41 protein-coding genes are annotated in these 48,222 nt (G+C 55.8%); 21 read left to right on the forward strand and 20 right to left on the reverse strand.

The genetic code is table 11. The annotated features are described in order from the left end of the window. A partial coding sequence (gene sppA / locus ACILP3_RS06245; protein WP_395615797.1) for a signal peptide peptidase SppA occupies positions 1-1,391 on the forward strand: 1,391 nt, incomplete at its 5' end. A 30-nt stretch (positions 1,392-1,421) separates the two neighbouring features. Here sppA and ACILP3_RS06250 read toward each other — a convergent pair. From ACILP3_RS06250 to ACILP3_RS06260, 3 genes are read right to left on the reverse strand one after another with little or no spacing between them, the layout of a single operon-like run. Then, positions 1,422-1,733, reverse strand: a complete 312-nt coding sequence (locus ACILP3_RS06250; protein ID WP_395615798.1) for a hypothetical protein — start codon at positions 1,731-1,733, stop codon at positions 1,422-1,424. Beyond that, complete coding sequence (gene ppa / locus ACILP3_RS06255) at positions 1,730-2,266, reverse strand: inorganic diphosphatase (RefSeq protein ID WP_395615799.1); 537 nt, start codon at positions 2,264-2,266, stop codon at positions 1,730-1,732. The genes ACILP3_RS06250 and ppa overlap by 4 nt, the downstream gene beginning before the upstream one ends. 20 nt (positions 2,267-2,286) lie before the next feature. After that, on the reverse strand, positions 2,287-4,224 hold the full coding sequence (locus ACILP3_RS06260) for a M61 family metallopeptidase (protein WP_395615800.1): 1,938 nt from the start codon (positions 4,222-4,224) through the stop codon (positions 2,287-2,289). Positions 4,225-4,303: 79 nt separating this feature from the next. Between ACILP3_RS06260 and hisS the strand changes: the two genes are divergently transcribed. Both hisS and prfA read left to right on the forward strand, forming a co-directional pair. Continuing rightward, positions 4,304-5,605 (forward strand): histidine--tRNA ligase, encoded by a 1,302-nt coding sequence (hisS, locus tag ACILP3_RS06265; RefSeq protein WP_395615801.1) that lies wholly within the window; start codon positions 4,304-4,306, stop codon positions 5,603-5,605. Positions 5,606-5,923: 318 nt separating this feature from the next. Next, positions 5,924-7,000 carry a peptide chain release factor 1 gene (gene prfA / locus ACILP3_RS06270; RefSeq protein WP_395615802.1) on the forward strand — a complete coding sequence of 359 codons (1,077 nt, stop codon included), beginning with the start codon at positions 5,924-5,926 and terminating at the stop codon, positions 6,998-7,000. A 181-nt stretch (positions 7,001-7,181) separates the two neighbouring features. Here the strand turns inward: prfA and ACILP3_RS06275 are convergent, their stop codons facing one another. From ACILP3_RS06275 to ACILP3_RS06290, 4 genes are read right to left on the reverse strand one after another with little or no spacing between them, the layout of a single operon-like run. Next, a complete protein-coding gene (locus ACILP3_RS06275) occupies positions 7,182-8,252 on the reverse strand; it encodes an LLM class flavin-dependent oxidoreductase (RefSeq protein WP_395615803.1) in 1,071 nt (356 codons plus the stop codon). After that, positions 8,249-9,154, reverse strand: coding sequence for an aldo/keto reductase family oxidoreductase (locus ACILP3_RS06280; RefSeq protein WP_395615832.1), 906 nt, complete (start codon positions 9,152-9,154; stop codon positions 8,249-8,251). Before ACILP3_RS06280 ends, ACILP3_RS06275 begins: the two co-directional genes overlap by 4 nt. Continuing rightward, positions 9,148-10,179 carry a LacI family DNA-binding transcriptional regulator gene (locus tag ACILP3_RS06285; RefSeq protein ID WP_395615804.1) on the reverse strand — a complete coding sequence of 344 codons (1,032 nt, stop codon included), beginning with the start codon at positions 10,177-10,179 and terminating at the stop codon, positions 9,148-9,150. Before ACILP3_RS06285 ends, ACILP3_RS06280 begins: the two co-directional genes overlap by 7 nt. Next, positions 10,176-12,221 carry an alpha-glucosidase gene (locus tag ACILP3_RS06290; protein WP_395615805.1) on the reverse strand — a complete coding sequence of 682 codons (2,046 nt, stop codon included), beginning with the start codon at positions 12,219-12,221 and terminating at the stop codon, positions 10,176-10,178. Before ACILP3_RS06290 ends, ACILP3_RS06285 begins: the two co-directional genes overlap by 4 nt. 183 nt (positions 12,222-12,404) lie before the next feature. On the opposite strand from ACILP3_RS06290, the gene ACILP3_RS06295 reads away from it, so the two are divergent. The 9 genes from ACILP3_RS06295 (at position 12,405) to ACILP3_RS06335 (ending at position 24,746) form a co-directional block, all read left to right on the forward strand. Further along, entirely contained in the window at positions 12,405-14,756 is a 2,352-nt protein-coding gene (locus ACILP3_RS06295) for a TonB-dependent receptor (protein ID WP_395615806.1), read from the forward strand. Between the two features lie 198 nt (positions 14,757-14,954). Then, positions 14,955-15,326 carry a BlaI/MecI/CopY family transcriptional regulator gene (locus ACILP3_RS06300; protein ID WP_395615807.1) on the forward strand — a complete coding sequence of 124 codons (372 nt, stop codon included), beginning with the start codon at positions 14,955-14,957 and terminating at the stop codon, positions 15,324-15,326. Further along, positions 15,323-16,891 (forward strand): M56 family metallopeptidase, encoded by a 1,569-nt coding sequence (locus tag ACILP3_RS06305; protein ID WP_395615808.1) that lies wholly within the window; start codon positions 15,323-15,325, stop codon positions 16,889-16,891. The genes ACILP3_RS06300 and ACILP3_RS06305 overlap by 4 nt, the downstream gene beginning before the upstream one ends. Positions 16,892-17,001: 110 nt before the next feature. Then, positions 17,002-17,916 (forward strand): MBL fold metallo-hydrolase, encoded by a 915-nt coding sequence (locus ACILP3_RS06310; RefSeq protein ID WP_395615809.1) that lies wholly within the window; start codon positions 17,002-17,004, stop codon positions 17,914-17,916. 150 nt (positions 17,917-18,066) lie between these two features. Then, the gene (gene nadA, locus ACILP3_RS06315) at positions 18,067-19,059 is read left to right on the forward strand and encodes a quinolinate synthase NadA (RefSeq protein ID WP_395615810.1); all 993 of its coding nucleotides are present in this window, start codon (positions 18,067-18,069) and stop codon (positions 19,057-19,059) included. A gap of 70 nt (positions 19,060-19,129) precedes the next feature. Further along, positions 19,130-21,235 carry a transglycosylase domain-containing protein gene (locus ACILP3_RS06320; RefSeq protein ID WP_395615811.1) on the forward strand — a complete coding sequence of 702 codons (2,106 nt, stop codon included), beginning with the start codon at positions 19,130-19,132 and terminating at the stop codon, positions 21,233-21,235. 30 nt (positions 21,236-21,265) lie between these two features. After that, positions 21,266-22,807, forward strand: a complete 1,542-nt coding sequence (locus ACILP3_RS06325) for a S1C family serine protease (RefSeq protein ID WP_395615812.1) — start codon at positions 21,266-21,268, stop codon at positions 22,805-22,807. A 42-nt stretch (positions 22,808-22,849) separates the two neighbouring features. Next, a complete protein-coding gene (locus tag ACILP3_RS06330) occupies positions 22,850-24,304 on the forward strand; it encodes an ABC transporter substrate-binding protein (protein WP_395615813.1) in 1,455 nt (484 codons plus the stop codon). A 19-nt stretch (positions 24,305-24,323) separates the two neighbouring features. After that, on the forward strand, positions 24,324-24,746 hold the full coding sequence (locus ACILP3_RS06335; protein WP_395615814.1) for a DUF4112 domain-containing protein: 423 nt from the start codon (positions 24,324-24,326) through the stop codon (positions 24,744-24,746). Between the two features lie 2 nt (positions 24,747-24,748). Here the strand turns inward: ACILP3_RS06335 and ACILP3_RS06340 are convergent, their stop codons facing one another. From ACILP3_RS06340 to fsa, 4 genes are all read right to left on the reverse strand, one after another. Then, entirely contained in the window at positions 24,749-25,444 is a 696-nt protein-coding gene (locus ACILP3_RS06340; protein ID WP_395615815.1) for a ribonuclease T2 family protein, read from the reverse strand. A 22-nt stretch (positions 25,445-25,466) separates the two neighbouring features. Then, the gene (gene nadC / locus ACILP3_RS06345) at positions 25,467-26,315 is read right to left on the reverse strand and encodes a carboxylating nicotinate-nucleotide diphosphorylase (protein ID WP_395615816.1); all 849 of its coding nucleotides are present in this window, start codon (positions 26,313-26,315) and stop codon (positions 25,467-25,469) included. Between the two features lie 97 nt (positions 26,316-26,412). After that, positions 26,413-27,048, reverse strand: a complete 636-nt coding sequence (folE, locus tag ACILP3_RS06350; RefSeq protein ID WP_395615817.1) for a GTP cyclohydrolase I FolE — start codon at positions 27,046-27,048, stop codon at positions 26,413-26,415. 155 nt (positions 27,049-27,203) lie between these two features. Beyond that, entirely contained in the window at positions 27,204-27,857 is a 654-nt protein-coding gene (fsa, locus tag ACILP3_RS06355; RefSeq protein WP_395615818.1) for a fructose-6-phosphate aldolase, read from the reverse strand. Between the two features lie 147 nt (positions 27,858-28,004). On the opposite strand from fsa, the gene ACILP3_RS06360 reads away from it, so the two are divergent. Next, entirely contained in the window at positions 28,005-30,182 is a 2,178-nt protein-coding gene (locus ACILP3_RS06360; protein ID WP_395615833.1) for a primosomal protein N', read from the forward strand. A gap of 83 nt (positions 30,183-30,265) precedes the next feature. Then, entirely contained in the window at positions 30,266-32,212 is a 1,947-nt protein-coding gene (locus ACILP3_RS06365; RefSeq protein WP_395615819.1) for an alkyl/aryl-sulfatase, read from the forward strand. 19 nt (positions 32,213-32,231) lie between these two features. Here the strand turns inward: ACILP3_RS06365 and mltG are convergent, their stop codons facing one another. The 7 genes from mltG to ACILP3_RS06400 all read right to left on the reverse strand — a co-directional run bounded on the left by mltG (position 32,232) and on the right by ACILP3_RS06400 (position 38,405). Beyond that, the gene (gene mltG / locus ACILP3_RS06370) at positions 32,232-33,233 is read right to left on the reverse strand and encodes an endolytic transglycosylase MltG (protein ID WP_395615834.1); all 1,002 of its coding nucleotides are present in this window, start codon (positions 33,231-33,233) and stop codon (positions 32,232-32,234) included. Between the two features lie 83 nt (positions 33,234-33,316). Then, positions 33,317-34,576 carry a beta-ketoacyl-ACP synthase II gene (gene fabF / locus ACILP3_RS06375; RefSeq protein WP_395615820.1) on the reverse strand — a complete coding sequence of 420 codons (1,260 nt, stop codon included), beginning with the start codon at positions 34,574-34,576 and terminating at the stop codon, positions 33,317-33,319. Between the two features lie 148 nt (positions 34,577-34,724). Continuing rightward, positions 34,725-34,958 carry an acyl carrier protein gene (locus ACILP3_RS06380; protein WP_295489694.1) on the reverse strand — a complete coding sequence of 78 codons (234 nt, stop codon included), beginning with the start codon at positions 34,956-34,958 and terminating at the stop codon, positions 34,725-34,727. A 93-nt stretch (positions 34,959-35,051) separates the two neighbouring features. Continuing rightward, complete coding sequence (gene fabG / locus ACILP3_RS06385; protein WP_295489691.1) at positions 35,052-35,789, reverse strand: 3-oxoacyl-[acyl-carrier-protein] reductase; 738 nt, start codon at positions 35,787-35,789, stop codon at positions 35,052-35,054. Position 35,790: 1 nt separating this feature from the next. Further along, positions 35,791-36,594 (reverse strand): crotonase/enoyl-CoA hydratase family protein, encoded by an 804-nt coding sequence (locus tag ACILP3_RS06390; protein WP_395615821.1) that lies wholly within the window; start codon positions 36,592-36,594, stop codon positions 35,791-35,793. Further along, positions 36,594-37,532, reverse strand: coding sequence for an ACP S-malonyltransferase (gene fabD, locus ACILP3_RS06395; RefSeq protein WP_395615822.1), 939 nt, complete (start codon positions 37,530-37,532; stop codon positions 36,594-36,596). The genes ACILP3_RS06390 and fabD overlap by 1 nt, the downstream gene beginning before the upstream one ends. Positions 37,533-37,568: 36 nt before the next feature. Continuing rightward, positions 37,569-38,405: an LD-carboxypeptidase gene (locus tag ACILP3_RS06400; protein ID WP_395615823.1), complete on the reverse strand. Its 837-nt coding sequence runs from the start codon at positions 38,403-38,405 to the stop codon at positions 37,569-37,571. 113 nt (positions 38,406-38,518) lie between these two features. Between ACILP3_RS06400 and ACILP3_RS06405 the strand changes: the two genes are divergently transcribed. The 4 genes from ACILP3_RS06405 to rplI all read left to right on the forward strand — a co-directional run bounded on the left by ACILP3_RS06405 (position 38,519) and on the right by rplI (position 41,434). After that, positions 38,519-39,913: a glutamate ligase domain-containing protein gene (locus ACILP3_RS06405; protein ID WP_395615824.1), complete on the forward strand. Its 1,395-nt coding sequence runs from the start codon at positions 38,519-38,521 to the stop codon at positions 39,911-39,913. A gap of 163 nt (positions 39,914-40,076) precedes the next feature. Then, positions 40,077-40,517 (forward strand): 30S ribosomal protein S6, encoded by a 441-nt coding sequence (gene rpsF, locus ACILP3_RS06410; protein WP_395615825.1) that lies wholly within the window; start codon positions 40,077-40,079, stop codon positions 40,515-40,517. 3 nt (positions 40,518-40,520) lie between these two features. Beyond that, on the forward strand, positions 40,521-40,745 hold the full coding sequence (gene rpsR, locus ACILP3_RS06415) for a 30S ribosomal protein S18 (RefSeq protein ID WP_125229746.1): 225 nt from the start codon (positions 40,521-40,523) through the stop codon (positions 40,743-40,745). Between the two features lie 11 nt (positions 40,746-40,756). Beyond that, positions 40,757-41,434 (forward strand): 50S ribosomal protein L9, encoded by a 678-nt coding sequence (gene rplI / locus ACILP3_RS06420; RefSeq protein ID WP_395615826.1) that lies wholly within the window; start codon positions 40,757-40,759, stop codon positions 41,432-41,434. A 165-nt stretch (positions 41,435-41,599) separates the two neighbouring features. On the opposite strand, the gene ACILP3_RS06425 is transcribed toward rplI, so the two are convergent. Together ACILP3_RS06425 and ACILP3_RS06430 are read right to left on the reverse strand one after the other, a co-directional pair. After that, positions 41,600-43,066 (reverse strand): glycerol kinase, encoded by a 1,467-nt coding sequence (locus ACILP3_RS06425; protein WP_395615827.1) that lies wholly within the window; start codon positions 43,064-43,066, stop codon positions 41,600-41,602. Next, positions 43,063-44,592, reverse strand: coding sequence for an SLC5 family protein (locus ACILP3_RS06430; protein WP_395615828.1), 1,530 nt, complete (start codon positions 44,590-44,592; stop codon positions 43,063-43,065). Before ACILP3_RS06430 ends, ACILP3_RS06425 begins: the two co-directional genes overlap by 4 nt. On the opposite strand from ACILP3_RS06430, the gene ACILP3_RS06435 reads away from it, so the two are divergent. The 3 genes from ACILP3_RS06435 to ACILP3_RS06445 all read left to right on the forward strand — a co-directional run bounded on the left by ACILP3_RS06435 (position 44,575) and on the right by ACILP3_RS06445 (position 48,148). Beyond that, a complete protein-coding gene (locus ACILP3_RS06435) occupies positions 44,575-46,857 on the forward strand; it encodes an alpha-galactosidase (protein ID WP_395615829.1) in 2,283 nt (760 codons plus the stop codon). The genes ACILP3_RS06430 and ACILP3_RS06435 overlap by 18 nt on opposite strands. A gap of 417 nt (positions 46,858-47,274) precedes the next feature. After that, entirely contained in the window at positions 47,275-47,577 is a 303-nt protein-coding gene (locus ACILP3_RS06440) for a hypothetical protein (RefSeq protein ID WP_395615830.1), read from the forward strand. A 328-nt stretch (positions 47,578-47,905) separates the two neighbouring features. Next, the gene (locus ACILP3_RS06445; RefSeq protein ID WP_395615831.1) at positions 47,906-48,148 is read left to right on the forward strand and encodes a hypothetical protein; all 243 of its coding nucleotides are present in this window, start codon (positions 47,906-47,908) and stop codon (positions 48,146-48,148) included. Positions 48,149-48,222 lie beyond the last annotated feature (74 nt).

The raw sequence follows: 48,222 nt of genomic DNA on the forward strand, positions 1-48,222 counted from the left end.
TATTGGCAGGCCCAGGGGGATCGCAGCCTTATTATAAGGGATTGCTCGACCAATTGGGGGTAAAGGCCAATATCTATCGCGTGGGCACGTTCAAAAGCGCCGTCGAACCCTTTATGCGGTCTGACCAGTCGCCTGAATCGAAAATGGCGATCAAGGGCGTGTATGATGAGGTGTGGGGCCAATGGAAAGCCGACGTCGCCAAAGCTCGTCCTCAAGCGCAATTGGATCAACTGCTGACCAATCCTGCTAATGCGGTTGAAGGGGCAAAGGGCGACCTTGGCCAGTTGGCGCTATCGACAAAATTGGTCGACAAATTGGGCGATAAAATTGCCTTCGGAAAATTCATCGCCAGTAAAGTGGGCGCGGATGAAAAGAAAACGACCGGCGGCTTTGCCCATACACATATGGACGCGCTGCTAGCCAGTTATGGCGCGCCATCGGCTGGAGAGCAGATTGGCGTTGTGATGGTCGCGGGAACCATCGTCGATGGTGAGGGCGACCCCGGTTCAGCTGCTGGCGATACCATCAGCAAGTTGATTTATGAGGCGCTTGATACCAAGGATTTGAAGGCACTTGTCGTGCGCGTGGATTCGCCCGGTGGCTCAGTGATGGCGTCGGAAAAAATCCGCCTCGCGATTGCCGCGGCTAAGGCCAAGGATATTCCGGTAATCGTGTCCATGGCCAATCTGGCGGCCAGCGGTGGCTATTGGGTTTCGTTGCCCGCCGATGTGATATTTGCGGACCCTTCAACGATCACGGGCTCTATCGGTATTTTTGGGGTCATCCCAAGCGCCGAGGCGGGCCTTGCGAAAATCGGTGTGAATGCCGACGGGGTCAAGACGACGCCTTTGTCAGGTGAGCCTGATGTCCTAAATGGCTTCAGCCCCGAATTTGACCGCGTGGCACAAAGCGCGATTGAAAATGGCTATCGCCAGTTTCTGACCCGTGTTGCCACAGCGCGCAAAAAGACACCGGAGCAGGTGGACGCCGTGGCACAAGGTCGTGTGTGGGCCGGTGGCACAGCGCGTCAGCTTGGCTTGGTTGATCGGTCAGGCAATATGAATGATGCTCTGGCGGAGGCGGCAAAGCGGGCGGGGTTAAAGCCGGATGGTTGGCATGCGGTGTATATCGAACCGCCCACCAGCTTTACCGATACGCTGCTTCAGGGCTTGATGCCGAAGCAGGCACAAGCAAACGCACCGATGGATATATTTGCCCATGCCGCATGGCAGCAAAGTCTGTTCATGCAACGCGTCGCAACTGACCTCGACATGCTGACGGGCGTGAAGGGCGTTCAGGCGAGATGTTTGGAATGCGGGGACTTCGCTTCGCCTGCGCCTGTCGCAGCGGACAAAAATTGGCTATCGATGCTACTAAAGGCCTTCAGCTAAATCCGCGGTGAGGGTTAGGGTCAGCTGGCCCTAAGCCTTCACCGCGCAGATTAGTCCAGAGGACGTTGTGACACCCAATATTTCAGGGTCTTGCAGCGCACGGGTGCGCCGCAAAAATTCCTCCACGGTCACCTTACGCATATCTTGCCCGCGCAGTTTCTTCAGACCGTTCAACTTGTTCAGCTGAATAAGCGAAAGCCGGTCGACCATCCGGTCGGCCATGCACGCGGCAATCGGTTTCGATAGCCCCGCATTCATCAAGGCCGTGCGGACGCGGGTTTCGGGGGTTGCGCAGGCCGAAAGCGTCAGTAACGCTATGCCGACCAACGCAATCCGTTTCATACACCTTGTTCCTTCGCACGTTCAACGCATTCTATAATGATGCGTTTTGCGTCCGTTTCATCACCCCAGCCATTCAGCTTGGCCCATTTCCCAGGCTCCAGGTCTTTGTAATGGGTGAAGAAATGCTCGATCTGTTGCAGGACAATAGGCGGCATATCCTTGTAGGTCACGACGTCGGAATAATAAGGGAAGGTTTCGTTGACTGGAACGCATAGCAATTTTTCGTCGCCGCCCTTGTCGTCTTCCATCATTAACACCCCAATCGGGCGGCATTTAACAACCGCGCCTGCAATGATGGGGGAGCGGGCTACGACCAGCGCATCCAAAGGATCTCCATCTTCGCCTAAAGTGTGCGGTACAAAGCCATAATTGGCTGGATAGCGCATGGGCGTGTGCAGGAAGCGGTCGACGAATAAAGCGCCTGATGCCTTGTCGAATTCATATTTAACGGGCTCGCCGCCAATGGGCACTTCGATCAGGACGTTGAGGTTTTCGGGTACATTGTCGCCCGCAGGGATGAGGTCAATACGCATGGGAGAATGCTTTCACGTTATTATTGCTTGTTCCGTCGCGGGCTGAGCAGATGATCCATCGCCGTCTTGCCTTGGCCTGTGACTTCGAGGTGCGGATAGCGTAAACCGCCCGAATAGGCGATGTCTATTTGTTCAAAACGTTTGTTGCGCTCGACGATGAGCCGGATTGGGGTTTTTCCGTCCTTTGCTGCCTTAATTGCGGTGGCCAGACCGTCTTTTGAATACGCATAGCCATTAACCGCAATGATTTTGGTACCATTGACGATATTCGCCTTAAACGCAGGGCTCTCCCATAAAACCGAGGTAACACTGGCATCCTTGTTCAAGCTTATCCCCAGCGAGTGGGTAAGGTTGAAGTTATTGCCCTCTTTCATCAACTCCTTGTCGAATATATTGGGCTCCTCTTTCCAAACGAGCTTATATCCGCCCTTTTCGATGCCCGCCAGCGGCGCGGGTTGGCCTGGCTGGCGCAATTTCGTGTCGAGGAACTTGGCCCAGTCATAAGGCTGCACGGCATTCAAGGTGCGCACGATCGCGTCAAAATCATAGGTCAGCACGCCCCAATCGGCATCACGCACCCCGAAAAAGGCTTTGGCAAAATCATCCAGCGATTTGGTTCCTTTGGACAATGTGCGGATAGTCATGTCGGCGTCGAGCCAGATAAGCGAGCTTTCGTTATAATAATCTTCGCCACGCGCTTGGCTGGCAAAGGGTTTTGGCTTGCGGGCGCCGAAGATCGGATCGTGCGTTGTGTCTTCAACCGAACGCCAAATACGGCCCGGCTGTTCCGCATAAAATCCGGCATATTTGGCCCATTCTGCAAGGACCATTTCCTTGGACTGAAGTCCTGCGCGGGCCCCAAGCACCAAGTCCCAAAAACTCGTCTGACCCTCATATACCCAAAGCAAGTTGTCGCGCATGGGCGTGGCATAATCGGGTGTCCACATTGTTGCAGGGCGGCGGAACTTGCCATTCCAACTATGTACGAATTCGTGCGGCAAAAGACCGCGTTCGGACATATTATCATCCCATTCAGTGAAATAATCGGTTTCGCGCGTATTTTCCGAACTGCGGTGATGTTCAAGGCCAATACCGCCCAGCTCTTCGGTCAGGCCAAGCAGAAATTCATATCGGTCAAAATGCTTTGACCCGAATAACAATAAAGATTCATCAACCAAGGCGCGGTGCGCCGCAATCTGCTCTGGCTTTGCCGCGAGATACTTCGCGTCATCTGCCCAGACGTTCAGCGTGACATTATGCCCCAGATCCCATTTTTTATAATGCGGGCCAGCGAACATCGAGCTGTCGACCAAGGTTTCGAAGCTGGTGATGCCATAATCAATGCGGTTGCCCGTTATCTTGGCGCCATCAAGCGCGGCAACGCCCGTCCACCCCTCCGGCAGGGTGATTGATGGTTGCACCTGAATGGCGCGGGTAAAATGTCCTGCGGGATATAAGGCGACCTGTTCCCATTGCACGTTCATCATATTGGGCGTGACAACGATCCGGCCTTCGCTTTCGCGGATGGGTGATGTGAATTGAAATTCAACGTCAACCGAGGTGGTTCCTTGCGACACATCGACGTGAAATGCATATACCTGCACCGGATCGCGCGTCCAACGCAGCGTCTTGCCGCCAGAGCGGATCATGAGGCCCGTCATTTCGGACAAGGCACCGCGCGGCCCGTGCTTGCCGGGTAGCCATTGTGGATAGAGTAAGATGAGCGGTTTGCCCGTTTCCACATTTATGGTTTGCTGCACGCGGAAAATGGCGCGATCAATGTCAGTTGCGTCCACCTGCAATATCATTGGCGCTGGCAATGGGCGGTCCTGCGGCTCGGGAATCGTTGAGACAATCGGAACGGGCTGCGGCGCGCTATTTTGCGCGGATGCTGCCGAAATGAGGCTGGCGGAAAGGGCGAATGCGGCAAGTGTGCGCGAAAATATGTATGGATTCATAACGCTAACTTTGGCGAACGCGCCGCGTTGCGTCCAGCCCTATTCCACTCACAGCAATTAGCCGCTAGGGCGCTTTATTATGGCAAAGATACAGACACCCCAAGCCGTGCGCGGCACACAAGACATGTTCGGTGAGACCGAGGAACGCTTCGCTTATGTGGTCGCGACCTTTGAACGCGTGCGCAGGCTGTATGGATTTAAGGGCCTGCAACTGCCCGTCATGGAACCAACAGCCGTGTTTTCGCGTAGCTTGGGTGAGGCGACCGATGTCGTATCGAAAGAAATGTATACGTTTGAAGACCGCGGCGGCGATTCCATCACGCTTCGGCCCGAATTCACGGCGGGGATTGCACGTGCCTATCTGACCAATGGCTGGAAACAATTTGCACCGATGAAGCTGTCGGTGCATGGGCCATTGTTCCGCTACGAACGCCCGCAAAAGGGCCGCTATCGGCAATTTCACCAAATCGATGCCGAAATCATTGGCGCGGCAGAGCCAGCCGCGGATGTCGAATTGCTCGTCATGGCGGACCAGTTGTTGAAGGAATTGGGCATCAATGACGGCGTAACGTTGCAGTTGAATACGCTGGGTGACACGCCCAGCCGCGACGCATGGCGTGCCGCGTTGGTTGGCTATTTCAACGACCATAAGGGCGCATTGTCCGAAGACAGCCTAGCGCGGCTGGAGAAAAACCCTTTGCGTATCTTGGACAGTAAAGACCCCAAGGACCGACCAGTTGCCGATGCCGCCCCCGTCATTGACGATTATCTATCGGGCGAAGCGCAGGATTTCTTCGGCGCCGTCACAGCGGGCCTTGATGCCGCTGGTGTGGCATGGACCCGCAACGCGGCGTTGGTGCGCGGCCTCGATTATTACCGCCACACCGCGTTTGAATTTGTGACCGACCGGTTGGGTGCGCAGGGCACTGTGCTGGGCGGCGGGCGTTATGATGGCTTGATTGAGAATCTCGGTGGCCCTGCGACGCCAGCGGTCGGCTGGGCTGCGGGGATTGAGCGGTTGGCGATGTTGGTGGACTTCAACAATGAGCGCGAATTTACGATCGCGGTGGTTCCTAACAGTGAGATGGTTGAAACAGATGCAATCCGAATTGCGCAATTGCTTAGGAAAGCCAACATACGGTGCCTAACAAGTTTTCGCGGTAATCTCAAAAAACGTTCAGAAGCTCTGAAAAAGCAAGGCGTGGATGCTGTTTTCATAATCAGAAGCCGCGACGATCCGATGGGTTGGCATCATTTATCGCACGTCGAAGGCGGCCACGGATTAGGCCTTCAGAAAGAAATCGAACGTCGTGTTAAAGATGCAATGGGGGACGAGTATGGAAGCGCGTTCTCCTTCTCTGGTTGGAACCATAATGACTAACCAAATCCGTCACCCTGAACTTGTTTCAGGGTCCATTTCGCCTCTCGTCCCTTCAGTCTGTGCGGCACGATGGATGCTGAAACAAGTTCAGCATGACGTTTGGGGGAATGCGCCATTTTATCGCCGTCACCCCAGCGCAGGCTGGGGCCTATCACGTCTATCGGAAAAATGGTTCGCACAAAGGCACGAAGAGATAAAGAAGTTGCTCCCTGTCTTCGCGTCTTCGTGCGAACCAAAATCGTGTCGTGCGCGGAAACATGAGACCATGGGCTCCCGCTTGCGCGGGAATGACAATGTTTGGATTTTGGGGTTGGCCCTGTGAAAATCTCCCCGCACCGTATTGCGCAAATTGAATCGCGTTTTTCCGAGCTTGAGGCACGCATGGCTTCGGGGCAGTTGGAAGGCGACGCTTTTGTGGCCGCCTCGCGCGAATATGCCGAGTTGGAGCCTGTGGCCAAGGCTGCCGCCGAAGTCCGGCGCTTGCGTGCGGAAATCGAAACGCTTGGTGCTATGGCGCAGGATAGCTCCGACCCTGATTTACATGCGATGGCGGTTGAGGAACTGGATGTTGTCACGCAGCAATTATCGGACGCGGAAACATCGCTCGCCATTTCGTTGCTGCCCCGCGATTCTGCGGATGACAGACCTGCGATGCTCGAAATTCGCGCGGGCACGGGTGGCGACGAAGCCGCTTTATTCGCGGGCGATCTCTATCGTATGTATGAACGTTATGCCGCCGGGCAGGGGTGGAAGATTGAGCCGATATCGGTCAGCACCTCCGACGTCGGTGGGTTCAAAGAAGTGGTCGTCGCGATCAAGGGCACAGGCGTGTTCGCCAAGTTAAAATATGAAAGCGGCGTTCACCGCGTGCAGCGCGTGCCCGTGACCGAAAGCGGCGGCCGAATTCATACCAGCGCAGCAACGGTGGCGGTTCTGCCTGAGCCGACGGAAGTGGATATCCAGATCGAGGCGCGCGACCTGAAAATCGACGTGTATCGTGCGTCGGGTGCAGGCGGACAGCATGTCAACACTACGGATTCAGCCGTGCGCATCACCCATTTGCCCACGGGTATTGTGGTGACGTGTCAGGATGGACGCAGCCAGCACAAGAATAAGGAACAGGCGATGCAGGTCCTGCGCGCCAGAATGTATGAAAAAGAACGTGAAGAGGCCCAAGGCGCCGAAGCCGAAGCCCGCAAGGCGATGGTTGGCTCCGGCGATCGTTCCGAACGCATCCGCACCTATAACTTCCCGCAAGGCCGCGTGACCGACCATCGGATCAACCTCACGCTGCATAAATTGCCTGAAATATTGGAGGGCGGCGGATTAGCCGAACTCGTCGCCGCATTGATTGCCGAGGATCAGGCCGAACGTATGGCGGGATTGGGGGAGTAATACCCAACTGCCGTCGCCCCAGCGCAGGATGGAGCGACCGTGTTTTTGGGGAGTGGGTTTTACCTCCTTGTTGTCACCCTGAACTTGTTTCAGGGTCCATTTCGCCTCGGCACCCTTCGGTCTGCGTGGCACGATGGATGCTGAAACAAGTTCAGCATGACGGAGTGAGAAAAGAGGGGGATTAATCTACCGCCAACCGCCCATGATCCAACTTGGGCAACACATAACGCGCGAACATGTCGCATTCGTTGATATGCGGGTAGCCAGACAATATGAACGCCTCGATACCCACTTCGCGATAGGCATTAATTTTGGCGAGCACTTGGTCGGGGTCGCCAACGATTGCCGCGCCGCAGCCTGAACGGGCGCGGCCAATGCCGGTCCACAGATTATCCTCTAAATAACCATCATTGGCCGCAGCTTGCGCACGCAATTCGGCCTGATGCGCAACGCCGAATGTTTGGGTGTCGAGCGATTTGTTGCGGATCGCCTCGCCCTGATCAGCATCAAGCTTGGACAGCAAGCGGTTGGCATAAGCGCGCGCCTCTGCTTCGGTTTCGCGGACGATGACATGCGCGCGGAAACCATATTTCAGCGTGCGACCGAATTTGGCGGCGCGGGCGGTCATGTCGTCGACCAAATCCTTGGCACCCTGCACCGTTTCGGGCCACATCAGATACACGTCGCAACCTTCGGCGGCGGCGTCCTTGGCGGCTGGTGACAGACCGCCAAAATAGAGCGGCGGGCATTTGCCGCTAACGGTTTTCATGCGCGGCGGGTCGATGTCGATTTTGTAATGCTCGCCGTCAATCGACAGATGTTCGCCGTTTAGCAATGTCTTCAATATCTGCATCGCCTCAACTGTACGGCGATAGCGCGGTTCGGAATCCATCTTATCGCCGGGCAAGTCCGACGAGATGATGTTGATGTTCAACCGCCCGCCCGAAATTTGATCCAGCGTCGCAATCTGCCGCGCAAGCTGGGGCGGCCAGCTTTCACCAATGCGCACAGCCATCAGCAATTTGATCCGCGAGGTTAGCGCGGCAATTGCGCTGGCGAAGGCAGTTGTGTCTAAGCCAAGGGTATAGCCCGATGGCAGCAAGATATTGTCAAACCCACCTTTTTCGGCAGCCAAAACGATATTACGGCAATGTTCCCAGCTGGACGCCAGATTGGTGTCGGGGACGCCCAGAAATTCATAGTCGTCATCGCAAAGCGCGGAGAACCAGCTCACTTCGACAGGCTTGTTCATGGCAGCGGCACTCCTCTTGCGGCCACAAGGACGCTGTACCAATCCGCGCGGGTCCATTGAATTTTGAACGCATCAGCGGCTTCGGCTATGCGCGCCGGGTTTTGTGAACCGACAATCGGGATGGGGCGGGCGGGGTGCGCCATGATCCAGCTATAGGCCGCCGCCGTGCGCGAAACGCCATGCGCCGCCGCAACCGCCGAAAGCGCAGCAGCGACATTTTGCTCACGCACATTTTGCGGGTCGCCAATGCGGCCACCACCCAAAGGCGACCATGCCATCACCGCAAGGTTCATCGCTATCGCTTGATCCAACTCGCCATTTTCGACCGTGTCGATCCGCAACGGCGACAGTTCGGGTTGTGTCGAAACGATGGGAACTGGGCTAAATTGTGCCAGCGTCGAAATCTGCGCTTGCGTAAAGTTGGACACGCCAAATGCGCGAATTTTGCCTGCTTTATGCGCGTCTTCAATCGTGCGGGCGATTTCCTGTGGATGGGTCAACACGTCTGGCCGGTGAATTTGCCACAGGTCGATGCGGTCAGTGTGCAAACGGGTGAGGCTGTCATCAATGGCTTTTGTCAGATATTCCGCGCTGCTATCATAGGGCGTTGGTGGCGTGATGCCGCCCTTCGTCGCCAGCACCATGCGGTCGCGATATTCAGGGGCTTGCGCAAATACGTGGCCAAGCAATTCTTCGGCCTTGCCAAAACCTTGTTCGCCAAAACCGTAAATATCGGCGGTGTCAAACAGGGTGATGCCGGCCGTAAACGCAGCATCAATGGCAGCGCGGGCCGCGGACAGTTCCAACCCGGCGAAGCGCCACATGCCCCAGGCGAGGGACGAGATTTCTATGCCACTGTTGCCCAATGGACGGGTAGGAGAAGGAGAAGGAAGCGTCATGATTTTTTGCTCTTTTTTGGAGAAGGGGAATAAGGAGGCGCCACGGATTCGCGGCTGATAAGTTCGTGGGGCAGGCGACGATGCTCAATACCGCCTTCGCCAAACAACAGGTCGGCGGCGGTCGATGCGAGATCGCGGACGGGCTGGCGTACCGTGGTCAAGGGCGGCCAGACAACGCGCGCGAGCGTAGTATCGTCAAAGCCTGCCACCGAAAGCTGCTCTGGGATTTGAATACCGCGCCGATGCGCGACCGCCAGCACGCCCGATGCCATATCGTCGTTCGATGCGAAAATCGCGGTGGGTGGATGCTTCAGAGACAGGAACTGTTCCGTGGCCGATACGCCGCTTTCAAAATCAAACCGCCCCTCGGCAAGCAGCTCAGAATCAACAGATATGCCAACGCGCCCCAGCGCACGTTCGTAACCGGCTTGTCGCTCCGTACTTGCCTTATGATTTGGGTGGCCTTTGATAAAGCCAATCCGCCGATGCCCGATGTTGATGAGCTTCGTCGTCATGTCGTCGGCGGCCTGCATGTCATCCATGAAGACCGAACTGGTCAGCGCATGGTTGGTGCCCGGCGAAATCCGCACAAAGGGAATGTTGAGCGCCTCAAGCGCGTTCAGCACAGGTACGCAATCGGTGACGGGGGAGGAGAGTATCGCGCCGTCCACATGCGTTTGCCGCACCATGCCCAGCACCTGTTCACCGACATTTGGGTCGGCAACATCCACCGGCTGCGCGATCAAGCGCATGCCCTCTTGATGGCAACGGTCCCAGCATCCTTGCATGATCTGGTGCATATAATAAGGGCTGTGATTGTCGTAGATCAGGGCAATCTGTCCGGATTTGGTGCCCGCCAATATGCGCGCTGCGATGCTTGGGCTAAAGCCAAGTTCCGTCATTGCGGCATCCACTTTGGCCTTGGTCGCCGCACTGACATAAGGATGGTCGTTGAGCACGCGGCTGACGGTTTTGACCGCCACGCCGGCTAGCTTTGCGACATCGCGTATGTTGGCGCGCGGGTTCATTCAGCGAACGCCGTACGTATGGAAGCGAATAGGTCCGCATATGTGCTGTCGGCTCGGGTGAAAACGGGGGGTTGGCCGTTCGGCGCGGCTATGTTGTGCGTGCCTTTGGCATAAGGCTGGCCGGACCACAGATGGACCCAAGCGCCATCGGGTATCACCACAGAGCGGCTGTCTTGGCCTTGCTCAACGACGGGTGCGACGATCATGTCAGCACCATATAAATATTGGTCCTGAATATCGTAATATGCGCAGTCGTCATAATGCAGGAACATGGGCCGTTGCAGCGGCAGGCCAGTTACCGCCGCTTCATCACAATAAGCGCGCACATAAGGCGCAAGCTGCTTATGGACTTGGCTCATCCGCGCAAAATGGCTGAGGATTTCGGGGCTGCTGTCAAGTTGCAGATTATCCGCTGGGCGGTTGCCTTCATGGCTGCGCATCACGGGCGCAAAGGCGGCAAGGTCGATCCAGCGGTGCAGGAGCTCTGCCGTCCGCACCACGCCGTGTAGGCTGGTATAGCCGCCCAAGTCGCTATGGTGATACGCATTGCCCAGCAAGCCGGACGACAAAGCAGCCGTTATCACCGTGTTGATGCCATCATGCCGCGAGAAATCGACACATTGGTCGCCTGCCCATAACAAGGGGCATTGCGCCTGAACGCCGGAAAAACCCGCACGCATGAAGAAGGTCGCGTCACTTGTCTTGCCGCGCGAGGCAATGGCATCGGCGTTTACCTTTGCCCATAAAACGGGCCAGCTGTTATGCGCCTCCATCGGGTCAGATCCGTCGAACAAGCGCACATCGGTTGGCAGATATTCACCAAAATCGGCCATCCACCCTGATAGACCGAAATCGAGCATTTCTTGGCCAATGATGCGGTCTGCAAACCAGTTTGCGGCGTCGGGATTGGTGAAATCCACGATGCCTGCGTCAAATTCGCCGAAGTCGACAGCATAGGCTGTGTCGCTGTCCTGCTGCAATGCGAGATAATTGTTGGCCAAAGCTTCTTGATACAGTGCGCCATCAACCGCCAGATAGGGGTTCACATAGCCGAGAAAACGGATGCCACGCTGCGCCAGCGAAGCGATATGCGCAGGAAGATCTGGATAGCGCGCGGCGTTCCATTTCCAGTCCCAGAACAAGCGCTTGCCAAAACTTGTTTGGCGGATGCCAACCCAATCCTCGCACCACAGCCCCGTAATGGCCGCGCCAGAGGCAGCTATACTCTCGAAGCGGTCAAATGTGTCCACGCCGTCCTTAAGGCCGATAATGGCGCCGGAAATTGCCCAGTCGGGCAAAGGCGGTTGCCGCCCGAAACGGTCGGACAATTTGGTCACCAGATCGGGCAGCGATGGCGCGTCGAATAGCTCCAAATCCATATTGGCCGACCAGCATTCAATGCCAACCCGGCCCGCTTCCGTCAGATCAAGTACGGAATAAGCCGCCGTTTCGAGGTGCACCGCATAGCGCGCACTGCTCACCCAACTTGGCTGCGGGTAATTGGTCGTCCAATAATCCCCGCCCGCCAAGCCATCTGCATCCATAGTCTGCGTAAGCGCGGTCGACTTATCGCGACCTACCCCAGGCTCCGATGTCCAGAAAGGAAAGCGACGCCCGTTCAGCCGCAAATACGACATTTGCTCCCCGCCGCCCCAAAAGGCTTCGGACGTTGCGCACTGCATATCTATCCAAAGGCGATTGAACGTGGGGTCACTGCAACGCAGTTCAAGCGCCGATTGCTGGGCCCGCTGCGTCAGCTTGAGAGTAACCACCACATCAGGGCGCGCCGCATTCCAAAGGCGGATGATGCCATCTGCTTCGGCACAGCAATCCAGCATTACTCGTGTTTGAACGATGTCGTCGATGCGAAAATTGCCACGAACCATTTCCAGATCAGGTGAACCAACGCCAATGCTGATAACGGGAGCACCTGCGCGATGTGAAAGCATGCAATTGCCATCGCGCAGCAGGTCAAAGCCGTCGGATTGCATGATCACTGTAAATGGCAACTTATGACCCTCTCGCGATTTCGAAACTGGCACTATGGCAGTATTGCAACAGTCCCGACTTAAATAATGTCGCTATATGACACCGCTAGACATAACAAGGCAGTTTGGTTACATCAACCCCGTTATCAACCAAGTTAAGCCGTTCTGCGACGTTCCGTTAGGCCATAATGCCTTTGGAATCATTAAAAACAGGCGGTGAGTTTAGGGAGGCGCAAGATGCGTAAATCCACATCCAATAGGTCGAAATTTGTTCGCGCGGCACTGCTAGGTAGCAGTGTTATGGCGCTTGGCATTTCTGCGCCTGCATTTGCGCAGGTCGAAGAAATTGTCGTTACCGCGCAGAAGGTCGAAGAAAATTTGCAGGATGTGCCAATTGCCATCACTGCCGTGTCCGGCGATACGCTGACGGCCGCAGGTACTACCAGCCTTGAAAATTTGAGCCAGTTGGTTCCATCAGTAACCTTCCGCAAGGGTACAACCAACGCGAACTCGGCGATTGTTTTGCGCGGCGTTGGAACGATTTCGTTCTCAATCGCAGCAGAGCCAAGTGTTTCGACCGTTGTTGACGGTGTTGTGCTGAGCCGTTCGGGGCAGGCATTTGCTGATCTCGTGGAAATCGAACGTCTCGAAGTATTGCGCGGGCCACAAGGTACTTTGTTCGGCAAGAATGCCTCGGCTGGTCTTATTAATGTTGTTTCCAAGGGCGGCACAGATACGCTCGAGGGCGAAGTCACCGCAGAAGGCTTTGAAGGCGGCGAATATCGGGGTCGCGCGACCATTTCCGGTCCAGTCGCAGAAAATCTGACTTTCCGCGCAAACGCGTTTTATGGCACTTATGACGGTAACATCACCAACATATTCGGTGGCAAAAAGAACAAAGTGAATGGTTATGAGCGGATTGGTTTCCGCGGCTTGCTTGACTTTGACAATGGTCCTGCACGGATCAAGATCATCGCCGATTATTATGAGGCGGATGATGATTGCTGCGGTGAAGTCACTGGCGTTTCGCGCGGCTCGGCGCTTGACGCAGAGTTGAACTTGCCATTGGGCGTTGCCCGAGGTGAAAATCAGCGCTTCGTGAACCATAATCTGGTGACAGAGTCGCTGGATCGTCAGTTGGGTGTCACAGTCAACGCCGATTTCGACGTATTCTCGGATCACACGGTCAGCGCGATTTACGGATATCGCAATTGGAACAACACAGAAATTCGTGAAGGCGATTTCTTGCCACGTGCGTTGGTTGGCACACCTGAGCTGCACGACCGCGGCTTTGTTGAAGCTGAGCAAATCTCTTTTGAGGCGCGTCTGGCATCAGACCAGAGCAAGGCCTTCAAATATCAGGTTGGCGCTTTCTATTGGGCATCCAAAAATTCACAGGATTTCACGCGTCAGGCCATTCGTTGCGCCACATCGAACTTGCCGGTTGATCCACGCACAGGTGCCCAGCCATGCAATCCCGGCAGCACCGTTAACACGCAGTTCCCTACCGCAACCTCACGCAGTTTTGTGGACATCGAAAATTACGCAGTGTTCGGTCAGGCCATGTATGATTTCACAGACTGGATTGGGCTGACTGTTGGTCTACGTTACACCAATGACTCAATCGATTTTACACATCGTCGTGCACCAGCGATTGACCGGGTAACCGGAGCGGCAGCGCCTTCTAGCGTCCTTGGAGGAACAGGGGTTAACATCAATCCGGCAGGTGGCTTGACCACCAATGCCCGCCCAGGCAATGGCACTAACCTGTCCACAGGATCATCGTCGAACAACAACTTCTCTGGCAAGGCTGTGCTTACGGTCAAGCCAACCGAGGACATCATGTTTTACGGTAGCTACACCCGCGGTTACAAGGGCCCTGCCTTCAACGTGTTCTTCAACCATGTTGCGCCTGATAACGCGGTGCCCATTGATGAAGAAACATCGGATTCGTTTGAAGCTGGCGTCAAGAGCCAGTTCGCGGATAACCGGATCCGCTTGAATGCTTCGGTTTTCCAAGTCACCTATGACGGGTTTCAGGCTAACAACTTCATTGCTCTGAACGGAACCACGATCAGCAACCTGACCAATGCTGGCCAAGTGCGCAGCACGGGTTTTGAACTGGATGCATCTACAAATCCTGTTGACGGCCTCGACCTGTTCGGAAGCGTTGCTTATGCCGATGCCAAGGTTCGCAAGTTCAACGCAAACCCGCTCACCAATGCACCGGATGCGCGTAACGGCACGAAACTGCCACTGGCCCCAGAGTGGAGCTGGAACATTGGCGCGGCTTATGAAAAGCCGGTCAAAGCATTTGGCAAGGATTATAAGGTCTATCTGCGGACAAGCTTCAACCATGTCGGCAAGCAGTTTTCCGATCTGGGCCAAAGCGGTCCAATCGACAGCTATGGCCTGTGGAATGCGAGCGTTGGTTATTCGGACGCCGAGGATAATTGGCGCCTGACGTTCATCGTGCGCAATATCACGGACGAAAGCTATGTGCTGCTGAACACCAGCGCTGGCCAGCGTCTGCATATCCCACGTGATGCAGACCGTTACATGGGTGCGAGCATGCGCTTCCGCTTTTAATACCGCTTGAAAAAGCACATGAAAAGGGCCGGATCCACATCGGATTCCGGCCCTTTTTTTATCTATAATGCCGCAAATAAGGAAAATGGCTGCCGCGGCACAATCCGTAACGCCGTTCGACGAATATCCCGCACATGATGACTAACAACGTTTACAACTGTAATCGAATCGATTACAGTTGTAGTCGGAGAATGAAGCATGTCATCAGAACGTATCAGCGACGCCGAATTAACAATCATGGAAATATTGTGGGAACGTGCGCCACTGACGGCAACCGACGTGGCCGCGCGCCTTCCGGATGACCGGGCATGGTCCTTACCCACGGTCAAAACTTTGCTGTCGCGACTGCTGGGTAAAGCCGCGGTCGAGCACCACGTCGATGGCCGCCGCTTTCTCTATTCGCCGCTTATCGGCCGTGAGGATTATGTCGCGCATGAATCAAGGCGGCTGGTAGACAGACTTTTTGGTGGCAAGTTTATGCCATTGTTTGCGCATCTGGCAGAACAGGAAAATCTCAGCGCTGCCGACATATCCGAAATCGAAAGATTATTGCAGGAGATGAAGTCATGAGCGCGGACTTCATGGAGGCATGGCTGCTCGACACCTTTGTGATGACCAGTATGCTCATGTTGCTGGTTTTGCTCGTGCGGCGGCCTGTGGCGCGGCATTTTGGTCCAGGTGTTGCATATGCACTTTGGCTTATTCCGGCTGCTCGCGTTTTGATGCCTTCGTTGGAACGCGCGCCCGCACCCGTGCTGGAGCGTGGGACTGAACTGCAAGACATTGTGCGGGAAGCGATCCTTGCGGGTATATATGCGCCGGAAAATACGGCATCTGTAACCAACCAAATGGCCACAGCGCCATCGGTCAATTACGCGGTGCTGTGTTTGGCATTATGGCTTGGTGGCGCGGCGTTGTTTTTCATCGTACAGATGATCCGCTACGCCTCCATGCGCGACGAGCTTTTGTCTGAGGCCAGTGAGATTGCAAATATCAACGGCGTTCGTATTGTGGCATCAAATCAAGTGGCTGGGCCGCTCGCCTTTGGCCTGTTCAAACGCTATATTGCCCTGCCGCAGGATTTTAGCACAAACTATTCACCTGCGGAGCGCGAATTCGCCATTGCACATGAAATGGCACATCACAGGTCGGGCGACCTGTTCGCAAATCTGGCAGGGTTCATCCTATTGTGCCTTTCCTGGTTCAACCCGATTGCATGGCTGAGTTGGAGCGCCTTTCGCGTCGATCAAGAAGCGGCGTGCGACGCGCGTGTCTTGGCTGGGAAAGGTGCTGAGGAACGCATCATTTATGGACAGGCGTTGGCGCGCACAGCGTTTGACGGCGTTCCGACCTTCGTCACCGCACTGAATTCACCAAAAACTGTTATCGAACGATTGAGGAGATTGAATATGAAAAACGCCAGCACAAAACGGCGCTTTTTTGGCAAAATCGCTGTCATGGCTGCCGCTGCTGCTGTTTTGCCCCTGACCGCAACGGTTGTGCCGCCCGTGGTCGCGCAGGATGCAACTGCTGCCGACGGCCAACCCGAAACCGTCAAGCGCGATGTTCGGATCATCAAGATAAAGCGCGACGGTACAAAGGTCGATATCGTCGGCAATGACGGCGATAGCAAAGATGTGACCAAGGTCGAACGTGACGGTAAGATCTTCATCTTCCGGACCGACAAGAAGTTGACGGAAGAGGAAGTCGAGAAAATGGTCGGAGAGGCCGAAGCATCTGGTAAAGCGGCCGATGCGGCTTTGGCTGACGGCGATAAAATGGCGATAGAATCTGCCGATGTTGGGCGCGGTAAGCCAGAGATCAAACGGATTATGATAAAGAGCGCCGCCGATATACCCGAGATCGATATTCAGGAAATGACCAAAAATTGCGCCACCGGGCAACCCGTAACCACGGATGTCGAAGGTGTAGATGGCACACGCAAAGGACGCATTCGCCTCGTGATGTGCGGCAAGGGGCAGGCTCAGACTGCGCGGATTGAAGCGATAAAAGGCTTACGCGAGGCACGCAGTGAGATTGCTTCTGAAAAAGACATGCCCAAAGCTGTGCGCAAAGACGTGATTGAAAAGCTAGATCAAGAGATCCGTAAGCTCGAGACGCAAACTAACAAATAAATTGACTGGCAAACTATCACAGAACCCCAAGCTCCCCTTTTCGGTTCTGACGGGGCGGTTTTTACGAGCCGCCCCTTTCTCTTTTGTCCATATTGCGCCATATCGCCGGAATGAATTGGCCCGACACCATCAAAGCAGGCGAGATTGAGCAGCATGAGCCGCTTGTTCGGCGCGTTTTAGCGCCCAATGCTTCGCCTTATACCTACACGGGCACACAGACTTGGATTGTTGGTGATAAGACCGACGTCGCTATTATCGACCCCGGCCCCGTCGGGAGCGGGCAAAGCATAGGTGACCCTGCCGACATTCATGGCGAGGGCCATGTGGAGGCAATCTTGCGCGCAGTGGGCGATGCAAAAGTAAAGGCCATCCTGTGTACACATACCCATCGCGATCATTCGCCTGCCGCCGCGCCATTAAAAGCCGCAACGGGTGCGCCGATCATTGGTTGCGCGCCGCTTGTGCTGCGCGATGATGGCCCGCGCGCCGATAGTGCCTTTGACCCAGATTACCAGCCAGACCACATCTTGCAGGACGCAGAGGCCATTTCGGGCGATGGTTGGACGCTAGAGGCCGTTGCCACGCCGGGACACACCAGCAACCATCTCTGCTTTGCTTTGCGGGAAAGCGGCGCGTTGTTCACTGGCGATCATGTGATGAAATGGTCGACCAGCGTTGTCAGCCCGCCGGACGGCGATATGAGCGATTATCTGGCGAGCTTGCAGAAATTATATGAACGCGACGACCGCGTTTATTACCCGGCCCATGGCCCGGCGGTAAACAACCCGCGTCAGCTTGTGCGTGGTATGATTGGCCACCGCCGCCAACGCGAACGCCAGATCATGACCTTGCTGGAGAGCAATGAGGGGCATATCCCCAATATGGTTGCGGTCATGTATAAGGGATTGGACCCGCGCCTGATCGGCGCGGCTGGTCGCTCTGTGCTCGCGCATCTGATCGATTTGCAAAATCAGGGGCGTGTGGCGGCGCGCGGCGATGGCTGGCATCTCGTCACAGAAACGTGAAGCCCCAGTGGCATGGCAAGGCCTTGTACCCAATATGCGAAAAAAACCGATGAGAGCCGGAAGCTAGCCTTGTTTCACGCGCCTAAATCGACCACATAGGCGGTCAATTCAGCTGCCGGAATAGGTTCGGCATCGCAAAGGTATATCCGCATGAACGCCCCAACGCCCCGCGAAAACTTGCAAGGCCTTGATCTGCTCGCAGAAATCAAACGGCTGAAAAAAGAACGAAATGCTGTCATTCTCGCGCATTATTATCAAAAGCCCGAAATTCAGGACTTGGCGGACTTCGTGGGCGATAGCCTTGAATTGAGCAAGCGTGCGGCAGAGACAGACGCCGACGTCATTGCCTTTTGCGGCGTAAAATTCATGGCGGAAACCGCAAAAATTTTAAGTCCTCAAAAAACCGTCATATTGCCGGACATGGCCGCTGGCTGTTCATTGGAAGATGCGTGCCCGCCGGGTAAGTTCAAGGCGTTTCGTGCGGCCCATCCTGACCATATCGCGCTGACCTACATCAACTGCTCTGCCGAAGTGAAGGCCCTGTCGGATATCATCGTGACCAGCAGCAGCGCCGAGACGATCCTGAGCCAAATTCCGCCAGAGCAGAAAATCATTTTTGGTCCTGACCGGCATTTGGGCGGATATCTTGCCCGCAAGTTCAATCGTGAGATGCTGTTGTGGCCGGGTGTATGTATTGTGCATGAGGCATTTTCGGAGACTGAACTGCTGAAATTGAAGGCCCAATATCCGGGCGTTCCTGTCGCCGCTCACCCCGAATGTCCGCCGCATATTATCGACCATTCGGATTATGTTGGTAGCACAAGTGGTATCTTGCAATATGCGCAGACGATGGAAGGCGATACCTTGATCGTCGCCACGGAGCCGCACATCATCCACCAGATGGAAAAGGCGGAGCCAAGCAAGAGGTTCATCGGCGCACCGGGCGCAGACGGCAACTGTGCCTGCAACATCTGCCCCTATATGGCGCTCAATACGATGGAGAAGCTTTATCTCGCTTTGCGCGATTTGACGCCGCAGATTGAGCTTGATGAGACAGTCCGATTGGGCGCGAAAAAGAGCCTCGACAGGATGTTGGAGATGGCGAGCGGAACTATCGGTAAGGGCGATCTCGGTCGGGCATGATGGGCTGATGACGCGGTGCATCAAATATATACTCGCCTTCACCGTTGTATCGATATAATACAGCCACGCGATGCTTTTCCGGCGATCTTCTTCTGATAAAAATACGGATATCGACGGTCGGCTGGCCGCTTTCGACGACAATAATGTGCAGCGTTTTCCCAATGATCCGCAGCCATGGAATGAAGCGACTGCCGCGCCGGCTAAACGTCTGTTTTTAGGCAAGACGCGTTGGTGGTGGCTTGGACGAACGATCGCGGGCCTGATCGCAATGTTCATTCTGCTGTTGTTGTGGCTCGCGGTCACCGCACCCTTGTCAAAATCGCTTCAGCCGATTGCGCCGCCGCGCATTACATTGCTTGCGTCCGACGGCACGCCCATCGCGCGCAACGGGGCAATCGTTGACACACCGGTCGACGTCACCAAATTACCCCCACATGTGGTGCAGGCTTTTTTGTCGATCGAGGATCGCCGTTTCTATTCGCATTGGGGCATTGATCCGCGCGGCCTCCTGCGCGCGGCATGGTCAAACGCCTTTGGCAGCGGCATCACGCAAGGCGGCAGCACGATTACCCAGCAGCTTGCCAAGTTCACCTTTCTGACGCCCGAACGTAGCCTCACCCGCAAAGCGCGCGAAATGCTCATCGCCTTCTGGCTTGAGGGACGCCTTACGAAGGACGAAATCCTCGGACGTTATCTGTCGAACGTTTATTTTGGTGATAATGTCTATGGCCTGCGGGCCGCATCGCTGCATTATTTTTATCGCCAGCCGGAGCGTTTAACGCTGAGCCAATCGGTCATGCTGGCTGGTCTGGTGCAAGCGCCATCACGTCTGGCCCCGACCAAGAACCCCGAACGTGCCGCAAAGCGCGCTGGGCTCGTGCTCAGGGCTATGGTGGCCAATAAGGCCATTACGCAAGCCAAGGCTGATGCCACCCCCGTAGCGCGGCTTGACGTGCGTGTCCGCGAGACATTACCGACGGGTACATATTTTGCCGACTGGGCCATTCCGCAGGCGCGGCTGCTTACCGAAAGCGGATATGCCGACGTGCGGATTACCACGACGCTCGACGCGCGTTTGCAGAATATCGCGCGTAAGGTGGTCGCCCGTGCGGGCGTGGGTAACGCCCAAATCGCCTTGGTCGCGATGCGTCCAAATGGTGAGGTCGTCGCCATGGTTGGCGGCAAAAGCTACAAGCAGTCGGCGTTTAACCGGGCAACGCAGGCCAAAAGGCAGCCTGGATCAACATTCAAACTGTTTGTGTATCTGGCGGCACTTCGGTCGGGCATGACGCCGCAGTCGATGATTGCCGATACCCCCATTAATGAAGGCAGCTATCGCCCGAAAAATTCCGGATTGCGCTACCGAGGCGATATTAGCTTGGAGCAAGCTTTTGCCCAATCGAGCAACGTCGCTGCCGTACGGCTGTACCAGAAAGTTGGCGGCGAAGAGGTGGAAAAAGCCGCGCAAGACCTTGGCATCCGCAGCCCGCTCACTTTGGATCCAAGCCTCGCGCTAGGCAGTTCAGGCATCACTTTGTTGGAATTGACGGCGGCTTATGCGGGCGTGGCGGGCAACCAATGGCCGGTTGAACCGCACGCCTTTAAACAAGAGGAACAAGGCTGGATTGAGTGGTTGTTCTCTGGGCCGCGTTCTTTCAGTGGGCGCATGCACGGGATGTTGCTGGATTTATTGGGGGCATCGGTGAAGCAAGGCACAGGACGGGCCGCGCGGCTTTCGATTCCGGCCTATGGAAAAACCGGTACCAGCCAGGATAATCGCGATGCCTTATTTGTCGGCTTTGCTGGCGATTTGGTGGTTGGGGTGTGGATCGGCAATGACGACAACAGCCCGCTCAAGGGTGTTAACGGCGGCGGCTTGCCAGCGCGTATTTGGCGCGATTTCATGTCGCAGTCTATCCGCAATGCCGCGCCAGTGAACAGGCCCAAAACCCCGCAGACGCCAGATCCGGAAGGTCCGATTGCACCACTTGATCTGCTGGAATTGCAGGAATTGCCAATCGACATCGGCAATTCGGAAGTACGCGTCGATCAGGGGCAGGGCGTCACAGTGAATACCGATGTCAACGGCGTTCCGTTTGAAATTACACTTGACCTCGATGGGGCCAATATTCAGGCTAGCCCATCTGCGGAACGCCCCGCACCGGAGCCGCGTTGATGTGCGTGTTTTTCTGCCATGACTAGATGCATGCGATTTTTTGCGGCGTTGTGCCTGTTTCTGTCTCCATTATTGGTGGCGCCTGCACCTGCACTTGCCGATGCAAGTGATATCAGCGCCGCATCACGCAGCGTGGTGCGGGTCATCGTATATAGTTCTGCCGAAGGGCAGCAGAGCATCGTCAGTATCGGCTCTGGCGTGGCTGTTGCGCGCGATAAAATCATCACCAATGCCCATGTCGTTGAAATGGCCAGCTTTGATGACAGCGTGCAGATTGTCATCGTACCCTCCGATGGCACGCAAAGTTATCGGGCAAGAGTCTCTGCCAGTCTGCCGGGTAAAGACCTTGCCCTGTTGCAGCTGACGTCTGGGGCGCTTGTTCCTGCAAGCATTTTTGCAGGAACGCCAGAGGATGGCGCGGACGTCTTTGCCATTGGTTATCCCGCGAGCGTCGATGTCGCCTTGGAGCAGAGCGAAGCCGATGTGCTTCGCCCGCAGCAACCCGTTAAAACGCGGGGAACCGTCTCATCTGGACGGACATCGAAGTCCGTTGAATCGCTTTTGCATACGGCGCCCATTGCACCGGGTAATAGCGGCGGGCCCATTGTCGATGCCTGCGGGCGGGTTTTGGGTATCAACAGTTTCGGATCGGTACCAACCGATGGCGGCGCCGAATTTTACTTCGCCATATCGGCGCGCGAATTGTCGTCATTTCTCGCCAATCGCGGTGTTGCGTTCCGCTCCGTGCGGGGCGATTGCCGGTCAGTCGCCGAATTGACGCGCGCCGAGGCGGAGCTTGAGGCATCCACACGCGCCTCGATGGAGCGAGAGGCGCGCGTTGCCGCCGAACTGCAACGCAGCCGTGAAGGTAAAGTGCGCAGCGACGCCGAACATGCCGTCATTGGCGAACGGGAAAACCATCTGGCGCTTGCTGGCTTGTTGCTGGTGCTCAGCGCCGTCGCAGGGGGGGCTGCGTGGCAGTTTTCCGAACGTGAACAGCGAGATAGATTTAAATCCGCCACTGCCGCCGGCGCCGTGCTTTTGGTCATGGCGGTAGGCATTTTTGCCGCTCGCCCATCGTTCGACGAAGTCGATGATCGGGTCCGGGCTGCATTGACTGCCGACATACCAAAAGATGCAGTTGCCGAAAAAGGCCGCGTTGCTGGCGAACCGCAGGCGAAGATTTGCGTGTTGCAGCCCCAACGCAGCCGCGTCACTATGTCCGATACTGCAGATGTTGAATTTACGTGGCAGCCCGACGGATGCGTAAACGGGCGCACACAATATGTTGAAAGCGCAGGTCGTTGGGTGCGAAGCTTTGTACCCAATAATGACGCCCAAATTTCGGTTATAAGTTACACGCCAGAAACCGACATTTACCGCATCGAACGTTTCTTGCCGGGCAATGACGCGATGCAATCCGCCCGTGCGGCAAGGCAGCTCTATGACGTAAAAACCTGCACCGCTGACCCAGAGCAACTGACCAATATCGAAAATATGAACAAGACCATATCGGCACAATTGCCGCCCGCGCCGAACGAGATATTACTGTTCACATGCTCTGATCGTTGAATCTTAGATTGTGCATGGGGACTTAGGGCTTATGGTGACGACATGATCCGTTCGCTGTCGATTTTGTTGTTGCTATTGTCGGCAACACTTTCCGGATGCGCCGACGGCGTCGACAATGAACGCATCCGGGTTGATGTGATCGAAGACCGTCCCCGGCCTTTCAATGTATCGGCAAAGCCGCTGCCCTTGGCGTCGGCTTATTTGCGGGCTGCAACGGCGCAAGGGTTGGTCACATTTGATGAAAAGGGACGGGTGGCGCCTGGCCTCGCCAATCGCTGGATCGTGACCGAAGACGGCATGAGTTATATCTTCCGCCTCAATAAAGCGCGGTGGAATGACGGGCGTGAGATAGAGTCTAGGGAAGTTGCACGTCTTTTGACTGCTCGGATCGTGGAATTGCGTAAGGGGCGCCTTGGCGCCGAACTGGGTGTGATTGACCGCGTCGTTGCCATGACGGGCAAGGTGGTGGAAATCAGGCTGACGGCCCCGATGCCCTATCTATTAGAATTGTTGGCCTTGCCCGAGTTCGGGTTGCTGAGCAAAGGCGCGGGATCGGGCCCGATGCAGGCCAAGAAATTTGGGCAGGTTATGCAGCTGCGGCACAATGAAACTGATGACGAAGGCGCACAGTTCTTGGGCAATGCGATGGTAACATTGCAACGCGGTGCGGCATCCACAGTGCTTGCCCGTTATGCACTGGGACAAACCGACCTTGTCGAAGGCGGACGGTTTGACAGCTTTCCCCTGCTCGATGCGGCAAACATACGGGCTGATCACATCCAATTTGACGCGGTTCCGGGGTTATTCGGTTTGCACGTGGTTAATGACGGCCCATTTCTATCGGACACCGCCAATCGAACGGCGATTGCCATGGCTATTGATCGCCCAAAATTGCTGACAGCGTTTGACATTGTGGCGTGGCAGGAAACGGTCACCTTGGTTCCCGAAAGCTTACCAAATCGTGCGAGCATAGCCCGACCGGCATGGTCCGCGCCGTCAATGGAAGAACGCAGGGCGATGGCCGCTGCGACCGTCGCCAATTGGAAAAAGGCGAATGGTGCGCTCCGCACATTACGGGTTGCCTTACCGCGTGGTTATGGCAGCCGGATATTCTTTGCGCGTTTGCGGGCTGACCTTGCAACAGTCGGCATTGATGTTGAGCGTGTGACGATGGACCGACCGCATGACTTGCTGCTGGTTGACCGAACCGCGCAACAATCAAGTCCGGCATGGTATCTGGATCAGCTATCGTGCAAATTTGCCACGATATGTAGCGCACGGGCAGACAAAATTGTGGCCGAAGCGCGCCGAACCACCGATAGCGCGATGCGCGCACAGTTATTGGGTGAGGCAGAGGCAGAATTGCAGGCCACTGTTGCCTTCATCCCCATTGCAAACCCCTTGCGCTGGTCGGTCGTCCGGCCCGGTCTTTTGGGCCATTTCGCCAATGGTCGTGGTTGGCACCTGTTGCAATATCTTGGACGTGATCCGACATAGGCACAAAGGAGTAAATTCAGTGCCGATTTCGCAGGAAGAATTTGCGCGTATTGCCAAGGATTTGCCGGGCATGGGTAATGACCCGCATGCCGTGCGCGCCCGTGTCGAAGCGCTTGAGAAGATATTGGAGCGTGCCTTTTTTATTCCGGGCACTAAAATTCCCTTTGGACTGGATAGCGTGATTGGTCTTGTTCCTGTGTTGGGTGACCTCGTGACTGCGTTGATGGGCGCCTATATGGTGTGGGAAGGCCGCAATCTTGGCATGTCCAAATGGCAGCTTATCCGCATGAGCGTCAATATCGGTGTGGATACTGCGATTGGTGCAATCCCCTTTGTCGGCGACGCGTTCGATCTTGTCTGGCGTTCCAACAGCAAGAATTTGCGGATCATCAAGAAACATCTCGATAAACATCACCCGGCAACGCGGATCATTGAGGGCTAGGCCTAACGCCCGCGCCAGATTTTGATCTGCGCTGTGGCAGGCGCGCGGCGCGTCAATGCTGAACACCGTCGGGGCTTGAAATCCTTGCCAAGACAGATGCGCACGTCTTGCAGCCAGCCCTTATTGTTGGTCTTCACGGTTATGGCATATGCGGGCAGGCCATCGTTCAGATCAGCTATTCTTTCAGCCAGCACTTGCGCCGTCAAAGGCGTCCCGCGTTCGGGTTCGCGGGATAGTCGCGCCATGTCGGGAAATTCAATTGCGTTGAACAGCAATCGCGCTGCTGCGAAATAGGCGTCCGGCTTTGTGGCCATGCAACTGCCATGCTTTGCCCATTGATGCTGCAACAATTGGGGGGACGGGCTGAGGCAGATATTGTCTGAGACTGTGCGCTTGGGCAGAACACCAACCGCGCGGCAATATTGCGGGTAGTTGGCCCCTTTGGTTTCAGGCCACAGGCCATGTAGGACAAAACCAAAGTCCCCAATTTCACCCGAACATTGGAAGCGTGCCGCAGGGTCGCGCATCCGCCCACGGCAATATTCCGGGCTCCAACTCAGTGCCAGCACATAGCCGTCTATTGCCGTACGCGTTATGGCAGCGGACGGCGGCAATTCCAAGGCCGGACGCGGGAGAAATCCTGGAGGCTGGCATTGCCATGCTTGCGCCATGGTCGGTGCCGGTTGGAACGCTGCCACGACACCGAAAAAGGCTAAAAGCTTAAGCCTGCGCAAAATCCAGCCCGATGTCGGCAGCCGGCGCGCTTTGCGTCAGGCGGCCAACCGAGATATAAGTGACGCCAGTCTCTGCCTTGGCGCGGATCGTTTCCAAGGTCACCCCGCCCGAGGCCTCAGTCGGCACGCGGCCAGCGATGAGCGCGACCGCTTCTCGCAACATATTGGCGTCCATATTGTCGAGCAGCAAATGGCTTGCCCCTGCCGCTAGGCCAGGTTCGATCTGCGCGATGCTATCCACCTCAAGGATGATGCGTTCAACCCCTGCATTTTTGGCGCGGGCAACAGCTTCAGCTACGCCGCCTGCAACGGCAACATGATTGTCCTTAATCATGGCCGCGTCCCAAAGGCCCATACGATGGTTCGTCGCCCCGCCTATGCGCGTCGCGTATTTTTCAAGCAGCCGGAGACCGGGAATGGTTTTGCGGGTGTCCAAAAGGATGCACCCTGTCCCTGCGATGGCATCGACATATTGCCGTGTCATTGTCGCAATGCCCGACAGATGCTGCACGGTATTCAGCGCCGAACGTTCTGCGGTAAGCATGGCTCGTGCATGGCCTTTTAAGCGCATGAGGTCAGTGCCTGCGGGCACTTGCGCACCTTCCTCGACCAGCAATTCTATCTCCATCAACGGGTCGAGCGCCTTGAAAAACGCAACTGCGATGGGCAGGCCCGCCACGGTTATGGCGTCGCGACTGTCCATGACGCCGTCGAAACGGAGATCCGCCGGAATGACGCTTTCGGACGTTACATCTCTTCCCGTCGGACCCAAATCTTCGGCTAGCGTCGCACGGACGAAAGCGTTCATATCAAATGAGGGAATGTGAAAAGGCATATCGCTGTTATCCGGCCTGAACATGGTTGGGGATCATGCCCCAAAAATAGGTAAGTTCGCTATCGCCAACAATAACTGAAAACCTTTTATTGCGGGGTCAATAGCCCATCAGGCTCATAACTTCCTTGCGGCTCGATTGATCGTCGAGGAAACAACCAATGAGTTTGGATGTCACCATGCCAACGCCATGCACCTTCACGCCGCGTCCGGTCATGCAACCATGCTGCGCCTCAATCACAACGGCAACGCCTTCTGGCTTCAAATTTTCCCAGATGCAGTTCGCAACTTCCGCCGTCAGACGTTCCTGCACTTGAAGGCGCTGGGCAAAGCCGTGCAAGACACGCGCAAGTTTCGAAATGCCCACAACCTTGTCGGTTGGCATATAAGCAATTGACGCCTTGCCGATGATCGGTGCCATGTGATGCTCGCAATGTGACTGGAAGGGTATGTCCTTGAGCAACACCAGCTCATGGTAACCGCCAACTTCTTGAAAGGTGCGCGACAAATGCGCTGCGGGGTCTTCGGCATAGCCTCCGCAATATTCGCGCCAAGCGCGGCCAACGCGCGCAGGGGTGTCGAGCAAACCTTCACGATCTGGATTATCGCCTGACCAGCGGATGAGTGTGCGAATGGCGTCTTGAACGTCATCAGGAACGACAATTTTGCCATTCTCGCCGATTTCGTCTTCATAATGGATGTGGGCGATGGGGAATACCTTTTCGGGCTTGATCATCTTTAGGCTCCGGCAGGCGAAATGCCCACCTCTACGGAATCGAAGATAATTCGGGCCGCCTTTAAAAACTATACGGACAATAGCCCATGGGGGCTGTATCGCAATATATGACTATATAGCGCCGGATACTGAAATACTAATTTTTGCCGAAAAAATCAGCCAATCGCCTGACCGGTTTTGGCCCAATCGGCCAAAAAGCCCTCAATGCCCTTGTCTGTTAGGATATGCTTGAACAGGCCTTTGATGACCGACGGCGGTGCAGTCATGACATCAGCACCAATTTTCGCGGCTTCAAGTACATGGACACCGTGCCGGACGCTGGCGACCAGGATTTCTGTGCCAAAAGCGTAATTGTCGTAGATTAGCCGAATGTCGCTGATAAGCTGCATGCCATCAAAGCCATTATCGTCATGGCGGCCAACGAAAGGCGAGACGAATGTCGCACCGGCTTTTGCAGCCAAAAGCGCCTGATTGGCAGAGAAACAAAGGGTCACATTGACCAATGTGCCTTCAGAGGTAAGTGCCTTGCACGTTTTCAGTCCGTCGATGGTCAACGGAACCTTGATGCAGACATTGTCGGCAATCTTCCGCAGGATTTCTGCTTCCTTCATCATTGTCGTATGATCGAGCGCGACAACTTCTGCCGACACTGGGCCATCGGTCAGTGCGCAAATTTCGCGCGTGACTTCAATGAAATCCCGGCCGGATTTGGCGATCAACGATGGGTTGGTGGTCACGCCGTCGAGCAAACCGGTTGCTGCCAGATCCTTAATGTCGGCAATGTCCGCGGTATCGGCAAAGAATTTCATGAGGCTATTTCCTGATTGGAGATTCGGTTTCATGTCTTTTGGCAAAATTTCGGCCAAAACAATAGGCCTAATGGTGCCAGACTTGCGATCGTGGGAGATGATCATCCAGATGGTGACGTTCGCTGCAGCATTGCCTATATGCGCGTTATGAGCTTGCCCACCAACCGCGTCCGTGTCGTCTTGTTGACACAAGCAATCGGCCCGCTCGATTATCGGCTGCCCGATGATATGACCGCAGGACCGGGCTGCGTGGTGATGGTCCCGCTTGGCCCTCGCAAATTGCCAGGCGTCATCTGGGATGATGATGTTTTTGGCGATGAGGCAATAGCTGCCAGCAAATTGCGCCCGGTGCTGGAACTGGTGGAATGTCCGCCACTGGGGCGGGGCTTGCGTCGCCTGATCAACTGGGTCGCGGATTATTATCTCACAAGCCATGCGGCGGTCTTGCGCATGGTATTGTCGTCGTCGGCTGCGTTCACCGCGACGGGAACCATCATCGAATATCGCCGCACAGGTTTTGAGCCTGCGCGGCTGACACCGCAACGCGCGGCCGCGCTGGACGCCTTGGAGGGCGCGCAAGGCCTTGTACGCGAACTGGCCGCAGAAGCGGGGGTCAGCGACGCCGTCATTCGCGGGTTGATCAAAGCAGGCGCGTTCGAACCTGTAACCATAAGCGTCGATTCGCCGCTTCCTGAACCGTTGGCGGACTTTGACACGCCGAAGCTGAACGATGCGCAGCAGTTGGCCGCGAACAGCATGGTCGAGGCGGTTCGCGCAGGCGGCTTTGATACCTTCGTGCTCGATGGCGTGACAGGTTCAGGCAAAACCGAAACCTATTTTGAGGCGGCAGCTGAGGCGATACGACAGGGTAAACAAGTTCTGGTGCTACTCCCCGAAATCGCGTTGACGGCGCCGTTCCTTGCCCGCTTCGAAGCGCGCTTTGGCGTCGAGCCGGCGGTCTGGCATAGCAATCTGCGGTCCACCCAGCGCCGCCGTGTCTGGCGTGCCGTCGCCGATGGCAGCGCGAAAGTTCTGGTGGGCGCGCGTTCGGCACTGTTCCTGCCCTTTGCCAATTTGCGCCTCATCATCGTCGATGAGGCGCATGAGACGAGTTTTAAACAGGAAGATGGCGTGCGCTATCATGCGCGCGACGTTGCCGTCATGCGTGGCCATTTTGAAGAATTCCCGGTGGTGCTAGCATCGGCCACGCCGGCGCTGGAATCGCGGCATATGGTGACCATTGGCCGCTACAAAGGTCTTGAAATTCCGTCGCGTTTTGGCGCGGCAAAGATGCCTGAAATCAAGGCCATCGACCTGACGCTCGACGCGCCGGACGCACAGCATTGGATTGCGCCGACATTGCTCAAGGCATTAGAAGAGCGTGTCGAACGCGGCGAACAGAGCCTGTTGTTCCTCAACCGGCGTGGTTATGCGCCGTTGACCTTGTGCCGGACCTGTGGCCACCGGTTCCAATGCCCCAACTGCACTAGCTGGATGGTGGAACACCGCCTCGTGCGCCGTCTTGCGTGCCACCATTGCGGCCATGTAATGCCCCCGCCGGAACAATGCCCGGAATGCGGCGAGAGCGATACTTTGGTCGCCTGCGGTCCGGGCGTGGAACGTATCAGTGATGAGGTGAACCGGCTATTGCCCCATGCGCGGACCATTGTTGCGACATCGGACACATTATGGTCGCCCGAAAAGGCGGCGGAGTTTGTGTCACGGGTCGAAAACAAGGCAGTGGACATCATCATCGGCACGCAATTGGTGACGAAGGGCTATCATTTTCCCGAACTGACTTTGGTCGGGGTGATCGACGCGGATCTGGGGCTTGAGGGCGGAGATTTGCGCGCCGCCGAACGTACCTTCCAGCAAATTGCGCAAGCCGCGGGTCGGGCAGGGCGGGGCGAAAAACCCGGCGAGGTTTTCATTCAGACACGCAACCCCAACCACCCCGTCATTGCGGCTTTGGTCGCTGGTGACCGTGATGCATTTTATGATGCCGAGACCGAACAACGCAAATCCGCTGGTGCGCCTCCATTCGGACGATTTGCAGCCATCATTATTTCGTCCGAAGATGAGCGCGAAGCCATTGAGGCCGCGCGCGCCGTGGGTGGCGCCGCACCGCAGGTGGACGGAATGATTGTCTATGGACCTGCGCCAGCGCCGCTCGCCATGTTGCGCGGGCGCTATCGGCAACGCCTTTTGGTTCATGCCCAGCGCTCGGTTGAGGTGCAGAATATCATCCGTCAATGGCTTGGCAGCCTTCAATTTCCGCGCGGCGTGCGGGTTGGGATCGACGTCGACCCTTACAGTTTTCTGTGATGCGGCGTTACACGCTCAAATAGCGGATTTACCTGATGCTTCTAATGCTGCATCGTGCGTTCAAAATTTGAGGGGAGTATAAGATGCACAAAATGATATGGGCAGCGTTATTGAGCACGGCGTCAGCGACAGGCGCATTTGCGCAAGATGCAAAGCCAGCCTCTGACGCAACGGTTGCCGCGCAACGCAGTGTCGCGGCGCAGCTTCCCGTTGAAGATGGTCGTGACCTCGATTTTGCCGACAGGGGCTTTATCGGTACTTTGTCCGACCCCGTCATCACCAACAAGGATGGCCAGCCTGTCTGGAACCTTGGCTCTTATGACTGGATGGTTGACGGCCAGTCACCCGATACGGTGAACCCAAGCCTGTGGCGGCATATGGGCCTATTGCGCAAACATGGGCTCTATGCGTTGACCGATAATGTCTGGCAAGTGCGCGGCTTTGATGTGTCGAATATGACAGTGATCAAGGGCCAAACAGGTTGGATCATCATCGACCCGTTGACCAGTCGGGATACCGCGGCTGCGGCGTTAAAACTGGTGAATGAAAAGCTGGGCACACGGCCAGTGACTGCAGTCATCTATAGCCATAGCCATGCCGACCATTTCGGCGGTGTGCGCGGGGTCGTCAATGAAGCCGACGTCAAAGCGGGCAAGGTTGCAATCATTGCGCCGGAGCATTTTCTGGCCGAGACTGCGTCTGAAAATGTCATGGCTGGTTCAGCGATGGGCAGGCGGGCGACGTTTCAATTTGGCAGTAACCTGACGCCTGGCCCGCAGGGACAAATGGGCAGTGGCATCGGCAAAGGCATTGGCGGCGGTGATCTCACGCTAATCCCGCCCACAATCGACATTCGCAAAACGGGCGAACAGCGCGAAGTTGATGGCGTGACGTTGGAGTTCCAAATGGTGCCACATACAGAAGCGCCGGCCGAAATGAACGTCTATCTGCCAGCCGCGCGTACATTTCTGGCCGCTGAAATTGCGACCTGCAGCCTGCACAATATCCTGACCCCGCGCGGGGCGAAAGTGCGTGATACGTTGAGCTGGTCGGTGTTTCTGAACGAAGCCGTCAACCTATATGGCGAGCGGAGCGATGTTATCGCGTCCAGCCATTGCTGGCCGCGCTTTGGTCAGTCGGAGGTCAAGGGCTGGCTGTCGGGGCAGCGCGACAATTATCGGTATATGCACGACCAAACGGTCCGCATGATGAACAAGGGTATGACCCAAGCGGAGATTGCAGAAGTTTTGAAGGCGCCGCCAGCAATTGGTGACCAATGGTTTAACAAGGGCTATTACGGCACTTACAGCCATAATTCGAAGGCGATTTATCAATATTATCTGGGTTGGTATGATGCCGTGCCCGCCAATCTCAATCCGCATCCGCCGGAAATTCGCGCCGCCAAGATGGTGGCGGCGATGGGTGGCGCAAAGAAGCTTTTGGCAGAGGCGAGAAAGGCGATGAAAGCGGGCGACTATCGTTGGTCATCCGACCTGTTAAACCAACTCGTGTTTGCGGACCCCAAAAATGTTGAAGGGCGGGCCTTGCTTGCCGACAGCTATGAACAACAAGGTTATCAGTCGGAATCCGCAATCTGGCGCAACATGTTCCTGACGGGCGCGCGCGAACTACGCGCAGGCATGAAGGCTGGCGTTAACACGCAAAGCATCGATATGATTTCGGCGATACCAACGGGTTTGTTGTTAGATTCGGTGTCGACTCGGCTGGACCCGAATATCATCGGCAATGCCGCGCTGGCGCTGAATTTCGTGATTTCTGACCGAAAAGAGACGGCGAAAGTCACGGTTGGCAATTCGGTGATGTTCAGCGAAATGGGTCATGCCCATGCCGCACCCACAGTGACGGTCACTGGCCCGCGCCAGTTGTTTTTAGCCTTATTGTTCCTGAAAATGCCGGCAGCGCAGTTACAGGCCGCTGGACTGAAGATTGAAGGCGACAGGGCGGCAATTGAGAAGCTTCAGGCCGCGCTTGACCCCATGCCGGGCGCGTTCAACATTGTGGAGCCTTAGGGTCAGAACCCTAAAAGGACTACATTTCCCCGCGCTGGCGGCGGATGGCGTACCATTTTGCCACATTCATATTGTGCTCTTGCAATGTGTCGGCGAATATATGTCCGCCTTTGCCGTCAGCGACGAAATAATATGCGCTGGTCTTTTGCGGGTTCAGAACGGCGGCAATGGCGGCGCGTGACGGGTTGGCGATAGGCCCTTTTGGCAGGCCAGCCATAGCGTAAGTATTATAGTCGTTCACGTCCCGGATTTCGGACTTGCGAATGCGCCGACTAAGCGACTTGCCCTTTGTGATGGGGTAAATGATCGTCGGGTCGGCCTGCAGCCGCATGCCCGTGCGAAGGCGATTGGAATAGACCCCAGAGACCATGCGCAATTCCGATTTAAGCGCCGTTTCCTTTTCAACAATCGATGCGAGTGTCAGCGCCTCTAACGGCGTTTTGACCATCGCGTTCGGGCTGCGTTCTGGCCACAACTCAGCCATCGTTTTTGTCATGGCATCCTGCATGCGTTTCAGGACCGAAGCGCGCGATTCATTTTTGTCAAAGGCGTAGCTGTCAGGCAAAACCGAGCCCTCGGCTGGTATGGAAATACTTCCGGTCAACTGCGCATTTGCCATGAGGCGTTCATACACCATGATCGAAGGCATGCCTTCGGGAATGGTGATCATGCGTTGCACGGTTTTTCCATCTGTCAGGATGGACAATATGTCAGAATTGGAGGCCTTTGTCGGAATGACGAATTCGCCTGCCTTGATGGTTTTAGATGCACCAAAAATCTTTGCCCGGCTGACAAATGCGTCGGCGGATTTGACCGCACCGCTTTTTTCAAGCTGCCGTGCCGCCGACATCATGCTTGAGCCTGGCTTGATGATTACAGTGGCCGCGCGCTCCAGCGGTCCGGGCGCAGTCCATCCATAAATGAAGTTGCCGCCGATGACGGCCAGCAGCAACGCCGCCGCAACGACCGCCCATTTGGCCAAACGGCGGCTTGCCTGTTTCCCATAATGTTTTGCCACAATTAACCCTTCTCACGCCCATCGTCAGTTCCCGCCTGCGCTGGAATGGCAGGTTGAGAGCGATAAGATGGTAAGAGCATGATCGTTTATTCAGCCAATTTCATGATGAGGCTGGCGTTCGTCCCGCCAAAGCCGAAGCTGTTGTTCAAAACAGCCTTCACTTCGCGTTTCTTGGCGACATGCGGAACAAGGTCAACGCCTTCGGTACCTTCATCTGGATTGTCGAGATTGAGCGTTGGCGGCACAATCTGGTCACGCAGCGCAAGGATGCAGAAAATGCTCTCCACCGCGCCAGCGCCGCCGAGCAAATGGCCGATGGCGGACTTGGTGGAGCTCATCGACACATTTGCCATGGCATCACCAAATAAGCGCTTTACCGCGCCCAGCTCAATTGTATCGGCCATGGTCGATGTGCCATGCGCGTTGATATAATCAATATCGGCAGGCGTCATGCCGGCCTTTTTCAGCGCCATCTGCATGGACCGAAACGCGCCGTCACCTTCGGGGTGCGGGGCGGTGACGTGATAGGCATCACCCGACAGGCCATAACCAACGACTTCGGCATAGATCTTCGCGCCGCGCGCCTTGGCATGTTCATATTCTTCCAACACGACAACGCCCGCGCCTTCGCCCATGACAAAACCGTCACGGTCCTTATCATAAGGACGGCTGGCGGCCTCTGGACGGTCGTTATAGCTCATATTGAGCGCGCGTGCCTGCGCAAAACCTGCGATGCCCAGCGGGTTCACAGTACCTTCTGCACCACCAGCCACCATGATGTCAGCATCATCGTCGCGGATCATCCGGGCGGCATCGCCAATCGAGTGCGCACCTGTGGAGCAAGCGGTAACGACGGCGTGATTGGGGCCTTTGAGGCCATATTTGATACTGACTTGGCCTGAGATCAGGTTGATTAAACGGCCATGCACGAAATGCGGACTGACGCGGCCTGGACCTTTTTCCGCCAGCAACAAGGCTTCGCTTTCAATGCCGGGTAGACCGCCGATCCCAGACCCGATGGAGCAGCCTGCGCGGACTTTTTGGTCTTCTGTCAATTCGGTGAGGCCCGCATCTTCTAATGCTTGGCCGGCGGCATCGATACCGTAAATGATAAACGGGTCGACCTGACGTTGGACCTTATGGTCCACGCGCTTGTCGGGATCAAAGCCCCATGGATGGTCCTTTGCCTTCACTTCGCACGCAATCAGGCATTTCTGGTTACTGGCGTCGAAATGCGTAATCATGCCAGCGCCGGACTTTCCGGCAATCAGGTTGGCCCAAGTGGTTTCAACATCTGCACCCAAGGGCGTAACCAGACCTAATCCAGTGACCACTACACGACGCATTGCGCTATCTCCAAAATCTAATCTTTACGGCCCGATACTGCGAACAGGGGCCAAAAAGCAAACGGCTTTCCGACAGGAGCGCTATTGACGCTAGCCGGAAAGCCGAATGAATTTCTAACTTATCGCGCAACATAAAGCGCGTAACGGCTTAACCGTTGCTGTTGATGAAATCGATCGCGTCCTTAACGGTAGCAATCTTTTCAGCAGCATCGTCGGGAATTTCAACGTTGAATTCTTCTTCAAACGCCATAACCAGTTCAACGATATCAAGGCTGTCTGCGCCCAGATCATCGATGAAGCTTGCGGCTTCTGTGACCTTGTCGGCTTCAACGCCCAGATGTTCAACTACGATCTTTTTGACCCGTTCCGCGATATCGCTCATTTTTTGTGCCCCTTATTGGTTTGGAGGATGAATTTCAGCTATCGCCCTAATGTGCAGATTAGCCGCTGGCAAGTGGCAAGCGATGCTTATGCATCAAAGCATCGCCATGCCGCCGTTTACATGGATTGTTTGGCCCGTAACATAACCTGCTTCGCGTGAAGCGAGATATGCAACGGCAGCACCAATGTCTGCGCCTTCGCCCATGCGACCCATGGGGATACGCGCATTTAACGCCTCTTTCTGCGCATCGGGCAGGCTTTCGGTCATTGCGGTAGCGATAAAGCCCGGCGCGACGCAATTGGCCGTCACATTACGGCTGGCGAGTTCTTGCGCGATTGCTTTGGTCATCGCAGTCAACCCGCCCTTGGACGCGGCGTAATTCGCTTGGCCGGGGTTACCCGTGGTGCCAACAACGCTGGTGATGGTAATAATTCTGCCAAAGCGCGCCTTCATCATGGGTTTAGTGGCGGCGCGCATCAGGCGAAATGTAGCCTCAAGATTGATGCGGATGACGTCATCCCATTCTTCATCTTTCATACGCATCGTCAAATTGTCGCGGGTGACGCCGGCGTTGTTTACCAGAATGTCGATCTGCCCCAGCTTTTCGAGCGCAGCAGGGACCAGCGCCTCAACGCTGTCCTTGTCGCCCAAATTGCAGGGCACGGCAACATGATCGCCGCTTAAGGTTGCCCTGAATGCTTCAAGCTTCTCCACATTGGATCCTGACACCGCAAGGCGTGCGCCTTGGGCGGCAAGCGCGTGGCAGATTGCGCTGCCAATCCCGCCCGATGCGCCCGTAACGAGCGCGGTCATGCCGGTTAGATCAAACATATCATTCTCCCTTAAATTCGGGTGCGCGCTTTTCCAGAAACGCGGTGATGGCCTCGTCATTGTCCGCAGTGGCATGCGCCAAGCTTTGCATTGCGGCGGACATTTCGAGGATATTTTTAAGGTCCGCCGTCTGACCCTCGCGCAGCAAGCGCTTTGTCATGCGGACGGCATGTGGGGGGTTTGCGGCGATTTTGTCCGCAACTGTCCGCGCGGCGGTCATGAGGTCGGCATCATCCACCACTTGCGTAACCAGCCCGATGCGCAACGCTTCGGCAGCATCGATAGTATCGCCAGTTAAGGCAAGCTCGGTCGCTTTTGAAAAACCGACGATGCGCGGCAACAGCCATGCGCCGCCGTCGCCCGGCGTAATACCCAATCGCACAAAGCTTTCGGCAAATTTGGCGGAAGACGCGGCAATTCGAATGTCGCACATTGTGCTAAGGTCAAGCCCTGCACCAATAGCCGCGCCATTGACCGCCGCAATGACTGGCACCTCAAGCGCTTGGAACATTAACGGCAGACGCTGGATGCCATATTTGTAATTGCGGCGGGTTTCCGCAGGCAATCCTGCGCGCAAGCCACCACTATCTGGGCGCATTTGTTTAAGGTCGCCGCCGGAGGAAAACACCGTCCCTGCGCCGGTCAGGATGACGCAGCGTACAGTCATATCCTGATCCGCCGCCATGAACGCGTCGCACAATTGTTCGACGACAGACACATCCGAAATCGGGTTTCGCTTTTCGGGCATATTCAGCGTGATGGTCAGTATCCCGCCATCGCGCGACTGTAGAATTTGGTCGGTCATTATATCGCTTTCAACAAGGCTTCGATGTCATCCATGCTGATGACAGTTGATGTGGTGATGTCTTCGCCCGCGCTGCGCTTTACCATAGGTGACAGTATCTTTCCGCCAAACTCTGTAAAATGGGTAACGCCGGCCTCCGCCATGGCAATCGCTGACTCGCGCCAGCGGACCCGGCCTGTAACTTGCTCCACCAATTGCCGGGATATGGTGTCGGGGTCGGACACAGGCGCAGCGGTCACGTTGGCGAACAAAGGCACCAAAGGCGCGTGGATGGTCGTTGTCGCAAGCGCTTTTGCCATGTCATCGGCGGCGGGTTGCATCAATGGGCAGTGAAAGGGTGCAGATACGGGCAGTAATATGCCCCGCTTAATGCCATGGTCTTTCGCCAGCGCGATCGCGCGGTCAATCGCGCCTTTATGTCCGGAAATAACGACCTGCGACGGGTCATTGTCATTGGCGACGGTGCAGGTCTCCCCTTCTGCAGCCGCAGCCGCCAAGCTCTCGGCTTTTTCGATATCTGCGCCCAGCAAGGCGGCCATTGCGCCGACGCCAACCGGCACGGCGGCCTGCATCGCGCGCCCGCGTAGCTTCAGCAATGCCGCCGTCACCGACAAAGGCAATGCACCAGCGGCACATAAGGCCGTATATTCGCCCAAGGAATGGCCAGCGACGAAATCGCATTTTTCCGATAACCGAACGCCGCCTTCCTTTTCCAGCACGCGCAAGGTTGCAATCGCATTCGCCATGATCGCGGGTTGCGCATTTTCGGTGAGCGTTAGATCGCTTTCTGGCCCATCGCACATCAACCGAAACAGATGTTGGCCAAGCGCCTCATCGACTTCCTCAAACACTGCGCGTGCGATCGGGCTGGCTTCCGCGAGGATTTTGCCCATGCCAACTGCTTGGCTACCTTGCCCTGGGAAAATAAATGCGCGCATAACTGCTCCTGTTGGTCGGTGTTTGTGCAAAATCGCCTATGGCGCGGCGCTGCATGTTGCAAGCCCGAACGGAACAATCCTGTTGTCTGCGTCATGGCCAATATCGGCGCGGCCCAGATAATCGATCCCCGTTTTTACGCACCAACGTTGGGCAATCTCCTCGGCAGTTTCGCCAAAGGGGCGGTCATTTTCGGGTACATCGCTGACGCGGCCAAGCCGTAATCCGGCGATCCCTGCGGATTGCAAATGGCTGGTCACATGAAAAAACGCGCGGTCATAGCCATAGAGATATTCGCTGACTTCTTCGACCATCAATATATGGTTTTTCAAGGCAGGCATTAACGGCGTGCCGACCATCATCGCCAAGGTCATCAGATTGAACGCCGCATATTCTTTGCCGGACTGCATATGTGGTTCAAGCGCGTGCGGCGATGCGTGCAGCATCCAATCGAGCGCGCGCAGGACGGCGGCCGCACCACCATCGCGACGGATATCGGCTGGCATCGGCCCATGGCAGACACGGCCTATTTTTGCGGCATATAACGCGCCGAGCAGGTTGCCGGCGTCGCTATAGCCCATATAGATTTTATCCGCCGCCGCTGAATTGAGCGCGGCAACGGCGTCTTGGGCGATCCGGCAGGCGCCATAACCACCGCGCACGAACCAGACGGCGTCAAAACCTGGGTCATTGGCGACATCCACAAATGCGGCGCTGCGCATTTCGTCGGGTCCGGCAAAATGCCCAGCCTCGGCAAAACATTGGTCGTGGAAAACGAGTTCCGCGCTCGGGTGGGTGGTGGCGGCAAGCGCAGAAACGCGCGCTGCGTCCTCGCGCGTAAATGGCGTTGATGGCGCGCAGATAGCTATCCGCATATTTCACTCTTTCCTTCGTTTGTCGCATCCGCCTTCGTTGGCGCGACGTGGTTTTGGAACAGAGCGTTCAGCGTCCCATTGCAAAAACTCGTTCCAACTCATAACCGCCACTGATGCACAAAAACAAATCCTATTTCTTCTGCGGCATTGGTGGTTCAGGCATGTTGCCCTTGGCCAACATTGTCCGCGATACAAATGCTGTTGTGGCCGGTTCCGACCGCGCGCTGGACCAAGGCCGGTTGGGGCCGAAATTTGCATGGCTGCAAAGCCTTGGCATCGACCTGTTTCCGCAAGACGGCAGTGGCCTGATAAACGGCGACCAAATTCTGATTGCGTCCGCCGCCATTGAGGACAGCGTGCCGGACATCGCCAAGGCTAACGCGCTTGGTTGCCAGCGCATGACCCGCGCGGAATTGCTGGCTAATTTATTCAACGCCGCCCCGCGCAGCGTTGCTGTCGGCGGAACCAGTGGCAAATCGACGGTGACGGGCATGATCGGCTGGATATTGACCGATTCTGGCCTTGACCCGACGATCATGAACGGTGCGGTGATGAAAAATTTCGTCGCTGATGATGCGCCCTTTGCCAGTGCGCGTGTGGGGCAGGGGCAGGCTTTCGTTTCGGAGGTCGACGAAAGCGATGGTTCCATAGCTTTGTTCACGCCCGAAGTTGCGGTGCTGAACAATGTCAGCCTCGATCACAAAACCCTACAAGAATTGCGGCAGCTATTCGGCGACTTTGCCAAAAAGGCAAAAGTCTGTGTCTGGAATGCCGATGATGAGGAGACGGTGGCCTTGGTCGCGACGATGGCATTGCAGGGCGCTGTCAGTTTTGGGTTTGCCGCTGACGCAGATTTCCGCGCAAGCGATATCACTGATCTTCCGCTCGGTAGCCGCTTTACCCTGCACGCAATGGACGACACTTATCCAGTGACCCTGATTGTCCCCGGCAGGCACAATATCGCCAACGCCCTTGCTGCAATCGCCGCCAGCGTCGCGCTTGGCGTGTCTGTCGCGCAAGCTGTGCGCAGCGTGGAGCGTTTCTGCGGCCTCGCCCGCCGCTTCGACATTGTGGGTACAGCGAACGACATCACGGTCATCGACGACTTCGGCCACAATCCGGATAAGATCGCCGCAACGCTCGCGACGTTGAAGGCGTTTCCTGGCCGCATTATCGCTTTCTTCCAACCCCATGGTTACGGCCCCATCCGCGTCATGGGCGCGGAACTTGCGGGCGTGTTTGCGGATAATTTGGGCGCGGACGACCATCTACTCCTGTGCGATCCCGTCTATTTCGGCGGCACTGTCGACAAAAGCATCGGTAGCCAAAGCATCACCGACGCAGTCACGGCTGCTGGCCGTAACGCGGAATATATCCCCAGCCGCGAAGACTGCGGCAACCGGATGGTCGCATTGGCAAGGCCCGGCGACCGGATTGTCATCATGGGCGCAAGGGATGATACTTTGAGTGCGTTTGCGGGGGATGTGTTGGGTCGGCTAGGGCGCTGAGCGCTGGCTATAGATTTGCGCAATCCCCCGAATCGCTTGCATTGCGCAGCAATCCCCCCTAAGCGCGCCACTTCGTTCAGGTCCGCCTGACGGAAAACTAAGAAGGCCGGAGGGGCGTATGCATGGTGCTGCGTCAGCGATCGGTAGGAACAAGGAAACGCCCATGCCGCTGTACGAGCATGTATTTTTGGCGCGTCAGGACCTTTCACAGGCCCAGGTTGATGCGCTGGCTGAAAACGCCACCAAGATTGTAGAGGACAATAAGGGCAAGGTCGTAAAGACCGAAACCTGGGGTCTTCGTACATTGACCTACAAGATTCAAAAGAACCGCAAAGCGCATTTCGTAATGCTCGACATTGATGCTTCGGGCGACACCATCGCTGAGCTTGAGCGTCAGACACGCATGAACGAAGATGTGATCCGGTACATGACCGTCCGCGTGGACGCGCATGAAAAGGGCCCATCGGTCATGATGCGCAAGAGCGACCGTCCAGAGCGCAGCGAACGCGGTGAGCGTGGCGGCTTTGGTGGTGGTGACCGTGATCGCGGCGCCCCTCGTGGCGACCGTCCAGACCGCGCACAGCGCGCAGAGCAGGAGGCTTAAAACATGGCACGTCCGTTTTTCCGTCGCCGCAAGTCATGCCCATTCCAGGGTAAGGATGCGCCGCAAATCGATTATAAAGATGTACGCCTGCTTCAAGGCTATATTTCAGAGCGCGGCAAGATTGTCCCATCGCGCATCACCGCCGTTTCGGCAAAGAAGCAGCGTGAGCTGGGCCAAGCTATCAAGCGTGCCCGTCACATTGGCCTTCTGCCGTACATCGTGAAGTAAGGAGCCGAAACATGGATATCATACTTCTCGAACGCGTTGAAAAGCTTGGTGCAATTGGTGACGTTGTCACCGTGAAGGACGGCTATGCTCGTAACTTCCTGCTGCCAAACAAAAAAGCGCTCCGTGCAAACGAAGCTAACCGCAAGGTTTTCGAAGCCAACCGCGCGAAAATTGAAAGCGATAACGCAAGCCGCCGTGATGAAGCTCAAAAGGCTTCGGGCAGTGTTGAAGGCAAGCAGATCGTTCTGATCCGCGCAGCTTCGCAAACTGGCCAGCTTTACGGTTCGGTCTCGGTCAAGGATATCGTTGACGGTCTGGTCGCCCAGGACGCCAAGGTTACCAAGAGCATGATCGTGCTTGAGCGCCCAATCAAAACGCTTGGCGTATTTGGCGTCAAGGTTGTTCTGCACCCCGAAGTTACCGTCAATGTTCAGGTCAACGTGGCCCGTTCGGACGACGAAGCTGAACTGCAGAAGGACGGCGTTAACGTTCTTGACCAGATGTTCGAAGCCGAACAGGCTGAGATCGCTGCGGAAGCCATCGAAGCACAGGTTGAAGCCGAAGTGGCCTCTGACGCAGCCGATGCTGCCGAAGCTGCCGCCAATGCAAAGCGCCGCGAAGAGCAAGCCGCCGCCAAGGCTGCTGCTGAAGCTGCTGGCCTTTCGGCTGAGGCAAGCGACGACGCATAAAGCGTTTGATTGCTGCATACAAAAAGCCGCCTTGTTGCAAGACAGGGCGGCTTTTTTGTGCCTTCATTGCACGTCATCCTGAACTTGTTTCAGGATCCATTCCTGCGCCTCAAACCGCGAAGCTGCATTTAGCGGTCCTGATCCTAAGCCCTTTGCGTCAGCGCATCATTGCAGAACGCGGGCGAGTGCATTCGCCCAGCCAGTCAAGCGGACGTCGCGCGCCTCTGCACCAAGCATCGGTGCAAAACGCGTTACCCCGCCCCGCATGCTCGCCGCATCCTCAAACGATGGGAATAGCCCGCAACCGACCGCCGCGAGCATCGCTGCGCCAAGTGCAGTTGTTTCGACAAAATCTGGTCGTTCGACGTCGATAGCGAGCATGTCCGCCAGATCTTGCGCCATCCAGTCATTCGCCACCATGCCACCATCAATGCGCAATTCGGCCCAGTCGGCACCATCGGCGGCAAAGGCGGTTTTGAGGTCATAGGTCTGATGCGCCATCGCCTCCAACGCGGCGCGGGCGACATGCGCCTTTGTCGCCGTAAAGCTCAAGCCGCTGATCGTGGCGCGGGCATCGGGACGCCAATGCGGCGCGCCTAGCCCCGAAAGCGCAGGTACGAGATAGACGCCACCATTATCGGTTACGCTGCGCGCCAGCGGCTCGGTTTCGGCGGCATGCGATATCAGGCCCAAATCATCGCGCAGCCATTGCACAAGGCTTCCGGCGACAAATACCGACCCTTCCAGCGCATAATGACGTTCACCATTTAACTGGTACAAAATCGTCGAGAGCAAGCGGTGGCGTGACTGGCGCAATGTCGTACCGGTTTGCGTTAGCACAAATGCGCCCGTGCCAAAGGTCGCCTTGGTCTGCCCAACGGCAAAGCAGCCTTGTCCTATGGTTGCAGCTTGCTGATCCCCCGCCATACCCGATATGCGGATTGCGCCGCCGAAATGCTCCGGCAAGGTTGTGCCAAGGTCGCCTGCGCAATCCGTAATCTCTGGCAATATGTCGCGTGGCACGCCGAACAGGTCCATCAACCCGTCATCCCATCCGCCGCTGCCAATCGCCATGAGCGCGGTGCGTGCGGCATTGCTGGCGTCGGTGATATGGCTTCCGCCCGTCAGCCGATAGACAAGATAGCTTTCAACTGTACCGACCGCCAGATGTGCGCCCGCATCCTTCAAATGCGGCCAATTTTCCAACGCCCAGCCAATTTTTGAACCCGAGAAATAGGGGTCAAGCAACAATCCGGTTTTTGCTTGAACCACGGGCTCTTCGCCTTGCGCCTTCATCGCGGCGCAAATGTCCGCCGTCCGCCGGTCCTGCCAAACAATAGCAGGCGCGAGTGGCTTGCCCGTGCGCTTGTCCCAGAACACCACAGTCTCGCGCTGGTTGGTTATACCAATGCTTGCGATCCGGTCAGCACCGCCCGCCTTGGCAACCATCGCTTGCGCGCAGGCAAGCGTCAGGTTCCAAATTTCTTCTGCATCATGTTCGACAAGGCCGGGTTGCGGATAATGTTGCGTGAGCGGGCGCTGGCAACTGTCCACAGCGGTTCCGTCCGCGGTGAATAACACGGCGCGGGTTGATGTTGTGCCTTCGTCAATGACCAATATAAATTCGCTCATGCCTCTGCTGCGCGCAATGCGCGTCCTTCCTTGGATAAAATGAATATCGCGCGGTTACCGAAAACCAGACGGTTTACGGCCAGCGCCATCAGCACCGAACTAACCAGCACAAACACCATGACGTCAATATAATGCAGCCAGGGCATGCCAAAATGCTGATAAAATGTCTCACCCACATACAAGGTATCGGGGCGATAAAGGATGAAATTGTGCAGCGCATAAATGCCAACACCGTAAACGAGCCCGAATATCGCCGCGCGCGCATCCACATTGCGGAACAGCAAACCGGCGATAAAGGCGGACAAGATCGGCATGGAGGACAGACCGTTTAGTTCCTGCAGCAAGTTGATGATGCTGCTGGCGCCAGCATATAAAGGCACCAATGCAATCGCGATGATGCTTGCCCCAATACCAACTGCGCGATTCAGCGTGATTGCGCTGGTCTTTTGATTGATAAATTTGCGGTGGAAATCGACAGTGTACAGCGTGATCGTCGCGTTCAGGACGGCCGAAAAAGTTGTCAGCACGGCCGCTGCAATCATCGCTGCGAACATGCCACTGGTCCAGCTTGGCAATACTTGCGCGACCACCATGCCATAGGCCCGGTCGCCGACATCGCCGAACAGTTTGAAGGCGACAACGCCGGGGATGACGACGATTGGCGGAATGATGAGGACGCGCACAATCGCGGCGGCCATAACTCCCTTTTGCGCCTCTCGCACCGTCGGTGCGGCCAAGGCCTTTTGCGTGATATTCTGATTGGTGGACCAATAAAATATCTGAATGAACAGCATGCCTGTAAACAAAGTATGGAACGGTATGGGGGAATCCAGACTGCCGATCATCGATACCCGTTCGGCCGGAACGCCGGTAAACAGGTCGAAATTTACCGCTGCCAAGGCCAAAATCACCACCGCCAGCGCCAGCGCCAATATGCCAACGCCGCTATAAGTATCGAGCACCGCGACCGCGCGCAGCCCGCCCAAAATCGCATAAGCCGCACCAACGACCGCAAAGAGGGTGGCGATGACGATGACGGGAATACCCGTGCCAAATAAGGACTGCATGAACAGCGATCCGCTATAGATAACAGCGGGCAAATAGATGAAGACATTGCCGATGAGGAATAGTGCCGAAATGACGGTGCGTATGCTCCCGCCATTATATCTTTTTTCCAGTAATTCTGTGACCGTCGTGCAATTGTTGCGATAATATATCGGCACAAAGACAAAGGCGAGGATAAGCAAACCCACAAATCCCGCCAATTCCCACCATGCGAGTAACAGCATTTGATTGCCGTTCATGCCCACCAATTGGTCCGTGGAAAGATTGGTGAGCGTAATCGCACCAGCCACGAAGAACCAGTTTAGCCCGCCGCCAGCCAGAAATATGTCTTTGTCGGTTTTGCTCTGGTCGCCGCTGGCGTGATTTTTCCCACGCACTTTAGCCCAAGTAAATACGCCAATGAGGACCATGAGGCCCACAAAAATGCCAAATTGGACAGCCGATTGACTGGCTTGGAACATCGCAATCCCCCATTGCTTGACGCGCCTTATTGCTCTGCGCTTTTGTTGGTTGCGAAACTAGAGCATGTGTTTGAAAAGGCAACGCGCCTAATTTGCGCGATTGTCGCAATTGCGATCGAGGGAGAGAATATTTTGCGCCACATGCGTTTTGATGCGCCAGATAGCTGCTTGATATTGGCCTGCGCCAAGGGGGCGCCATTGTCGGTTTTATATTGGGGCGCGGCCTTGCCCTTGGGCGTGGATGTCGCTGAATTGGCCCGTCTTTCCGAACGGCAAGGGATGCACGGCGTGGCGGATATGTCCTTGCCTTTGTCCTTGGCAATGGAGCCGGGGTTGGGCCATCCCATGTTCCATGGCTTTGCCGCGCATCGGGATGGCAAGGATTGGGGCAGTGTATTTGAAGTCGTCAAGGTTGAAACGCGCGATCATAACGCGAAGGTCATTTGCCGTGATGAACGCACGCGGCTTGGGTTGGCATATGAGATTGATTTTGATGGTGTAAGTGGCGTGCTGCGCATCCAGTCAACATTGACCAATTATGGGGCAACGCCGCTTGATCTCAACGATATGATGACCGCGTGCCTGCCTGTACCGGATACGATGACCGATATCATCGGCCTTACGGGCCGTTGGACGCAGGAGTTTAGGCAGGAGCGGGTGCAGCGCAATGCAGCAACCTATCTGCGCGAGAACCGCAGCGGACGGACATCGCATTTCAGCTATCCTGCTATCTTGTTGGCGGCTGCTGATAGCAATGAAAGCAGCGGCGAAGCCTATGGTTTTCATTTGGCATTTAGCGGCAACCATCGCCTGCGCGTGGACTCGCTTACCGACGGGCGGGTGTTGACCAGCCTTGGCGCGTTGCTGTTGCCCGGCGAAGTGCGCCTTGCGCCGGGAGAAAGTTATGCGAGCCCGGAAATTGTCGCGGCCTATAGTGACAGCGGACTCAGCGCGCTTAGCCGCAAATTCCACGAATATGTGCGGACAAAATTGCTGCGCCCTGACATGCGGGCCAAGCCCCGTCCGGTGCATTATAACACTTGGGAAGCGGTCTATTTCGGCCATGATGTCGCCACGCTGAAAGAGCTTGCCACCCGCGCGGCGCAGATCGGCGTAGAACGCTTTGTCTTGGATGACGGCTGGTTTGGTGGCCGCCGCCATGACCGCGCGGGGCTCGGCGATTGGACTGTATCACGGGACGTTTATCCTGATGGGCTTGGTCCGTTGGTCGATCATGTCACGGGCCTTGGCATGGAATTCGGGCTGTGGTTCGAACCCGAAATGGTCAACCCCGACAGCGACCTGTATCGCGCGCATCCCGATTGGATATTGGGCGTTGAGGGTGTCGAACACGTGCCATTCCGGTCGCAATTGGCGCTGGATATCAGCCGTCCCGAAGTTGCCGATTATCTGTTCCATGCCATTGACGCGATTCTGCGCGATCATGACATAAGCTACATCAAATGGGACATGAACCGCGACCTCAGCCATCCGGGTGGGCAAGACGGCAGAGCCCGTGCTTTTGCGCAAGTTCAGGCGCTTTACAATTTGCTCGACCGCGTCCGCAGCGCACACCCCTATGTTGAAATTGAAAGCTGTTCCTCCGGTGGCGCGCGGGCCGATATGGGCGTTTTGGCGCATAGTGACCGTGTTTGGACGTCCGACAGCAACGACGCGCTAGACCGCCAAGTAATCCAACGCGGCGCCAGCTTTTTCCTGCCTCCCGAAGTGCTTGGTTGCCATATAGGGCCCGCAAAATGTCATGTGACGGGGCGGCGGCTATCGATGGAAATGCGCGCAGCGACGGCACTTATGGGGCATATGGGGCTTGAGCTGAATTTGCTAACCGAGCGTGCGGCAGACCTTGATATGCTCAAAAAAGCCATAGATTTGCATAAAAAACACCGTGCTTTGCTGCATGAAGGCGACCTATATCGTTTGGACAGCGCGCCGCAATTGATCGCCAGCGGCGTCGTTGCGCGCGATAAATCCGAAGCATTTTATTCGCTCGCTTATGTCGCCAGCGATGCACAGGTTTTGCCGGGGCGTTTGAAGTTCGACGGTCTTGATCCGGAGCGTCCATATCGGCTCCAGCTTATATGGCCCATCGACTGGCAAGCGGTGAAAGGGCCGTCGGCGATTGAAACGTTGAACCTGACCGGCAAGGGCGCAATATTCAGTGGCGCGGTGTTGATGCAAGGCGGATTGCAATTGCCGCATGCCTTTCCCGAAACCTGCTTGCTGTTTTACGTCGCCGCCATCTGAAGCGCTTCAACGCAGTCGCGCCGATGATCACTTCGTTCCAGGGTCCATTTATCCTTTCTAGCTCTGGGCGTGCTGCACGATGGACCCTGGAACGACAGTCACCGAAGGTGAAACAAGTTTAGTGTGACGAAGTGGGAGGATGACGGCCCGCACCTGCTCAAATTACCGTGACAGTGCACTTAATTCGGGCTTAAAACGTAATGCGCAGCGTGCAATTTTAGTCCACTGTCACCCTTATTAAGGGAAAGATAATGGCCCAAGCCGTTGCGTAACGGATACAGTTAAAATACTGTATTTTTCTCTATTAAAAAATGTAATTTCATCAAGTTGCGGACTGGGTCCTCTTTGCGCTTTGCGATATGCAAACGTAATGTCGGACCGCATCGGGGGAAGTCTCGGTGCGATTAAGCGTCAATATTGTCGTTTTTTGTTCTGCGTATTCCTCTGATCCATATCATAAACCCAACTCTGGTTGGAATGAAGAGAGGATTATTTATGTCTTATATGAATACACATGCCGCCTTTGCACCCGCTGGCGGAATTCAGGAATTGAGCTTTGATGAGATTGATTTGGTGTCTGGAGGCCACGATTCTGTTGTTATTGACGGTGCAACCTACGGAGGAGCCATCAATGGTACGAGGAACGGAGTGCGCGGCCATTATGACGTTTACCATCTAGAAAATGGTTGTACTGTGTATGTCTGGAACTCCGGAAGTTGAAATCACTAAAAGTCTGATTTGAAATTAGCCCTCGCGTTCACGCAACGCCGAAACGGAATCGCACCTTATTTGGGAGGTCCGGTGAGCGATACAGTTGGTGCCCTACCCGGAAGCTGCTGCGTCGTTCGAGTTTCTAGTCAGGCGCTTAGCGCTATTAGGTCCATTTATTTTAATATTTCTGCTTAATAGTGCAATCTGGTAATTGACCGTATTGATTGGTATTTGAAGCAAAGGTGTGATTTTCGACTTTTTGATGTTGCATCTATTGAGGTTTTTAGATGCTGTGAAGTGCTTGAGTATTAACCTGTTAAAAATAGGAGTTAAGAAGATGCGCTTTTTCGTTATTTTGATTGCGGGTTTCATTACGGCGCAATCGCCTACCTTGGCTAATATACAGAAAAATTCTGATTGGTTGAGAATCAGTTCTCTGCCGGACGACACTCATAAAATTCAAAACGCCCTCCACATTCAGGAAACAAAGCTGAGATGGAACGGTGAAGTGATGTCGGACGACCAAGTTATACCAGCGTGCGCTGATGCTGACTCAGATTTGGGATTCCCAATCGGTTGAAAGTCTGATTCTATGTTGTTCTTCATTTGGAGGAGGTGACATGGGAGCATCGATTAGCTTGCGGGATGATTTTG

This window comes from Sphingorhabdus sp. (genome assembly GCF_044239665.1).
Lineage (GTDB): Bacteria > Pseudomonadota > Alphaproteobacteria > Sphingomonadales > Sphingomonadaceae > Sphingorhabdus_B.

What these genes read in the sequence shown, in the direction of transcription:
- ACILP3_RS06250 (WP_395615798.1), bottom strand. Translation starts at nt 1,733, where the DNA reads ATGAAACGGATTGCGTTGGTCGGCATAGCGTTACTGACGCTTTCGGCC.
- ppa (WP_395615799.1), bottom strand. Translation starts at nt 2,266, where the DNA reads ATGCGTATTGACCTCATCCCTGCGGGCGACAATGTACCCGAAAACCTC.
- ACILP3_RS06260 (WP_395615800.1), bottom strand. Translation starts at nt 4,224, where the DNA reads ATGAATCCATACATATTTTCGCGCACACTTGCCGCATTCGCCCTTTCC.
- hisS (WP_395615801.1), top strand. Translation starts at nt 4,304, where the DNA reads ATGGCAAAGATACAGACACCCCAAGCCGTGCGCGGCACACAAGACATG.
- ACILP3_RS06275 (WP_395615803.1), bottom strand. Translation starts at nt 8,252, where the DNA reads ATGAACAAGCCTGTCGAAGTGAGCTGGTTCTCCGCGCTTTGCGATGAC.
- ACILP3_RS06285 (WP_395615804.1), bottom strand. Translation starts at nt 10,179, where the DNA reads ATGAACCCGCGCGCCAACATACGCGATGTCGCAAAGCTAGCCGGCGTG.
- ACILP3_RS06295 (WP_395615806.1), top strand. Translation starts at nt 12,405, where the DNA reads ATGCGTAAATCCACATCCAATAGGTCGAAATTTGTTCGCGCGGCACTG.
- ACILP3_RS06300 (WP_395615807.1), top strand. Translation starts at nt 14,955, where the DNA reads ATGTCATCAGAACGTATCAGCGACGCCGAATTAACAATCATGGAAATA.
- ACILP3_RS06305 (WP_395615808.1), top strand. Translation starts at nt 15,323, where the DNA reads ATGAGCGCGGACTTCATGGAGGCATGGCTGCTCGACACCTTTGTGATG.
- ACILP3_RS06310 (WP_395615809.1), top strand. Translation starts at nt 17,002, where the DNA reads ATGAATTGGCCCGACACCATCAAAGCAGGCGAGATTGAGCAGCATGAG.
- nadA (WP_395615810.1), top strand. Translation starts at nt 18,067, where the DNA reads ATGAACGCCCCAACGCCCCGCGAAAACTTGCAAGGCCTTGATCTGCTC.
- ACILP3_RS06320 (WP_395615811.1), top strand. Translation starts at nt 19,130, where the DNA reads ATGCTTTTCCGGCGATCTTCTTCTGATAAAAATACGGATATCGACGGT.
- ACILP3_RS06325 (WP_395615812.1), top strand. Translation starts at nt 21,266, where the DNA reads ATGCGATTTTTTGCGGCGTTGTGCCTGTTTCTGTCTCCATTATTGGTG.
- ACILP3_RS06330 (WP_395615813.1), top strand. Translation starts at nt 22,850, where the DNA reads ATGATCCGTTCGCTGTCGATTTTGTTGTTGCTATTGTCGGCAACACTT.
- nadC (WP_395615816.1), bottom strand. Translation starts at nt 26,315, where the DNA reads ATGCCTTTTCACATTCCCTCATTTGATATGAACGCTTTCGTCCGTGCG.
- folE (WP_395615817.1), bottom strand. Translation starts at nt 27,048, where the DNA reads ATGATCAAGCCCGAAAAGGTATTCCCCATCGCCCACATCCATTATGAA.
- fsa (WP_395615818.1), bottom strand. Translation starts at nt 27,857, where the DNA reads ATGAAATTCTTTGCCGATACCGCGGACATTGCCGACATTAAGGATCTG.
- ACILP3_RS06360 (WP_395615833.1), top strand. Translation starts at nt 28,005, where the DNA reads ATGAGCTTGCCCACCAACCGCGTCCGTGTCGTCTTGTTGACACAAGCA.
- ACILP3_RS06365 (WP_395615819.1), top strand. Translation starts at nt 30,266, where the DNA reads ATGCACAAAATGATATGGGCAGCGTTATTGAGCACGGCGTCAGCGACA.
- fabF (WP_395615820.1), bottom strand. Translation starts at nt 34,576, where the DNA reads ATGCGTCGTGTAGTGGTCACTGGATTAGGTCTGGTTACGCCCTTGGGT.
- ACILP3_RS06380 (WP_295489694.1), bottom strand. Translation starts at nt 34,958, where the DNA reads ATGAGCGATATCGCGGAACGGGTCAAAAAGATCGTAGTTGAACATCTG.
- fabG (WP_295489691.1), bottom strand. Translation starts at nt 35,789, where the DNA reads ATGTTTGATCTAACCGGCATGACCGCGCTCGTTACGGGCGCATCGGGC.
- ACILP3_RS06390 (WP_395615821.1), bottom strand. Translation starts at nt 36,594, where the DNA reads ATGACCGACCAAATTCTACAGTCGCGCGATGGCGGGATACTGACCATC.
- fabD (WP_395615822.1), bottom strand. Translation starts at nt 37,532, where the DNA reads ATGCGCGCATTTATTTTCCCAGGGCAAGGTAGCCAAGCAGTTGGCATG.
- ACILP3_RS06400 (WP_395615823.1), bottom strand. Translation starts at nt 38,405, where the DNA reads ATGCGGATAGCTATCTGCGCGCCATCAACGCCATTTACGCGCGAGGAC.
- ACILP3_RS06405 (WP_395615824.1), top strand. Translation starts at nt 38,519, where the DNA reads ATGCACAAAAACAAATCCTATTTCTTCTGCGGCATTGGTGGTTCAGGC.
- rpsF (WP_395615825.1), top strand. Translation starts at nt 40,077, where the DNA reads ATGCCGCTGTACGAGCATGTATTTTTGGCGCGTCAGGACCTTTCACAG.
- rpsR (WP_125229746.1), top strand. Translation starts at nt 40,521, where the DNA reads ATGGCACGTCCGTTTTTCCGTCGCCGCAAGTCATGCCCATTCCAGGGT.
- rplI (WP_395615826.1), top strand. Translation starts at nt 40,757, where the DNA reads ATGGATATCATACTTCTCGAACGCGTTGAAAAGCTTGGTGCAATTGGT.
- ACILP3_RS06425 (WP_395615827.1), bottom strand. Translation starts at nt 43,066, where the DNA reads ATGAGCGAATTTATATTGGTCATTGACGAAGGCACAACATCAACCCGC.
- ACILP3_RS06430 (WP_395615828.1), bottom strand. Translation starts at nt 44,592, where the DNA reads ATGTTCCAAGCCAGTCAATCGGCTGTCCAATTTGGCATTTTTGTGGGC.
- ACILP3_RS06445 (WP_395615831.1), top strand. Translation starts at nt 47,906, where the DNA reads ATGCGCTTTTTCGTTATTTTGATTGCGGGTTTCATTACGGCGCAATCG.